The 55864-nt window shown below is 69.6% G+C and carries 54 protein-coding genes, 1 tRNA gene and 3 pseudogenes (2 of these 58 running past the window's edge); 39 read left to right on the forward strand and 19 right to left on the reverse strand.

The annotated features are described in order from the left end of the window. Positions 1–315: the beginning of a non-homologous end-joining DNA ligase gene (gene ligD / locus Q8A52_RS03120; RefSeq protein ID WP_316748487.1), read on the reverse strand. It extends 567 nt beyond the left edge of the window; the window shows 315 of its 882 coding nt (coding positions 1–315); it begins with the start codon at positions 313–315; its stop codon lies off the left edge, out of view. 61 nt (positions 316–376) lie between these two features. Between ligD and ku the strand changes: the two genes are divergently transcribed. Next, a complete protein-coding gene (ku, locus tag Q8A52_RS03125; RefSeq protein WP_450819293.1) occupies positions 377–1507 on the forward strand; it encodes a non-homologous end joining protein Ku in 1131 nt (376 codons plus the stop codon). Positions 1508–1652: 145 nt separating this feature from the next. Here the strand turns inward: ku and Q8A52_RS03130 are convergent, their stop codons facing one another. The 3 genes and pseudogenes from Q8A52_RS03130 to Q8A52_RS03140 all read right to left on the reverse strand — a co-directional run. Next, complete coding sequence (locus Q8A52_RS03130; protein ID WP_316748490.1) at positions 1653–2912, reverse strand: PP2C family protein-serine/threonine phosphatase; 1260 nt, start codon at positions 2910–2912, stop codon at positions 1653–1655. A gap of 102 nt (positions 2913–3014) precedes the next feature. Beyond that, a complete protein-coding gene (locus tag Q8A52_RS03135) occupies positions 3015–3773 on the reverse strand; it encodes an IclR family transcriptional regulator (RefSeq protein WP_316748492.1) in 759 nt (252 codons plus the stop codon). A gap of 43 nt (positions 3774–3816) precedes the next feature. After that, positions 3817–4038, reverse strand: a pseudogene (locus Q8A52_RS03140) (DNA-binding protein); the annotation flags it as partial. Between the two features lie 162 nt (positions 4039–4200). Between Q8A52_RS03140 and Q8A52_RS03145 the strand changes: the two are divergent. Then, positions 4201–5846, forward strand: a pseudogene (locus Q8A52_RS03145) (SWIM zinc finger family protein). 387 nt (positions 5847–6233) lie between these two features. After that, positions 6234–6374 (forward strand): DUF6083 domain-containing protein, encoded by a 141-nt coding sequence (locus Q8A52_RS03150; protein WP_316748495.1) that lies wholly within the window; start codon positions 6234–6236, stop codon positions 6372–6374. Positions 6375–6606: 232 nt separating this feature from the next. Here the strand turns inward: Q8A52_RS03150 and Q8A52_RS03155 are convergent, their stop codons facing one another. Next, on the reverse strand, positions 6607–7062 hold the full coding sequence (locus tag Q8A52_RS03155) for a GNAT family N-acetyltransferase (RefSeq protein WP_316748497.1): 456 nt from the start codon (positions 7060–7062) through the stop codon (positions 6607–6609). A 340-nt stretch (positions 7063–7402) separates the two neighbouring features. Here Q8A52_RS03155 and Q8A52_RS03160 point away from each other — a divergent pair. Then, positions 7403–7468: pseudogene (locus Q8A52_RS03160) on the forward strand (ATP-binding protein); the annotation flags it as partial. A 17-nt stretch (positions 7469–7485) separates the two neighbouring features. Beyond that, a complete protein-coding gene (locus Q8A52_RS03165; protein ID WP_316748499.1) occupies positions 7486–7635 on the forward strand; it encodes a hypothetical protein in 150 nt (49 codons plus the stop codon). 62 nt (positions 7636–7697) lie between these two features. On the opposite strand, the gene Q8A52_RS03170 is transcribed toward Q8A52_RS03165, so the two are convergent. Further along, positions 7698–8237, reverse strand: coding sequence for a peptidoglycan-binding domain-containing protein (locus Q8A52_RS03170; protein ID WP_316748501.1), 540 nt, complete (start codon positions 8235–8237; stop codon positions 7698–7700). 970 nt (positions 8238–9207) lie between these two features. Between Q8A52_RS03170 and Q8A52_RS03185 the strand changes: the two genes are divergently transcribed. Then, complete coding sequence (locus Q8A52_RS03185; RefSeq protein WP_316748505.1) at positions 9208–9630, forward strand: hypothetical protein; 423 nt, start codon at positions 9208–9210, stop codon at positions 9628–9630. 222 nt (positions 9631–9852) lie between these two features. Here Q8A52_RS03185 and Q8A52_RS03190 read toward each other — a convergent pair. Next, positions 9853–9924 (reverse strand) — tRNA-Arg (locus Q8A52_RS03190). Between the two features lie 187 nt (positions 9925–10111). Between Q8A52_RS03190 and Q8A52_RS03195 the strand changes: the two genes are divergently transcribed. The 9 genes from Q8A52_RS03195 (at position 10112) to Q8A52_RS03235 (ending at position 22809) form a co-directional block, all read left to right on the forward strand. Then, positions 10112–10573 carry a response regulator gene (locus Q8A52_RS03195; protein WP_408649168.1) on the forward strand — a complete coding sequence of 154 codons (462 nt, stop codon included), beginning with the start codon at positions 10112–10114 and terminating at the stop codon, positions 10571–10573. 321 nt (positions 10574–10894) lie between these two features. Further along, positions 10895–11875, forward strand: a complete 981-nt coding sequence (gene nrtL / locus Q8A52_RS03200) for an ArgS-related anticodon-binding protein NrtL (RefSeq protein ID WP_316748509.1) — start codon at positions 10895–10897, stop codon at positions 11873–11875. 56 nt (positions 11876–11931) lie between these two features. Then, positions 11932–13323, forward strand: coding sequence for a diaminopimelate decarboxylase (lysA, locus tag Q8A52_RS03205; RefSeq protein ID WP_316748511.1), 1392 nt, complete (start codon positions 11932–11934; stop codon positions 13321–13323). Positions 13324–13469: 146 nt separating this feature from the next. Next, entirely contained in the window at positions 13470–14762 is a 1293-nt protein-coding gene (locus Q8A52_RS03210) for a homoserine dehydrogenase (RefSeq protein ID WP_316748513.1), read from the forward strand. Between the two features lie 6 nt (positions 14763–14768). Further along, a complete protein-coding gene (thrC, locus tag Q8A52_RS03215; RefSeq protein ID WP_316748515.1) occupies positions 14769–15827 on the forward strand; it encodes a threonine synthase in 1059 nt (352 codons plus the stop codon). 325 nt (positions 15828–16152) lie between these two features. Next, positions 16153–17070: a homoserine kinase gene (gene thrB / locus Q8A52_RS03220; RefSeq protein WP_263212677.1), complete on the forward strand. Its 918-nt coding sequence runs from the start codon at positions 16153–16155 to the stop codon at positions 17068–17070. A gap of 405 nt (positions 17071–17475) precedes the next feature. Next, positions 17476–19503: a transcription termination factor Rho gene (rho, locus tag Q8A52_RS03225; RefSeq protein ID WP_316748519.1), complete on the forward strand. Its 2028-nt coding sequence runs from the start codon at positions 17476–17478 to the stop codon at positions 19501–19503. Positions 19504–19725: 222 nt separating this feature from the next. Then, complete coding sequence (locus tag Q8A52_RS03230) at positions 19726–21441, forward strand: trypsin-like serine protease (RefSeq protein WP_316748764.1); 1716 nt, start codon at positions 19726–19728, stop codon at positions 21439–21441. A 207-nt stretch (positions 21442–21648) separates the two neighbouring features. Further along, positions 21649–22809 carry an LCP family protein gene (locus Q8A52_RS03235; protein ID WP_316748522.1) on the forward strand — a complete coding sequence of 387 codons (1161 nt, stop codon included), beginning with the start codon at positions 21649–21651 and terminating at the stop codon, positions 22807–22809. 10 nt (positions 22810–22819) lie between these two features. Here Q8A52_RS03235 and Q8A52_RS03240 read toward each other — a convergent pair whose 3' ends face one another. Next, positions 22820–23215 (reverse strand): hypothetical protein, encoded by a 396-nt coding sequence (locus tag Q8A52_RS03240; protein ID WP_316748524.1) that lies wholly within the window; start codon positions 23213–23215, stop codon positions 22820–22822. A gap of 156 nt (positions 23216–23371) precedes the next feature. On the opposite strand from Q8A52_RS03240, the gene rpmE reads away from it, so the two are divergent. From rpmE to Q8A52_RS03325, 17 genes are all read left to right on the forward strand, one after another. After that, on the forward strand, positions 23372–23596 hold the full coding sequence (gene rpmE / locus Q8A52_RS03245; protein WP_316748526.1) for a 50S ribosomal protein L31: 225 nt from the start codon (positions 23372–23374) through the stop codon (positions 23594–23596). A 108-nt stretch (positions 23597–23704) separates the two neighbouring features. Beyond that, entirely contained in the window at positions 23705–24772 is a 1068-nt protein-coding gene (gene prfA, locus Q8A52_RS03250; RefSeq protein ID WP_316748529.1) for a peptide chain release factor 1, read from the forward strand. Positions 24773–24851: 79 nt separating this feature from the next. After that, positions 24852–25691: a peptide chain release factor N(5)-glutamine methyltransferase gene (gene prmC / locus Q8A52_RS03255; RefSeq protein ID WP_316748531.1), complete on the forward strand. Its 840-nt coding sequence runs from the start codon at positions 24852–24854 to the stop codon at positions 25689–25691. A gap of 52 nt (positions 25692–25743) precedes the next feature. Further along, positions 25744–26391 carry an L-threonylcarbamoyladenylate synthase gene (locus tag Q8A52_RS03260; RefSeq protein ID WP_316748534.1) on the forward strand — a complete coding sequence of 216 codons (648 nt, stop codon included), beginning with the start codon at positions 25744–25746 and terminating at the stop codon, positions 26389–26391. Then, positions 26388–27068, forward strand: a complete 681-nt coding sequence (locus Q8A52_RS03265; protein ID WP_316748537.1) for an arsenate reductase/protein-tyrosine-phosphatase family protein — start codon at positions 26388–26390, stop codon at positions 27066–27068. Before Q8A52_RS03260 ends, Q8A52_RS03265 begins: the two co-directional genes overlap by 4 nt. 224 nt (positions 27069–27292) lie before the next feature. Then, positions 27293–28531, forward strand: coding sequence for a serine hydroxymethyltransferase (locus Q8A52_RS03270; protein ID WP_316748539.1), 1239 nt, complete (start codon positions 27293–27295; stop codon positions 28529–28531). Between the two features lie 139 nt (positions 28532–28670). Further along, on the forward strand, positions 28671–30014 hold the full coding sequence (locus Q8A52_RS03275) for an MraY family glycosyltransferase (RefSeq protein WP_316748541.1): 1344 nt from the start codon (positions 28671–28673) through the stop codon (positions 30012–30014). Positions 30015–30331: 317 nt separating this feature from the next. Next, the gene (locus tag Q8A52_RS03280; protein ID WP_316748543.1) at positions 30332–30754 is read left to right on the forward strand and encodes a hypothetical protein; all 423 of its coding nucleotides are present in this window, start codon (positions 30332–30334) and stop codon (positions 30752–30754) included. 225 nt (positions 30755–30979) lie between these two features. Then, on the forward strand, positions 30980–31801 hold the full coding sequence (gene atpB / locus Q8A52_RS03285; RefSeq protein ID WP_316748546.1) for a F0F1 ATP synthase subunit A: 822 nt from the start codon (positions 30980–30982) through the stop codon (positions 31799–31801). A gap of 75 nt (positions 31802–31876) precedes the next feature. Next, positions 31877–32119, forward strand: coding sequence for an ATP synthase subunit c family protein (locus Q8A52_RS03290; RefSeq protein WP_093474678.1), 243 nt, complete (start codon positions 31877–31879; stop codon positions 32117–32119). 41 nt (positions 32120–32160) lie between these two features. Beyond that, positions 32161–32706, forward strand: coding sequence for a F0F1 ATP synthase subunit B (locus Q8A52_RS03295; protein WP_316748550.1), 546 nt, complete (start codon positions 32161–32163; stop codon positions 32704–32706). Then, the gene (locus Q8A52_RS03300; RefSeq protein ID WP_316748552.1) at positions 32703–33518 is read left to right on the forward strand and encodes a F0F1 ATP synthase subunit delta; all 816 of its coding nucleotides are present in this window, start codon (positions 32703–32705) and stop codon (positions 33516–33518) included. Before Q8A52_RS03295 ends, Q8A52_RS03300 begins: the two co-directional genes overlap by 4 nt. A gap of 138 nt (positions 33519–33656) precedes the next feature. Continuing rightward, positions 33657–35249, forward strand: coding sequence for a F0F1 ATP synthase subunit alpha (atpA, locus tag Q8A52_RS03305; protein ID WP_316748554.1), 1593 nt, complete (start codon positions 33657–33659; stop codon positions 35247–35249). 21 nt (positions 35250–35270) lie between these two features. After that, positions 35271–36185, forward strand: a complete 915-nt coding sequence (locus tag Q8A52_RS03310) for a F0F1 ATP synthase subunit gamma (protein WP_316748556.1) — start codon at positions 35271–35273, stop codon at positions 36183–36185. Next, entirely contained in the window at positions 36185–37621 is a 1437-nt protein-coding gene (atpD, locus tag Q8A52_RS03315; protein ID WP_316748558.1) for a F0F1 ATP synthase subunit beta, read from the forward strand. The genes Q8A52_RS03310 and atpD overlap by 1 nt, the downstream gene beginning before the upstream one ends. Positions 37622–37761: 140 nt before the next feature. Beyond that, positions 37762–38136: a F0F1 ATP synthase subunit epsilon gene (locus tag Q8A52_RS03320; RefSeq protein ID WP_316748559.1), complete on the forward strand. Its 375-nt coding sequence runs from the start codon at positions 37762–37764 to the stop codon at positions 38134–38136. A 129-nt stretch (positions 38137–38265) separates the two neighbouring features. Then, positions 38266–38712 carry a DUF2550 domain-containing protein gene (locus Q8A52_RS03325; RefSeq protein ID WP_316748562.1) on the forward strand — a complete coding sequence of 149 codons (447 nt, stop codon included), beginning with the start codon at positions 38266–38268 and terminating at the stop codon, positions 38710–38712. A gap of 14 nt (positions 38713–38726) precedes the next feature. On the opposite strand, the gene Q8A52_RS03330 is transcribed toward Q8A52_RS03325, so the two are convergent. The 3 genes from Q8A52_RS03330 to Q8A52_RS03340 all read right to left on the reverse strand — a co-directional run bounded on the left by Q8A52_RS03330 (position 38727) and on the right by Q8A52_RS03340 (position 42532). Next, a complete protein-coding gene (locus tag Q8A52_RS03330) occupies positions 38727–40559 on the reverse strand; it encodes a glycoside hydrolase family 18 chitinase (RefSeq protein ID WP_316748564.1) in 1833 nt (610 codons plus the stop codon). A 123-nt stretch (positions 40560–40682) separates the two neighbouring features. Then, positions 40683–41324, reverse strand: a complete 642-nt coding sequence (locus Q8A52_RS03335) for a response regulator transcription factor (RefSeq protein WP_316748566.1) — start codon at positions 41322–41324, stop codon at positions 40683–40685. Beyond that, positions 41321–42532 carry a histidine kinase gene (locus Q8A52_RS03340; RefSeq protein ID WP_316748568.1) on the reverse strand — a complete coding sequence of 404 codons (1212 nt, stop codon included), beginning with the start codon at positions 42530–42532 and terminating at the stop codon, positions 41321–41323. The genes Q8A52_RS03335 and Q8A52_RS03340 overlap by 4 nt, the downstream gene beginning before the upstream one ends. 152 nt (positions 42533–42684) lie before the next feature. Between Q8A52_RS03340 and Q8A52_RS03345 the strand changes: the two genes are divergently transcribed. Then, positions 42685–43230: a hypothetical protein gene (locus tag Q8A52_RS03345; RefSeq protein ID WP_316748569.1), complete on the forward strand. Its 546-nt coding sequence runs from the start codon at positions 42685–42687 to the stop codon at positions 43228–43230. Here Q8A52_RS03345 and Q8A52_RS03350 read toward each other — a convergent pair. From Q8A52_RS03350 to Q8A52_RS03360, 3 genes are read right to left on the reverse strand one after another with little or no spacing between them, the layout of a single operon-like run. Beyond that, positions 43227–43799 carry a cob(I)yrinic acid a,c-diamide adenosyltransferase gene (locus Q8A52_RS03350; protein WP_316748572.1) on the reverse strand — a complete coding sequence of 191 codons (573 nt, stop codon included), beginning with the start codon at positions 43797–43799 and terminating at the stop codon, positions 43227–43229. The genes Q8A52_RS03345 and Q8A52_RS03350 overlap by 4 nt on opposite strands. A gap of 13 nt (positions 43800–43812) precedes the next feature. Beyond that, positions 43813–44562, reverse strand: a complete 750-nt coding sequence (locus tag Q8A52_RS03355) for an ABC transporter permease (protein ID WP_316748574.1) — start codon at positions 44560–44562, stop codon at positions 43813–43815. Positions 44563–44581: 19 nt separating this feature from the next. Further along, the gene (locus Q8A52_RS03360) at positions 44582–45370 is read right to left on the reverse strand and encodes an ABC transporter ATP-binding protein (protein ID WP_316748575.1); all 789 of its coding nucleotides are present in this window, start codon (positions 45368–45370) and stop codon (positions 44582–44584) included. 92 nt (positions 45371–45462) lie between these two features. Here Q8A52_RS03360 and Q8A52_RS03365 point away from each other — a divergent pair, with 92 nt between their 5' ends. From Q8A52_RS03365 to Q8A52_RS03380, 4 genes are all read left to right on the forward strand, one after another. Next, positions 45463–46104 carry a TetR/AcrR family transcriptional regulator gene (locus Q8A52_RS03365; RefSeq protein ID WP_316748578.1) on the forward strand — a complete coding sequence of 214 codons (642 nt, stop codon included), beginning with the start codon at positions 45463–45465 and terminating at the stop codon, positions 46102–46104. Positions 46105–46228: 124 nt separating this feature from the next. Further along, positions 46229–47077 (forward strand): 3-hydroxyacyl-CoA dehydrogenase family protein, encoded by an 849-nt coding sequence (locus Q8A52_RS03370; protein WP_316748580.1) that lies wholly within the window; start codon positions 46229–46231, stop codon positions 47075–47077. Positions 47078–47254: 177 nt separating this feature from the next. After that, positions 47255–47578: an STAS domain-containing protein gene (locus tag Q8A52_RS03375; RefSeq protein ID WP_263212752.1), complete on the forward strand. Its 324-nt coding sequence runs from the start codon at positions 47255–47257 to the stop codon at positions 47576–47578. Positions 47579–47845: 267 nt separating this feature from the next. Further along, entirely contained in the window at positions 47846–50389 is a 2544-nt protein-coding gene (locus Q8A52_RS03380; protein WP_316748584.1) for an ATP-binding protein, read from the forward strand. A gap of 94 nt (positions 50390–50483) precedes the next feature. Here the strand turns inward: Q8A52_RS03380 and nucS are convergent, their stop codons facing one another. Continuing rightward, positions 50484–51155 (reverse strand): endonuclease NucS, encoded by a 672-nt coding sequence (nucS, locus tag Q8A52_RS03385; protein WP_316748586.1) that lies wholly within the window; start codon positions 51153–51155, stop codon positions 50484–50486. 298 nt (positions 51156–51453) lie between these two features. Here nucS and Q8A52_RS03390 point away from each other — a divergent pair, with 298 nt between their 5' ends. Further along, entirely contained in the window at positions 51454–51846 is a 393-nt protein-coding gene (locus Q8A52_RS03390; protein WP_316748588.1) for an SCO5389 family protein, read from the forward strand. A gap of 130 nt (positions 51847–51976) precedes the next feature. Here the strand turns inward: Q8A52_RS03390 and Q8A52_RS03395 are convergent, their stop codons facing one another. Continuing rightward, entirely contained in the window at positions 51977–53005 is a 1029-nt protein-coding gene (locus tag Q8A52_RS03395) for an LLM class flavin-dependent oxidoreductase (RefSeq protein WP_316748589.1), read from the reverse strand. A gap of 222 nt (positions 53006–53227) precedes the next feature. On the opposite strand from Q8A52_RS03395, the gene Q8A52_RS03400 reads away from it, so the two are divergent. Continuing rightward, positions 53228–53560: an ATP/GTP-binding protein gene (locus Q8A52_RS03400; RefSeq protein WP_316748591.1), complete on the forward strand. Its 333-nt coding sequence runs from the start codon at positions 53228–53230 to the stop codon at positions 53558–53560. A gap of 12 nt (positions 53561–53572) precedes the next feature. Here Q8A52_RS03400 and Q8A52_RS03405 read toward each other — a convergent pair whose 3' ends face one another. The 3 genes from Q8A52_RS03405 to Q8A52_RS03415 form a co-directional block, all read right to left on the reverse strand. Then, a complete protein-coding gene (locus Q8A52_RS03405; protein ID WP_316748593.1) occupies positions 53573–54451 on the reverse strand; it encodes an ABC transporter permease subunit in 879 nt (292 codons plus the stop codon). Beyond that, entirely contained in the window at positions 54448–55710 is a 1263-nt protein-coding gene (locus tag Q8A52_RS03410; RefSeq protein WP_316748595.1) for an ABC transporter ATP-binding protein, read from the reverse strand. The genes Q8A52_RS03405 and Q8A52_RS03410 overlap by 4 nt, the downstream gene beginning before the upstream one ends. A 103-nt stretch (positions 55711–55813) precedes the next feature. After that, positions 55814–55864, reverse strand: the 3' end of a protein-coding gene (locus Q8A52_RS03415; protein ID WP_316748597.1) for an ABC transporter permease. The gene runs 720 nt beyond the window's last position; 51 of the gene's 771 nt are visible here — the last part of the coding sequence; its start codon lies off the right edge, out of view; its stop codon occupies positions 55814–55816.

Raw genomic sequence — 55864 nt, forward strand, 5'->3', positions numbered from 1 at the left:
CGCCCACATCAGCGAGGGCAGATCCTGCACCAGCACCATCCGCGCGGGCCCGTCCGACCGCGGCACCTGCGCGGAGGTGACCCAGTCGGGCGTACCGGGCGGCACGTTCTTGGTGAAGAACACCTGACCGTCCGGCCCGTCCGGGTACCGCAGGAAGGACACCGGCCGGTCCCGGAGATGCGGAAGCAGGACCTCCGCGATGGTCGCGTAGTAGTGCAGCAGCTCGCCCTTGGTGAAGCCGGTCGCCGGATACAGCACCTTCTCCAGGTTGCTGAGCGCGACCCGTCGCCCCTCCACCTCAGTGATCGGCGTCATACGATGAGAATCCCATGAAACCGCGATAAACCGGCGTATACGGATCGGAAGGGTGCTGCACGTGCGATCCATATGGAACGGCGCCATCTCCTTCGGCCTGGTCAGCATCCCGATCAAGCTGGTGAACGCCACCGAGAGCCACTCGATCTCCTTCCGCCAGATCCACACCAAGGACGGCGGCCGCATCCGCTACCGCAAGGTCTGCGAACTCGAGGACCGTGAGGTCAGCGGCGCGGAGATCGGCAAGGGGTACGAGGACGCGGACGGCACGATCATCCCGATCACCGACGAGGACCTGGCCAACCTCCCGATCCCCACCGCACGGACCATCGACATCGTCGCCTTCGTCCCCGCCGACCGGATCGACCCGCTCCAGATGGACGCCGCGTACTACCTCGCGGCCGGCGGCGCCCCGGCCGCGAAGCCGTACACCCTGCTGCGAGAGGCCCTCAAGCGCAGCAACAAGGTGGCCATCGCGAAGTACGCGCTGCGCGGCCGCGAACGCCTGGGCATGCTGCGCGTGGTCGGCAACGCCATCGCGATGCACGGCCTGCTGTGGCCGGACGAGGTCCGCGCCCCCGAGGGTGTCGCCCCGGACGTGGACGTCACGGTCCGCGACAAGGAACTCGACCTCGCGGACGCCCTGATGGACACCCTCGGCGAGGTCGACCTGGAGGACCTGCACGACGAGTACCGAGAGGCTCTGGAAGAGGTCATCGCGGCGAAGGCGGCCGGCGAGGAGCTCCCCGAGGCCCCCGCTCCCGCGCCCGGCGGCAAGGTGCTCGACCTGATGGCGGCCCTGGAGAAGAGCGTGCGGGCAGCGAAGGAGTCCCGGGGGGAGGAAGTGGCCGGTGAGACCGGCGGGGCAGAGGAGACAGGGGAGGCCGAGGTCACACCGCTCCCGCCGCGCAGAACGGCCCGGGCCGCGCCCAAGGAGACGGGCGGCAAGAAGTCGACGACCACGGCGAAGAAGACGGCCGCCTCGGCGAGGAAGTCCACCGAGACGGCGAAGAAGACGGCCGCGCCCAGGACGACGACGAAGAGCGCGGCGAAGACGACGGCGAAGACCACGGCCAAGTCGACATCGAAGGCCACCGCGAGCACGTCCAAGAGCGCCGCGAAGAAGACGGCTGCGAAGAAGGCGACGAAGGCGGCGGCGAAGAAGGCCACGCCGCGGAAGCGAACCGCGTGACCGGCGGGCCCATTGTCGTGGCGCCCCGGCGTCAGTGCTGGAGTGCGACTTTCGCGGCGGCGGCCTTCTGCTCGAGAGCCTGACCACGCTGACCACGCTGATCATGTCGGCCCCGTTGGTCCCATTGGTCCCGTTGATCACGGCCTCAGCCCTCTGCGACCACCACGCCGGCGACGTCGGTCACGTCGGTCACGTCGGTCACGTCGGCTACGTCCGTCACGTCGGCTACGTCGGTCACGTCGGTCACGTCGGTCACGTCGGCCGAGGTGGGCTTGCGCAGCAGAAGCAGAGCCGCGTCGTCATGCAGCCGGCCGCCCACGTGGGCCAGCAGATCGTCGTGGAGTGCGGTCAACGTACGGGCCGGCTCATGGCTCACATGCCGCGCCAGCCCCTCGGCGAGCGGATAGAACTCACGACCGTGATCGCGGGCCTCGGTGACGCCGTCCGTGTAGAGCAACAGCTGGTCCCCGTCGGAGAAGGACAGCACCTGCAGGCGGGGGCTCTCACCGCTGAGGGCGCGCAGCCCGAGGGGTGGAGCGGGATGGGCGGGCTCGACGGCGATGACCTCGCAGTCGCGCACCAGCAGCGGGGGCGCGTGGCCGCAGTTGACCACCTCCAGCCGCCCGGGCTCGGGATATCCGGCGACCACGGCGGTGACGAAGTCGTCCTGACCGAGGTTGCGCGCGAGGCTGCGCTCGATCCGGTCGACGACGGCGAGGAGATCGGGCTCGTCGTAGGCGGCCTCGCGGAAGATGCCCAGTACGAGAGCGGCGGTCTCGACCGCCGGCAGCCCCTTGCCGCGTACGTCGCCGACGATGAGCCGTACACCGTGCGGGGTGGGCACCAGGGCGTACAGATCGCCGCCGATACGGGCCTCCGCGGCGGCCGCGCTGTAGCGGACGGCCACCTGGAACGGGCCGACGGCGGCCGGTACGGGCTGCAGGAGCGCGTGCTGGGCGGCCTCCGCGACGGAGCGGACGGCGGCGAGCACCAGCTCCCGGCGCCTGCGCAGCGCGCTGGCCAGGGCACTCGCGAGGGTGACGGCCACCAGGGCGGCGAGTACGACAGCGAGCTCGTGGCCCGGCGCACGGTCACGGAGGCCGAGGGCCGTACCGAGCGCCGTAGCCAGCAGTCCGACGCGCAGGACTCCGCGGGGCCCGTTGGTGGTGGCGGCCAGCGCGGGCCCGGCGGCGAGCAGGGGCACCCAGGTCAGCCCCGTGCCGAAGACGAGGTCGATGGCCACGACGGCGGAGACGATCAGTACGGGCAGGACCGGCAGCACGGTGGTGGCGGCGACGGGCTGTTCGCCGGGCCGAACCAGGACCGACAGCGCGGGGCCGGCCGCACGGCCCATGAAGGGCCACGTCTGCCGGTGGTCGCCACCATGGTCTCGCCTCTGACTCATGATCGGTCCGCAGTCCTCACCTGTACGAGGGCGATGCTCGCCCGGAATGTCCGTTCAGTCCAGGTAAAGGGTTCGACAGAGGCTGCCACAAGCAGCGGATTTTCAGATAGTGAGCGACAGACTCCTGGTCACGCGGCTTGCGATCGGGATCAACAGGGCCCTGGCCTCCTCGAGCCGGGAGAGCTGGTCCGCCCGCAGCGAGACGCCGAGCGAGCCGAGTGTGTCCCCGCTGTAGACGGGCACCGCGACGCACACGGTGCCGAGCGAGTACTCCTCCAGGTCCGTGACCGCCGGCGCCAGAGGCGCGTCGTCGATGCGCCGGAGCAGCTCCGGGCGATCGGTGATCGTCCGAGGGGTGAGATCGGCCAGCGAGTGGCGGGTCAGATAATCCATGCGGGAGTCGTCGTCCAGCTCCCGCAGCACGGACTTGCCCAGCGCGGTGGCGTGCCCGGCGTCCTCGAACCCCACCCACAGATCGACCCGCGGCGCCCGCGGCCCGTCGACGATCTCGGCGACCCGGATCTCGCCCTCCTCGTAAAAGGTGAGGTAGGCGGCTGCCGAGAGCTCGTCGCGCAGCGTGGCGAGCGTCGGCCGAACCCGGCTGAGCAGCGCCTGCCCACCACCGGCGTCGGTGAGCACCCGCAGCCGGTCCCCCAGCACGAACCCACCGTCGTCCAGCTTCCGCACGTACCCGTCGTGCACCAGAGTGCGCAACAGGTGATAGGCGGTGGCCAGGGGCAACTCGGTCTCCCGCGCCAACTGTTTGGCCGGCGCCCCGTTCACATGCCCACTCACGGCCTCCAACAGCCGAAACGCCCGCTGCACGGATCCAATGAGCGTGGGCCCCTCACGCGCACCCATGGGACAAGGGTGCTCCGGGGGGACGGGAGGGGCAAGGCAAGCGGGGGATGAGCACCTCCTTCGCAGCGAGGCGGGAGAGCAGCCATTCCAGGCCTGGGCGGTTGATGCGCGGGTGGGCCACTCCCACCAGAGCGGCTGCGGACGTGACCACGCGCAGACCGTCGGCGCGGGCAAGAGCGAGCCAGGCGGTGACCGGGCGATCACGCAGCAGGGCCTTGGCCGGCCCATCACGTCCGCTTCCGCCTGACAGAGCGGGGAGGCACAGCGGGCACGGTGAAAGAGGCTCGCGCGGAGGCCTCGACAATGAACCCGGCGTTTCGCGGGGCGGCGGCCTTGACGGTCGAGCGGCTGAACTTGTGGGTCTGCACATCCTGGCAGCCCTAGGCTGGCGGATGGTCAACTGCGCAACGTGGAGTAGGCGGAGACCATGGGCAGTCTCACCGAGGCCAACCTCAAGAAGCTGGCCGGTGCCCGTTCTTTCGAGCGCGCGCTCGGATACCTGGATGCGGTGCCGCGAGTGTTCACGGCACGGAACGGTACGAGGTGGAGCTGACCCTGGACGGGCCCGGCGGCCTGGCCGGTGAGTGCGATTGCCCGTACGGCCTGGAGGGCAACTTCTGCAAGCACCTGGTCGCCCTGGGCCTGAGGGTGCTCGCCCAGCGGGAGAGCCTGCCGCGGCAGCGGAAGGCGGCCCGGGAGGGCGCGCAGGACCTGGACGGATGGCTGTCCGCCCTGTCCGAGGACGAGTTGCTTGCTCTACTGCGGGAACAGATCGACGAGGACCGGCAGCTGCGGCGCCGCCTGGAACTACGGGCCGCGAGCGTCCGCGGGGACCTTGCCGCGGTCCGGTCCCGTATCCGCGATCTGCTCGACATCGGCCCCTTCGCGCAGTACGGGTACGTCGAGTACGCAGATGCCCGCGCCTACGCCGACCAGGCCGGGCAGGCGGTTTCCTCGATCAGGGCGCTGACCGGCTCGGGCCGGGCCGCCGATGCGATCACCCTGGCGCGGGAGGCGATGCGGCTGCTGGCCGAGGCGGTGGAGAGCGTCGACGACTCGGACGGCCGGCTCGGGCAGATCGGCGCGGACCTCGCCGACGCCCACCTCGACGCGTGCCGTGCGGCCCGCCCTGACCCCGAGGAGCTTGCGCGCTGGCTGGTCGGCCATGTGCTCGGCGACATCGACGGCGGCGTGACCGACATCGATCCGCTCGATTACGAGGACGTCCTCGGCGAAGAGGGAATGGCCGTCGTGAGGAAGTCGGCGGTCGAGGCGTGGCGGGGCAACCCTCGCGGCTGGGCGGAGAAGCACCTGATGGAGCGTCTGGCCAAGGCGGGAGGCGATGTCGACGCGGTGATCGCCGTACATGCGGCCGACCTCGCGCCGAACGGCCACACGCACCTGGTCATCGCCCGCGAGCTGGACACCGCGCGGCGCTCCGACGAGGCCCTGCGCTGGGCAGAACGCGGCATCCGGGAAACCCGGGGCCTCACCGCCGTCGACACCGCCCTCGTCGACTACCTCTGCGACCGCTACACCCAGGCGGACCGTCTGTCGGATGCCGTCGCCGTGCGCCGCGACCACTTCCGCGCACGCCGCACCCTGGCCGCGTACCAGCAGCTGCGCACCGCCGCGCGAGCCGCGGACTGCTGGCCGGCCGAGCGTGGGGGAGCCCTTGCCCTGCTGCGGGCCGACGCGGAGCGGCGGCAACAGGGCTGGTACGGCGGCCCGGTCCTGGTCGATGCCCTGCTCGACGACAAGGACGTCGACGCCGCCTGGCAGGCCGCCACCCAAACCGAAGCCCACGACCGGCAGTGGCTTGCCCTCGCCGACCAGGCGCGGGCCGACCGTCCCGCCGACGCGCTCGGCGTCTACCTGCGCCTGACCGAGCCGCTCACCAAGCAGACCGGCAACGCGATCTACGAGCAGCTCGTCAGCCTGCTGCTGAGCATCCGGGACTGCCACCGATGCCTGGGAACGGAGGACGAGTTCGCCGTGTACGTCACCGCCCTGCGCACTGCCCAGAAGCGCAAGCGGAACCTGATGCGCCTGATGGACGAACAGGGTCTTTGAGTCGGACGGCGTTTCGGCGGTCCGGAGATCGCCAGCCTCAAGATTGAGGAGTCGTTGCGCGAATACGAGTGATCTCGAACATGGGTTGTCAGCCCCCAGCCCGCATGGGCCGGGGGCTTCGTCGTGTCTCAGTCGCGTGCCTTCGGCCGTTGGTTGCTGGTTGCACCCGCCGGGTCGCTTCCCATTTCACGGATGGACGACTGTCGCAGGCGCCCCGTCCGGTTCGCAGCCTACGCATATGCCGCCGGGCTTCCGACCCTCGCGGTATGGGGGTTTTGGAAGAGGGACCGCGCAGGTTGGCAGGTGGGCGGTCGCACTGCCTGTACTGCGGTCTGCCGGCGGATCGCGTGGCGACGCCGGAGCAGGACCGGGTGGTGCTAGCCGGACATGACCCCGCTGGCCCATACGGTGCTGGCGGAGCATCGGTGGATCGAGCTCTCCGACGGTCGGGTAACCGTCTACGGGGTGTGTCCGCCGGATCCGTTTCAACGGTGCCGTATCGAGCACCGGTTGGCCTGCTCTGCGTAACCGCAGCCGGATCTTTGGCCGTGGTCGACGACGCTGCGAGTGGAGAACGGGCGGCGAGCGGAGCGGCGGGCTGACCCGGAGCCACCAGAGCCTCCGGAGGAATGGCCGGATGCGGGGTAACGGTCGCATGAGGCACACATGAAGCTGAGGGACATCGACGTCCAGGAACCCACCGGCTTCTTCGTCATCTGACCAACAGAGGCCAAAGCCCTCCGCAGCTACCCGGATGAACTCACCGAGGGGGAAAGGCCAGCCGCAGAACGATCTCGCCGTCGTCGATTTCACCCGTAGGCTCGAACCCGAACTTCTGGTAGAAGGGCCACGGTTCGCCGTCGCCGGGATCGTAGCTGGTGAGCAGCTCGGTGGCGCCGTCCGCGCGAACCAGGGCGGCGATCTGCGTAAGGGCCTCTCGGCCGATCCCTCGCCTCTGGTGCCGCTTGTCGACGAGGAGGCGCCAGATGAAGTGTCGCCCCCTGTAAGGGCCAGCCGGCGGCTTCCACGACAGCATCACGAAGCCGACGGGCTCGTCGCCGATGTACACGGCGCGGTACCAGGGATTGGCCTCCGGTTTCTTTGCCGCCTCCTTGAGCGACCTGGACACGGAGGCGACGAATTGCTTCTGGTCACGCCGGACGCGGAGGGCACGAACGGCATCCCGGTTGTCGTCGGTGATCTCCCGCAGATGCACGCCTGGGGACCTCATGCCACACCCCTTCCAGCATCCGGCGGCTGCGCCGTCCGGGCCGACGTGAAGAGCCACCGCCGTGCGACGGTGCGCGCAATACCAGGGACGTCAGGTTGGACGCCTTCGCAGCGTATTCGACGCAGCGGACCTGGAGCGGGACTGGCACGTCGGGCTGCGTCCGCACCGAAGCAGCTGCATTGACCTGGGCAGACGCTCCAAGACCCCCTGCGCACACGGCTCCCGTACGGCTCTGGCGCTCTCGACGGCCAACGACCGCACCCGCGCCACATCGAAGCGGCGCTGCCTCGACTGCGACGGCAGCGGCAAGGAGTGAACGCGGACGATCGACCGCTACCCCTGCGAGGACTCGCCGCGGCTGGGAGCGATGACCTTGCACCCGACGCCGGAAGGCTGCGGAGCCTGAAGATGCAACTGCTGTTCGTGTCGGCGGTGGTCGGACTGATCGGCTTCAGTCTGCTGCTGGTGATGGTCTTGTCCCGCCCCTTCGCGGGCGATCTGAGCGTGACCCCGGCCCCGTACAAGGAGGCAGCACTGGCGCAGTTCTGGACGAAGTAGAAGGGTGCGGACGCCAAGGCGCCCGGCCCGGGACGCAGTGCCGGGGGCCGGGCGCAACATGCTCAGCGGCAGTTGGTGGAGCTGCTGTAGCTCGCTTCGACGAAGCCATTGGTGTAGTCGGTGTTGAAGGCGTATTCGCCGTTGTTGACGTTGCGGGAGAGGTACTTGTCTCCGTTGCGGCCGACGTACGCGACGCTGAAGCCGTTGTCGGTGCTGGAGAGGTGCTTGCTCGCCTCGCCGAACGTCTTGCTGCCGACGACGCCGTCGGCCTCGGACGAGCCGAGATAGTGCGTCTGCCACGCCTGGGTGGCGGCCTTGGTCTTCGGCCCGAACTTGCAGTCGACGTCCGACTCCGACAGGTATCCGTCCTTCCACAGCACGAGCTGCCAGAGCCCGGTGGCACCGCTGTTGGCGTGCTGGGTCGTGGACAGCAGGCCTTCGTCGGACCAGTCGTCGCTGACGTCGCCCCAGCCGTTGACGAATCCCTGCGCGGTGGCCGCGCTGGCGGTCGGCGCGGTGGCGGTGAGCACGCCGAGCGCGAGTCCGGCGGCGGCGAGTGCGGTGGCGCGGTAGCGGGTCTTCTTGGTGATGTTCTTGCCCATCGTGATGTTCGGTCCCCGTCTTTGAGCGGTTGCGTATCAGCGTGCGCCCGGGGGCGGGAGTGTGAGGCTCCGGCCACCAGTTCGTACATACGTACGATATACGAGCGGCCTGCCATCTCCCAATCTTGATCGGGGCGTTGGCGCCGAGGCGGATCAACGTGAGGGAGGACGCGGCCCTTGATCTTCCGGTTCCCGCCGACGCGGGGCCTCGTTGTCAGGGCCGTGGGGTGGCCGTGGGGTCTCTGACAGAATCGGCGCCGGTGGGCCTGCCGCATGTTTGCGAGCGCCGGGCTCCGCTGTCGAAGAGATTTGGGTGCAGACCTTGGGTAAGGGTGCTGTCGAACAGGTCATGAGTATGAGTTGGTGGCGGTAACGCGCCTGGTGGTTGCGGGCGAACTCCTGTTTTTGGTGCCAGGACCAGTAGGTGTCGAAGTGGCCGTTGGCGCGTAGGGCACGGAGCTTGAGCACGACTTCGGCTCCAGGCAGGCCCCAGCGGGCCCCGGTGATGTCGAGTCGGTCCTTGACCAGGTGGCGGCAGGCTCCTTCGATGATGCCGGTGCCGATGGGCCAGCCGCGTTCCAGCGCGGTGTCGTAGCGCAGGTACTGGGCCTTGTTACGGAGGTAGCCGATGGCGTCGTCGATGCCCTTGCATCGCTTCTTCTTCAGCCGGGCGGCGCGGGCGGCCGTCTGCAGCGCGGTGTCCGGGTGTACCAGGAGCGTCAGGTAGCGGCATTGGCGCCGCTCTCAGGGGTGTTGACGGCTGAGCAGGTCGAGCACGTGTACGGCGTCGCTCGCCATCGCCAGGCTTGGAGTCGGGCCTGAGGCGGTGCGTCTCAGCGAGGTGCCGGCCTTCCCCGCGGGACCTGTGAGCGGTCTCCAGGGTGTGACCATCGTCGGGGCGGGGGCCCTGTCAGTGCCGTCTCTTACGCTCCGCTCTTGAACAAGCTGTTCGAGTGGAGAGGGGACGCGGATGGGTGGCAACGCATGGAGACACACGGGCCCGTATCAGCGTGATCTGGCGGCCGCGTTCCGGCAGGAGCAGGAAGACGAGTTGGCGCGGGACAACCACGGTTTCGAGGGGCGGTCCGTCGAGGAACTGTGGCGCGACCCGGAGTGGCATGAGTACATCTTCACCGGCGGCACGGGCTCCGTGTTGGACTTCCCTCTCATGATCGAGGCCGCGGACAGCGATGACGGTCCGTTCATGCGGCCGCTGAGCGATGACGAGGTGCGAGCGTGGGCTCCTCACGGCCGACCCACCTACGAGGAGTGGGACGCCGCACTCGGCTCCGAACAGTTGGACTTCCCAAGCCGCGGCCGGGGGAACTGCACAGTGCTCTACCGCGACGGTAAGCCCGCGCAGACCGCCTACTGGGGGGTCACCGCCGACTAGGAGGAACCGGTACCGCCTTGCGATGTGGCCCACACCCTGTCCCGGGATCCGGCCACATCGTTTTGCGGGGCTCACCAGGCGTGATGCCCCAAGATCCCGTCCACGCCTCGTCCACGGACCCCGACATACGGCCGCTCCGGGCGGCACACGCCTGCACATACGCGAAGACCCCGGCCTCAGCGTTTTCGCTGGTGACGGGGTCTTTTGGCACCTTCTTCGAGGTGCCCCCGGCAGGATTCGAACCTGCGCACACGGCTCCGGAGGCCGTTGCTCTATCCCCTGAGCTACGGGGGCGTGTCCGCTGTGGAGCTGTTCGCTCCTGGCGACGGGTAGAACACTACCAGCTCCCTCGGGGTGTTCATGAACGGGTTTACGGCGGGACGGAGCGGGCGGCTCGCTCGCGTGGGTGGAAGTGGGGAAAAGCCGGACGCGGTGGCCGGTGCGGACCTACTCTCGAGTTGTGCCGGGCGTGTCGGGTCGGGTGCTTGTTGTGGACGACAACAAGGTCATCCGGCAGCTGATCAGGGTCAATCTTGAGCTGGAGGGGCTTGAGGTCGTGACCGCGGCCGATGGTGTCGAGTGTCTGGATGTGGTTCATGAGGTGCGGCCCGATGTCGTCACCCTGGACGTCGTCATGCCCCGCCTGGATGGACTGAGGACCGCCGCTCGGCTGCGTGCCGACCCTCGGACTCGTGATCTTCCCCTCGCCATCGTCAGTGCCTGCACTCAGCACGAGGTCGAAGGTGGGCTGGACATCGGGGTCGATGCCTTTCTCGCCAAGCCGTTCGAGCCCGCCGAACTCGTCAGCGTCGTACGGCAGTTGATCGAGCGGGGGCGTGGAGGATCGGCTGATGGTGAGCGGGCGGGCCCTGCCCTCGGTGGCTCCTTCGGTTCCGAAGAGGTTGAGCTTTCGGCGGAGCGTGCCGGTCGGGCCGGTGCCTGATCCGCACAGTGCCGCACAGTGCCGCACAGTGCCGCACAGTGCCGCACAGTGCCGTGCCGTGTCCGCACAGTGTCGTGCAGTGCCCCGGCGGGTTCGGCTGTCCGTCCTTGAGAGCGCGCGGGAGCGCGTGAGAGTGCCTGCGAGTGCAGGTGTTGATCGCTCCCAAGCCAACCCAAGCTCCGCCCCAAGCCCCGCCCCACCCCGGTCCGGTCCCCATCTCCGTCCCCGTCCCCGTCCGTCCCCGTCCGTCCCCGTCCACATCCCGGACCCATCCCCAAACCAACTCGCATACCCACCCCCCTCCTCCCATACGCTTGTCCCGTGACCCCCGTCGAGCTCTCCCGCACCGTGCTGCGCGCGGTGCGTCGTGCTGTTGATGAAGGGGAGCTGAGTGTGACCGTTCCGGAGCGGGTCGTGGTTACGCCGCCGGGGCCGGGGGGGTGTGGTGATTACGCCACCAACATCGCGCTCCAGCTCGCCCGGCCGGCAGGCCGGCCGGCGTTGCGTGTCGCCGAGATTCTGCGGCCGCATCTCGTGGGGGCGGAGGGGGTCGGTGATGTCGTCGTCACCGGGCCCGGGTTCATCAACATCTGTCTTGCGGGAGGGGCGGATCCCGTTGCCTCGCTGGTGACGGAGATTCGGGAGCGCGGGGACGAGTACGGCCACGGCGATGCCCTTGCCGGGGAAGTCGTCGAGTTGCGCGTGCCGTACGAGGCCCGTGCCGAGGTCGTTGCCGACGCGCTCGTGCGGATCGTCGCCGCTCAGGGCGGGCGGGTGGAGATCGATCACCGTGAGCCCGTCAATCTGCGGCCCGTCCCCGCCCCGGAGGACCCCGCCCCGCTCGGTCCCGACGCCGCCCGCTGGGCCCTGCTCCACCCCGCCCCGCACGACCGGCCGCGGATCACCGCCGACCACCTCGTGCAGCGCGAGGGCAACCCCCTCTTCCGCGTCCGGTACGCCCATGCCCGCACCCGGGCCCTCGGCCGCAACGCCGCCCGGCTCGGTTTCGACGCCGAAGCCGGTGACATTGCGGACATTGAAGTACGTGATCTCGTCGGCGCCCTCGCCGACTACCCCCGTATCGTCACCGCGGCCGCCACCCACCGTGCTCCGGACCGGCTTGCCCGGCATCTCGTCACCGTCGCCGATGCCGCCCTGCCCTTTCTGCCTGTCGTGCTTCCGTACGGCGAGGAGAAACCCTCGGCCGCCCACCGCGCCCGGCTCGCCCTCGCCGAAGCCGCCGGGACGGTGCTGGCCGGTGGCCTGTCCCTGCTCGGTATCGACGCACCCGACCACCTCTGAGCACGCCCGCAGAAGAACAGAAGCAACGCCCAGAGAGCCCACAGAGAGCCACAGACATGAGCCGTTCCGCACATCCCGCCGGGCCCCGTCACGCCGACGTTTTCACCGAGGGGCACTACTCCGCCCCGCCCGCCGACCTCAACGCCCTCGACGCCAAGGTGTGGGCGCAGACCGTCACCCGTGATCAGCAGGGCGTCGTCAGCGTCGGCGGCATCGACGTCAAGCGGCTCGCCGAGGAGTTCGGTACGCCCGCCTACGTCCTCGACGAGGCCGACTTCCGGGCCCGGGCCCGGGCGTGGCGTACGGCATTTGGGCAGGATGCCGATGTCTTCTACGCCGGGAAGGCGTTCCTCTCGCGTGCCGTCGTGCGGTGGCTGCACGAGGAGGGGCTCAACCTCGATGTCTGCTCCGGCGGTGAGCTGAGCACCGCCCTCTCCGCCGGTATGCCCGCCGAGCGCATCGCCTTCCACGGCAACAACAAGTCCGTCGCCGAGATCGAGCGGGCCATCAATGCCGGTGTGGGACGGATCGTTCTCGATTCCTTCCAGGAGATCGTGCGGGTCGCTCATGTCGCCCAGTCGCTCGGGAAGCGGCAGCGCGTGCAGATCCGGATCACCGTCGGCGTCGAGGCCCATACGCACGAGTTCATCGCCACCGCCCATGAGGACCAGAAGTTCGGCATTCCGCTGGCCGGCGGGCAGGCGGCGGAAGCCGTGCGGCGCGCCCTTCAGCTCGACGGGCTCGAGCTGATCGGGATCCACTCGCACATCGGGTCGCAGATCTTCGACATGTCCGGGTTCGAGGTCGCGGCCCATCGCGTGGTGGGGCTGCTGAAGGACATCCGGGACGAGCACGGTGTCGAGCTGCCCGAGATCGACCTCGGGGGTGGCCTCGGAATCGCGTACACGAGTGATGACGATCCGCGTGAGCCCCATGAGATCGCCAAGGCGCTGACCGAGATCGTCGGCCGCGAGTGCGAGGGCGCCAGGCTGCGGACTCCCCGTATCTCCGTCGAGCCCGGGCGCGCCATCGTCGGGCCCACCGCCTTCACGCTCTACGAGGTCGGCACCATCAAGCCCCTCGACGGGCTGCGTACGTACGTCTCCGTCGACGGAGGTATGTCGGACAACATCCGCACCGCGCTGTACGACGCCGAGTACAGCGTCGCCCTCGCCTCCCGCACCTCCGACGCCGAGCCCATGCTCGTGCGCGTCGTCGGCAAGCACTGCGAGAGCGGGGACATCGTGGTCAAGGACGCGTTCCTGCCGGCCGATCTGGCACCGGGCGACCTCATCGCGGTCCCGGCCACCGGTGCCTACTGCCGGTCCATGGCCAGCAACTACAACCATGTGCTCCGGCCGCCCGTCGTCGCGGTGAACGACGGCGAGGCCCGGGTGATCGTCCGCCGCGAGACGGAGGAGGATCTCCTGCGTCTCGACGTCGGCTGAGCAGCGGAAAACGGGACCGGAAGATCTCCGGTCTTTCTGTCCCGGCAGGATGAAATAGATATCTCACGATCCGGACGAAGGGTAGAAACTCCCGTCCGGTGAGTGAGACTGGTGCAACCGTAGACGGTATGAGGAAACGAGGTCGGATGATGCGTACGCGTCCGCTGAAGGTGGCGCTGCTGGGCTGTGGGGTTGTCGGCTCAGAGGTGGCGCGCATCATGACGACGCACGCCGACGACCTCGCCGCGCGGATCGGTGCCCCGGTGGAGCTGGCCGGCGTGGCCGTCCGGCGGCCGTCCAAGGTCCGGGAGGGCATCGACCCGGCTCTCGTCACCACCGACGCCACCGCCCTGGTCAAACGCGGCGACATCGACGTCGTGGTCGAGGTGATCGGCGGGATCGAGCCCGCGCGGAGCCTCATCACTACCGCCTTCGAGCACGGGGCCTCCGTGGTCTCGGCCAACAAGGCGCTGCTGGCCCAGGACGGGGCCGCCCTGCACGCCGCCGCCGAGGCGAACGGCAGGGACCTCTACTACGAGGCCGCCGTCGCCGGTGCCATCCCGCTGATCCGGCCGCTGCGCGAGTCCCTGGCCGGTGACAAGGTCAACCGGGTGCTCGGCATCGTCAACGGCACGACCAACTTCATCCTCGACAAGATGGACTCCACGGGCGCCGGCTACCAAGAGGCGCTCGACGAGGCCACGGCCCTCGGGTACGCGGAAGCCGACCCCACCGCCGACGTCGAGGGCTTCGACGCCGCCGCCAAGGCCGCGATCCTCGCCGGTATCGCCTTCCACACACGCGTGCGCCTCGACGACGTCTACCGCGAGGGCATGACCGAGGTCACCGCCGCCGACTTCGCCTCGGCGAAGGAGATGGGCTGCACCATCAAGTTGCTCGCCATCTGTGAGCGGGCCGCGGACGGGGGCTCGGTCACCGCGCGCGTGCACCCCGCGATGATTCCGCTGAGCCACCCCCTCGCCTCCGTGCGCGGCGCGTACAACGCCGTGTTCGTCGAGTCGGATGCCGCCGGGCAGCTCATGTTCTACGGCCCGGGCGCGGGCGGCGCTCCCACCGCCTCGGCCGTTCTCGGCGACCTGGTCGCCGTCTGCCGCAACCGGCTCAGCGGGGCAACGGGGCCCGGCGAGTCGGCGTATGCCGCGCTGCCCGTCTCGCCCATGGGCGAGGTCGTGACCCGCTACCACATCAGCCTCGACGTCGCCGACAAACCGGGTGTTCTCGCCCAGGTGGCGACCGTCTTCGCCGAGCACGGGGTCTCGATCGATACGGTTCGGCAGCAGGGCAAGGACGGCGAGGCCTCCCTCGTTGTCGTCACCCACCGCGCGTCCGACGCCTCCCTGACCGGGACCGTCGAAGCGCTGCGCAAGCTCGACACCGTGCGGGGTGTCGCCAGCATCATGCGGGTTGAAGGAGAGTAACCAGCAATGACCCACCAGTGGCGCGGAATCATCGAGGAGTACCGGGACCGGCTTCCGGTATCCGACACCACGCCGGTCGTGACGCTCCGCGAGGGCGGCACGCCCCTCGTGCCCGCGCAGGTGCTCTCCGAGCGCACGGGCTGCGAGGTCCACCTCAAGGTGGAGGGCGCGAACCCGACCGGGTCCTTCAAGGACCGCGGTATGACCATGGCCATCAGCAAGGCCAAGGAGGAGGGGGCCAAGGCGGTCATCTGTGCCTCCACGGGCAATACGTCCGCCTCCGCGGCCGCTTACGCCGTGCGTGCCGGGATGGTCTCCGCCGTACTGGTGCCCCGCGGGAAGATCGCGCTCGGCAAGATGGGCCAGGCCCTCGTGCACGGTGCGAAGATCCTCCAGGTCGACGGCAACTTCGACGACTGCCTCACGCTCGCGCGCAATCTGAGCGACAACTACCCCGTGGCGCTGGTCAATTCGGTGAACCCGGTGCGTATCGAGGGCCAGAAGACGGCCTCCTTCGAGATCGTGGACATGCTGGGCGACGCCCCGGACATCCATGTGCTGCCGGTGGGCAACGCGGGCAACATCACCGCGTACTGGAAGGGGTACCGGGAGTACGCCGCCGACGGCGTGTCCACCAAGACCCCTCGGATGTGGGGCTTCCAGGCCTCCGGCAGTGCCCCGATCGTGCGCGGCGAGGTCGTCAAGGACCCCTCGACCATCGCCACGGCGATCCGCATCGGCAATCCGGCGTCGTGGCAGTACGCCCTGGCGGCGCGGGACGAGTCCGGCGGTCTCATCGACGAGGTGACGGACCGTGAAATCCTGCGCGCCTACCGGCTGTTGGCCTCGCAGGAGGGTGTCTTCGTGGAGCCCGCGTCCGCCGCGTCCGTGGCCGGTCTGCTGAAGGCCGCCGAGCAGGGCAGGGTCGACCCGGGCCAGCGGATCGTGTGCACGGTCACCGGCAACGGCCTCAAGGACCCGGACTGGGCCGTCGCCGGCGCCCCGCAGCCGGTCACCGTCCCGGTCGACGCGGCGGCCGCGGCCGCGCGGCTGGGCCTGGCCTGACGCCCGAGGCCCGAGGCAGGCCCGCCCGTGGCCTGCTCCGGGCGTGCTCGGGGAACACCCCCGGGCAACCTGAGAACCGCTTGTGGCGTCCTAACCTGTGAAGTCCCTAGAAGGGGGGGCACAGGGGGCTTACGACACGCATCGTGCGCCTCCTGTGCGCCCTATGTCGCCACAGAACCTTCCTTCGATAGGCTGTAGTCAACCCGCCCGCCGCATATGCCTGCGCATCAGGCAGGGCGCCGCATCGTTTCCGCGGCCTGAGGGTCCTCACATCCCTATCGAATGTCATTCGACAATCACGCAGCTCAAGGAGAGTCATCGAGAGATGGCCGGTCCAGCGTTCCGCGCCGCCGCCGTCCGGGTGCGCGTCCCCGCCACCAGCGCCAACCTCGGCCCGGGCTTCGACGCCCTCGGCCTCGCGCTGGGGCTCTACGACGACGTCGTCGTCCGGGTGGCCGACTCCGGGCTGCACATCGACATCGCGGGTGAGGGCAGCGAGACGCTGCCGCGAGATGAGAGTCACCTCCTCGTACGGTCCCTGCGCACCGCCTTCGATCTGCTGGGCGGACAGCCCCGCGGCCTGGAAATCGTCTGCGCCAACCGCATTCCGCATGGCCGTGGCCTGGGCTCCTCCTCCGCCGCCATCTGTGCCGGCATCGTCGCCGCCCGCGCCGTGACCATAGGCGGAGAGGCGAAGCTCGACGACACGGCGCTGCTCGAACTCGCCACGGAGATCGAGGGGCACCCCGACAACGTCGCGGCCTGCCTGCTCGGCGGCTTCACGCTCTCCTGGATGGAGGGCGGCGCCGCGCGGGCCATCAGGATGGAGCCCAACGATTCCATCGTTCCGGTGGTTTTCGTGCCCGGAAAGCCGGTCCTGACCGAGACCGCGCGCGGCCTGCTGCCGCGCACCGTGCCGCACGTCGACGCCGCCGCCAACGCGGGCCGTGCAGCCCTGCTCGTCGAGGCCCTGACCAGGCGCCCCGAGCTGCTGCTGCCCGCCACCGAGGACCGCCTCCACCAGGAGTACCGCGCCCCGGCCATGCCGGAGAGCGCCGCGCTGGTGGAGCGGCTGCGTGCCGATGGGATCCCGGCAGTCATCTCGGGTGCCGGGCCCACCGTCATGGCACTGGCCGACGCCGGGACCGCCGACAAGGTGGAGGCCCTGGCCGGCGTGGACTGGGCCGCCAACCGGCTGAGCCTGGATGTTCAGGGCGCGAGCGTACTGCCGCTTGCGACCTGACACACGGTTGCCGGATTTGGAGAGGGGGAATGTTTGTTGGATCCGGTAGTGTTAACCTCAAGTCTGCACCCGACCCCACCATGGCGAGGTGCTTCGTGTCCCCGTCCGGGACAGACATTCTTCCGGGAGTCTCCCAAGCCACTCTGTGTTCCGTACGTCGTACCTGGGCAGTACGCCGTACGCGGGCACTGAGCGGGCCGCTGGGCACGCTCCGGAATCGGTGCGACCGCGCCGCGTGACACTGGGTGCCACGGCCCGTCGGGGAAGCGCCATCACCAGATATCTCTTCCGCCGCTTTGGCGGACCACCGCCCCGGCTTGGTTCACAGAGACAGAACCGATGCCGGACAGCACAACCGGTCGCCGAGCCAGACAGGCCGACGTCCGCTCCAGGGAAGGACCCTTCGTGAGCGACACCACCGATCTGATGGGCGCACGTGTCGAGGAGACCGCTGCCGCGCCCGCCACGGACGCCTCCGCGCCTGCCACCGGTGCCGGCTCCCGGCGGCGCCGCGGTACCGGCCTCGAGGGCATGGTGCTGGCCGAGCTGCAGCAGGTCGCATCCGGCCTCGGCATCAGGGGCACCGCGCGTATGCGCAAGAGCCAGCTGATCGAGGTCATCAAGGAGGCGCAGGCAGGCGGGGGCGCCGCCCCCAAGGCCGCTGCTCCCGCAGGGGACGCCGCCGAGACCAAGCCGAAGCGCCGGACCACCTCCCGGGCCCGTACGGGCGAGGAGGCGGACAAGAAGGCGGAGGCCAAGTCCGAGGCGCCCGCCGAGAAGGCCGTGGCCCAGCAGCAGATCGAGATCCCCGGACAGCCGGCCGGCGGCACCGCCCGCGCGAGCGAAGCCGAGCGCGGGGGAGACGACGCCCCGACCGAGCGTCGCCGTCGCCGTGCCACCGCCGAGGCGGGCAGCCCGGCGGGTGCTCAGGCGAGCAGCCCCGAGACGATCGCCGCCGAGGCGAAGAGCGAGGCCAAGGCCGAGGCGCCGGCCCCGCAGGCGCAGGGCGAGGCCAAGGGCGAAGCCGGTGACGGCGAGGGCCGTGGCCGCCGTGACCGCCGTGAGCGCGGCCGCGACCGTGACCGCCGTGGCAAGGGCGACGAGCAGCAGGGCCAGGGCGGCCAGCGCCAGCAGCCGAGCCAGCAGCAGGGCGGCGGCCGTCAGGACCGCGGCCAGCAGGACGACGACGACTTCGAGGGCGGCCGCCGTGGCCGTCGCGGCCGCTACCGCGACCGCCGTGGCCGTCGTGGCCGTGACGAGTTCGCCGGCAACGAGCCGCAGCTCGCCGAGGACGACGTCCTGATCCCCGTCGCGGGCATCCTGGACATCCTCGACAACTACGCCTTCATCCGTACGTCGGGCTACCTGCCGGGTCCGAACGACGTGTACGTCTCCCTCGCCCAGGTCCGCAAGAACGGCCTGCGCAAGGGTGACCACGTCACCGGTGCGGTCCGTCAGCCCAAGGAGGGCGAGCGCCGCGAGAAGTTCAACGCGCTGGTCCGCCTCGACTCCGTCAACGGCATGGCGCCCGAACACGGCCGTGGCCGCCCGGAGTTCAACAAGCTGACCCCGCTGTACCCGCAGGACCGCCTCCGCCTGGAGACGGACCCGGGCGTGCTGACCACCCGCATCATCGACCTCGTGTCGCCGATCGGTAAGGGCCAGCGCGGTCTGATCGTGGCCCCGCCGAAGACCGGCAAGACCATGATCATGCAGGCGATCGCCAACGCGATCACCCACAACAACCCCGAGTGCCACCTGATGGTCGTCCTCGTCGACGAGCGTCCGGAAGAGGTCACCGACATGCAGCGGTCGGTCAAGGGCGAGGTCATCTCCTCGACCTTCGACCGCCCGGCCGAGGACCACACCACGGTCGCCGAGCTCGCCATCGAGCGCGCCAAGCGTCTGGTGGAGCTGGGTCACGACGTCGTCGTGCTGCTCGACTCGATCACGCGTCTGGGCCGTGCGTACAACCTCGCCGCCCCGGCCTCCGGCCGCATCCTGTCCGGTGGTGTCGACTCGACCGCCCTGTACCCGCCGAAGCGGTTCTTCGGTGCCGCGCGCAACATCGAGGACGGTGGCTCGCTCACCATCCTGGCGACGGCTCTCGTCGACACCGGCTCCCGCATGGACGAGGTGATCTTCGAGGAGTTCAAGGGCACCGGCAACATGGAGCTCAAGCTCGACCGGAAGCTCGCCGACAAGCGCATCTTCCCGGCGGTGGACGTGGACGCGTCCGGCACCCGTAAGGAAGAGATCCTGCTCGGCAACGAGGAGCTGGCCGTCGTCTGGAAGCTGCGCCGGGTGCTGCACGCGCTCGACCAGCAGCAGGCGATCGAGCTGCTGCTCGACAAGATGAAGCAGACCAAGTCGAACGTCGAATTCCTGATGCAGATCCAGAAGACGACGCCGACGCCCGGCAACGGGGACTGAGGCACACCGCCTTCTGAAAGGCCGCCCCCCGTCACGACAGTGACGGGGGGCGGCCTTTTGGCGCTGAGAGGAGTGGGCGCGCCTCGCGCCCCTTCCATCTCAAGTTCCTCTGGGGGGACTTTCTTGACCACGACTCCGTCCGGCGGTCGTCACAGACGCCGGATACGCCTCGCCCTGCCCCTTGCCGCCGCCGGTGTCGCCGCGGCCGTGACCGCGGCGTTGATGACCTCGTCCGCGGGGGCGGCCACCTCGGTGCCGACCCCGGCCGTCAAGCCGGCCCTCGGCTCGCCGTCGCTCGCCACGCTGGAGAAGCGGGTCGCGGGCGCCCTCGCCGGTGACGACACCGCGGGACAGACGACCAAGAAGTCGTCCCTGAGCGCGAGCACCAACACCGCCACGGTCGACCCGAAGATCATCGGTGGCAGTGAGACCACCATCACCACCGCGCCGTGGATGGCCCAGCTCTGGTACTACGACGACAAGGGCACCACCGACGAGAGCGACGACATCGGCTTCTTCTGCGGCGGCTCGGTCGTCTCGCCGACGAAGATCCTCACCGCCGCGCACTGCGTCAAGGGCTACAACTGGAACGCCTACGGCGCCGTCGTCACGGGCACCTCGCAGCTGCCGACCAGTGACGGCGCGGGCGGCTCGGACCTGCACGGCGGCACCGCGACCGCCGTACTGCGCCAGTGGAACCACCCGTCGTACAGCGCGACGACCATCAACAACGACATCGCCGTCCTCACCCTGGACAACCCGGTCAAGGCCACGCCGATCCGGATGACGACGTCCGGCGACACCGCCTCGTACGCGGCGAACACCAGCGCCAAGGTCTACGGCTGGGGCCGCACCAGCTCCACCACGCAGGACATCTCCGAGACGCTGAAGACGGCCACGCTGCCGATCCAGTCGGACACCACGTGCTCCGGCTTCTACAGCACGGACTTCGTCAAGGGCCACATGGTCTGCGCGGGCAACCCCGCCACCGGCAGCGACGCCGGCACCACCTCCGCATGCAACGGCGACTCCGGTGGCCCGCTGGTGGTGAACGGCCGGATCGTCGGCGTCGTCTCCTGGGGCGTCGTGGACTGCGTGCAGAAGGGCGCGTACAGCGTCTTCACCAAGGTGAGCACGTACGTCGGTGCCGCTTACGCGCAGGTCGACGACGGCAACCTGAGCTACACCGACGGCAAGGCCGACCTGTGGGTGCGCAACGCCTCCACCAAGACCGGCTACGAGAAGGACTCCAAGGGCACGTCGTTCGGCTCCCGGATCTCCTGGGGCAACTGGAACGGCGTGAACGTCGTCCTGCAGGCCGACCTCAACCGGGACGGCATCGAGGACCTCGTGGTCCGCGACAGCGGTACCGGTGACGTCTACTGGGTCCACTACGTCCTGGCCACCGACTCCTGGTCGCAGACCAAGATCTTCACCGGCTGGAAGACCCGCACCCGCATCATCGTCCCGGGCGATGTCACCGGCGACTACCTGCCCGACGTACTGTCCGTCGACTCCGGCGGCACGCTGTGGATCTACCCGGGCAAGGGCAACGGCACCTTCGCCGCACGCGTCCAGGTCGGCACGGGCTGGAACCAGTACAACATGGTGCGCGGCCACGGCGACTTCAACGGCGATGGCAAGGCCGACCTGCTCGCGCGCAAGAGCAGCACCGGGGACCTGTACCTGTACAAGGGCACCGGCAAGTCCGGCACCGGCGCGTTCTCCACCCGCGTGAAGGTGCGCAGCGCCTGGACCGGATACAACGCCTTCGACGCGGTCGGTGACGTCAGCGGCGACGGCAAGGCCGACTTCCTGGCCCGTACGCCCGGCGGCACGCTCTACCTGTACAAGGGCACCGGCAAGGCGACCAGCGAGATCTTCGCCACAAGGATCTCCGTCGGTACCGACTTCAAGCAGTACGACATTTTCGGCTGAAATCGCAGGTGAGCGGGGTTCGTCCCGTTTGCTCGGCTACACAGAGTGCCTACCGCTCCACGCGGTGGGCACTCTGCTTTGTGCAACCCTTTCCCGAGTTTCTCCGTCTGACCCGATGGAGTGACGATGGTGCGGTATGGGTCACTACGACCCGGCCCGTCCGCGAAAGCTGGGGGTACACCGACCGGGACGAGAACCGAGGAGCACATGTCCGCCGAGAGCATGCCGCAGGCCGGCATACCCGAGCCCGGCAGCGCCGAGCCCGGCAGCGCCGAGCCCGGCACGAGCCGTCCGCGTGGCCGCGGCAGCCGCCGCAAGCCCCGCAGCGGTCGCAGCAAGGCGCTGCTCGTCACCGCCTGGACGGCCGCGGGCATCGTGGTGCTGGGGGGCACCGGCGCCGGGTACCTGTACTTCAAGCTCAACGGCAACCTCAAGAGCGTCGACATCAACCAGGCCCTCGGCAGCGAGCGTCCGATGAAGGTCGACAACGGCTCCGTGAACATCCTGGTCCTCGGCTCGGACACCCGGTCCGGCGCCAACAAGGAGCTCGGCGGCGGCACCGACGACGGCAGCGCCCGCTCCGACACGGCGATGGTCGTCCACGTGTACGAGGGACACAAGAAGGCGAGCGTGGTCTCCATCCCGCGCGACACCCTCATCGACCGCCCCGCGTGCACCGACACCAACGGCACCAAGCATTCCGCCGCCTCCGGCGTGATGTTCAACTCCGCCTACTCCACCGGCGGTGCGGCCTGCGCGGTGAAGACGGTCGAGTCCCTCACCGGCATCCGCATGGACCACTATCTGGAGGTCGACTTCTCCGGCTTCCAGAAGCTGATCGACGACCTCGGCGGGGTCACGGTCACCACGACCAAGAACATCGAGGACGCCGAGAGCCATCTCCACCTCAAGGCCGGCACGCACACCCTGGCCGGCAAGCAGGCCCTCGGCCTGGTCCGCACCCGGCACGGCGTCGGCGACGGCTCCGACCTCGGCCGCATCCAGCTCCAGCAGGCCTTCGTCAAGGCCCTGGTCGACCAGGTCAAACAGATCGGCGTACTGACCAGCCCCAAGAAGCTGTACGACCTCGCCGACACCGCGACCAAGGCCGTCACCACCGATTCCGACCTGGGCTCGGTGAACTCCCTGATGGACTTCGCGAACGGCCTGAAGGGCATCGGATCGTCGCACATGAAGATGGTCACGATGCCGGTGCAGTACGACCCCGCCAACCCCAACCGGGTCGTCATCGCCGAGGCCAAGGCCAAGCAGGTGTGGACCGCCCTGAGCAACGACCTGCCGATCCCGGCGAGCGCGACGAAGGGCACGGCCACGGGCGGGGCCAAGGGCGTGGTGACGGCGTCGTAGGCGCCACGGATCAGCCGAACCACCGACTGGTGGACCGGTGCTGGTCCAGCCCCACCGCCGAGAACTCGTCCGCCCCGCCCTTCGCCCGCACACCCAGCCTGCGCAGAGCCTGGGAGATCGGGCTCCCGTCCGCCCCGAACGGCTCCCCCTCCTCGATCCGCAGCGGTCCGAGCACGAGGGCACCGCGCTCCCACACGGCGGCCCGCTGCTCGCCCACGCCACCGAAGTACTCCGCCTCCACGACGGCGACCGGCCCGAGGTCCGACCACTCGGCCAGACGTTCCTCGCTCAGGTCGTCCCCCATCGGCGTCAGGGACAGGCCCTGCCCCAGCGACGCCACCCGGTCACCCGCGACCGCCCGCAGCACCGCCTCGCCGGCGATCACGGCCCGCAGCTCGTAACTCATGCCCGCTCCCCGCTCCCGGACCCTCCGGGAATAGAACGCCTCACCCCCCGGTTTTGGGGGATGCGGCCAGTCCTGGCAGACTGGTACGTCGGCCCCGGTTCACGCCTCCGCAGCCCGCGGTTGCGACCCGGTGCCCTCCCGAACCTAGGAGACACCTTGAAGCGCGACATCCACCCCGCGTACGTCGAGACGCAGGTCAGCTGCACCTGTGGCGCGTCGTTCACCACCCGTAGCACCATCGAGTCCGGCGCCATCCGGGCCGAGGTCTGCTCCGAGTGCCACCCGTTCTACACGGGCAAGCAGAAGATCCTCGACACCGGTGGCCGTGTGGCCCGCTTCGAGGCCCGCTTCGGCAAGGCTGCCGCCGGCTCCAAGAAGTAGCGAGCCCCATTTCGCCGGTCCACGGCTGCGTCCCGCCTTCGGGATGCGCCGGGACCGGCGTTTTTGGTCGCCCGCCTTCCCCTTTCCGAGCAGTACAGGAGCCCCAAGATGTTCGAGGCCGTCGAGGAACTCGTCGGTGAGCACGCCGACCTGGAGACGAAGCTCGCCGACCCGTCGGTCCACGCCGACCAGGCCAACGCGCGCAAGCTGAACAAGCGCTACGCCGAGCTCACCCCGATCGTCGCCACGTACCGCTCCTGGAAGCAGGCCGGCGACGACATCGAGACCGCACGCGAACTCGCCGCCGACGACCCCGACTTCGCGGCCGAGGTCAAGGAACTCGACAAGCAGCGCGAGGAACTCACCGAGAAGCTGCGCCTCCTGCTCGTCCCGCGTGACCCGAGTGACGACAAGGACGTCATTCTGGAGATCAAGGCGGGCGCCGGCGGCGACGAGTCGGCGCTGTTCGCGGGAGACCTCCTGCGCATGTACCTGCGCTACGCCGAGCGCGTCGGCTGGAAGACCGAGATCATCGACTCCACCGAGTCCGAGCTCGGCGGCTACAAGGACGTCCAGGTCGCGGTGAAGACCCGCGGTCAGACCGAACCCGGCCAGGGCGTGTGGGCCCGGCTGAAGTACGAGGGCGGTGTGCATCGCGTGCAGCGGGTGCCGGCCACCGAGTCCCAGGGCCGTATCCACACCTCCGCCGCCGGTGTCCTCGTCACCCCCGAGGCCGAGGAGGTCGACGTCGAGATCAATCCGAACGACCTCCGCATCGACGTCTACCGGTCCTCCGGGCCCGGTGGGCAGTCCGTCAACACCACCGACTCCGCGGTGCGCATCACGCACATTCCCACCGGAGTCGTCGCCTCCTGCCAGAACGAGAAGAGCCAGCTGCAGAACAAGGAGCAGGCTCTGCGTATCCTGCGCTCCAGGCTGCTCGCGGCGGCGCAGGAGGAGGCCGAGAGGGAGGCCGCCGACGCCCGCCGCAGCCAGGTCCGCACCGTCGACCGCTCCGAGAAGATCCGTACGTACAACTTCCCGGAGAATCGCATTTCGGACCACCGCGTCGGCTTCAAGGCGTACAACCTTGACCAGGTCCTGGACGGCGACCTCGACGCGGTGATCCAGGCCTGCGTCGACGCGGACTCGGCGGCCAAGCTCGCGGCCGCGTAAGGCGAGTCACGAAGTACCGAATACCCGGAGGACGAGCGTGCAGCAAGATTTTGGGGGGCGACCCCCAAGCCCCCGCAGCGTGCTGCTCGCGGAGGTGGCCCAGGCCGCCCAGCGGCTGGCCGACGCCGGCGTGCCCTCTCCGCGCAACGACGCGGAGGAGCTCGCCGCGTTCGTGCACGGCGTGAAGCGGGGCCAACTGCACTCCGTGAAGGACTCCGACTTCGACGCCCGCTACTGGGAGGTCATCGCCCGGCGCGAGCAGCGCGAGCCGCTCCAGCACATCACCGGGCGCGCCTACTTCCGGTACCTGGAGCTCCAGGTCGGGCCGGGCGTCTTTGTGCCGCGGCCGGAGACCGAGTCGGTGGTCGGCTGGGCCATAGACGCCGTGCGGGCCATGGACGTGGTCGAGCCGCTCATCGTCGACCTGTGCACCGGCTCCGGCGCGATCGCGCTCGCCCTCGCCCAGGAGGTCCCGCGCTCGCGCGTGCACGCGGTGGAGCTGTCGGAGGAAGCCCTCCAGTGGACCCGCAAGAACATGGAGGGGTCCCGGGTCGACCTGCGGCAGGGCAACGCCCTGGACGCCTTCCCCGACCTCGACGGCCAGGTTGACCTGGTCATCTCCAACCCGCCGTACATCCCGCTCACCGAGTGGGAGTACGTCGCCCCCGAGGCCCGTGACTACGACCCCGACCTGGCGTTGTTCTCGGGCGAGGACGGTCTCGACCTCATCCGGGGACTGGAACGCACGGCGCACCGGCTGCTGCGCCCCGGCGGTGTCGTCGTGATCGAGCACGCCGACACCCAGGGGGGCCAGGTGCCATGGATCTTCACCGAGGAGCGGGGCTGGGCCGATGCGGCCGACCACCCGGACCTCAACAACCGCCCGCGCTTCGCGACCGCCCGCCGGGCGCTGCCGTGAGCACGCCCCGGACTTCAAGCCAGCAGTACGTGTACGAGGAGGCCAGCTAGACATGGCACGGCGATACGACACCAACGACGCGACCGACCGCGCGACGGGTCTGCGCGAGGCCGCGTCCGCCGTCCGCCGGGGCGAACTCGTGGTGCTGCCGACCGACACGCTGTACGGCATCGGCGCCGACGCGTTCTCCTCGGAGGCCGTGGCCGACCTGCTGGAGGCCAAGGGCCGGGGCCGCAACATGCCCACCCCTGTCCTGATCGGCTCGCCGAACACGCTTCACGGTCTCGTCACCGACTTCTCCGAGCTGGCCTGGGAACTGGTCGACGCGTTCTGGCCGGGTGGTCTCACGCTCGTCGCCAAGCACCAGCCGTCCCTGCAGTGGGACCTCGGCGACACCCGTGGCACCGTTGCCGTGCGCATGCCGCTGCACCCGGTCGCCATCGAGCTGCTCACCGACGTCGGTCCGATGGCCGTGTCGTCCGCGAACCTCACCGGCCACCCGGCGCCGGAGGACTGCGACGCCGCCCAGCAGATGCTCGGCGACTCCGTCTCGGTCTACCTCGACGGCGGCCCGACCCCCGGCAACGTGCCCTCGTCGATCGTCGACGTCACGGGCGAGGTGCCGCTGCTGCTGCGGGCGGGCGCGATCTCGGCGGAGGAGCTGCGCAAGGTCGTACCCGACCTCGAGGTGGCGAATTGACAGCCCCTGAGGCGGGGCGTGGCATAGGCAACGGGGAACGTGCAGCGGAGATTACGACCACCTTCGTCGGGCTTCCGCGCGACAGTTTCCGCATCCTCCACGTCAGCACCGGCAACGTGTGCCGCTCGCCGATCACCGAGCGGCTGACCCGGCATTTCGTGAAACAGCGGCTCGGCGTCCTGGGCGGCGGGCTGATCGTGGAGAGCGCGGGCACCTGGGGCCATGAGGGCGCGCCCATGGAGGCCAACGCGGAGGCCGTGCTGGCCGAGTTCGGCGCGGACGCCTCCGGTTTCACCGGCCGGGAGCTGCTGGACGAACACGTCATCATGGCCGACCTGGTGCTGACCGCGACCCGCGACCATCGCGCCCAGGTCATCTCCATGGGCCACTCGGCGGGCCTGCGCACCTTCACGCTGAAGGAGTTCACCCGTCTGGTCCGCGCGATAGACCCGGCGACCCTGCCGCCCCTGGAGGACGGCCTGGTCGCCCGTGCGCGTGCCCTGGTCCGGGCCGCGGCGGCGCTACGCGGGTGGCTGCTGGCGCCGACGGCGGAGGCGGACGAGGTCTACGACCCGTACGGGGCGCCGCTGACGTTCTTCCGTTCGATCGGGGACGAAATACACGAGGCGCTGGACCCGGTGGTCACGGCGCTCACCGGGGTGCCGGCGCGTACCTGAGCGGATCCGGCGAATTGCTGTCCGGCAGCGCCCCGATGGGGCGCGGGGAACCGCGTGACAAGCCACGACGGACCCGCGGACGACCGACGGCACAGCGCGGCACTTCCAGCGGAGCGCTTGGCGGCTCCGGTTGCCGTCGCACCAGTGGCCGTCGACACCGCGCACCCCGTCCTGCCCGGGCCTACATTGGACCTACGTCACCGTCGACCGCCCGGGAGCCCGCCATGTCGGTCACCCATACCCTCGAGGCCGATGTCCTGCGGCGGCAGGACCCCCAGCTGGCCGAGATCCTGCTGGGGGAAGTGGACCGGCAGTCGACGACGCTGCAGCTGATCGCAGCCGAGAACTTCACCTCCCCGGCCGTGCTGGCCGCATTGGGCTCACCACTCGCCAACAAGTACGCCGAGGGCTATCCCGGGGCCCGCCACCACGGCGGCTGCGAGATCGTCGACGTCGCCGAGCGCATCGCGATCGAGCGGGCCAGGGCGCTGTTCGGTGCCGACCACGCCAACGTCCAGCCGCACTCCGGCTCGTCCGCCGTCCTGGCCGCCTACGCCGCCCTGCTGCAGCCCGGTGACACCGTCCTCGCCCTCGGGCTGTCGTACGGCGGGCACCTCACCCATGGCTCCCCGGCCAACTTCTCGGGCCGCTGGTTCGACTTCGTGGGGTACGGGGTCGAGGCGGAGACCGGGCTCATCGACCACGACCAGGTGCGCCACCTCGCCCGCAACCACCGGCCCAAGGCCATCGTCTGCGGCTCCATCGCCTACCCCCGCCACATCGACTACGCCTTCTTCCGTGAGGTCGCCGACGAGGTGGGGGCGTATCTGATCGCGGACTCCGCGCATCCGATCGGGCTCGTGGCCGGGGGAGCGGCGCCCAACCCGGTGCCGTACGCCGACATCGTGTGCGCAACCACACACAAGGTGCTGCGCGGGCCGCGCGGCGGGATGGTCCTGTGCGGCGCCGAGCTGGCCGAGCGTGTCGACCGGGCCGTGTTCCCGTTCACCCAGGGTGGCGCGCAGATGCACACCATCGCCGCCAAGGCCGTCGCGTTCGGTGAGGCGGCGACGCCGGCGTTCTCCGCGTACGCGCACCGGGTGGTCGCCAACGCGAGGGTCCTGGCGTCCGAGCTGGCCGACGAGGGGCTCGCCGTCATCACCGGCGGCACGGACACCCATCTGATCACCGCCGACCCGTCGCCGCTCGGCGTCGACGGACGCGCCGCACGCGGCCGGCTGGCGGCCGCCGGGATGGTGCTGGACTGCTGCGTCCTGCCGCACGGCGACGCACGCGGGCTGCGCCTGGGCACGGCGGCGCTGACCACACAGGGCATGGGGGAGCCGGAGATGGCGCGGATCGCCGTGCTGATGGCGGGGGTGCTGCGGAGTGAGATCGACACCGCCGGGGCGCGTGACGAGGCGCGGGAACTGGCCGGTAGATTTCCGCCGTATCCCGGCTGAGCGTGGGTAGACGCACGGAAGTGGACCCCCGTACACAGCCTTGCATGCAACCATCGTCGCTACCCGGAAGTCCCCACTGATATGCGTACGTCGCTAGGGTGTGGGGCTGTGATGGCCAGCGAGACCTGTGGGGAAGCCCGTGCGTGAATACCTGCTGACGCTCTGTATCACGGCCGCGGTGACGTATCTGCTGACAGGGCCGGTACGTAAGTTCGCGATCGTGGCCGGAGCCATGCCGGAGATCCGGGCACGTGATGTGCACCGGGAGCCCACTCCGCGCCTCGGCGGTATCGCGATGTTCTTCGGCCTGTGCGCGGGTCTGCTGGTCGCCGACCATCTGACCAACCTCAACGAGGTCTTCGCCAAGTCCAACGAGCCGCGCGCGCTGCTCTCCGGGGCCGCGCTGATCTGGCTGATCGGTGTCCTGGACGACAAGTTCGAGATCGACGCCCTGATCAAGCTGGGCGGCCAGATGATCGCCGCAGGCGTGATGGTCATGCAGGGTCTGACCATCCTGTGGCTGCCCATCCCGGGCGTCGGCAATGTGGCGCTGACCCAGTGGCAGGGCACGCTGCTGACGGTGGCACTCGTCGTCATCACGATCAACGCGGTGAACTTCGTGGACGGCCTGGACGGTCTGGCCGCGGGCATGGTGTGCATCGCCGCGACCGCGTTCTTCCTGTACTCGTACCGGATCTGGTACTCGTACGGCATCGAGGCGGCCGCCCCGGCGACCCTCTTCGCGGCGATCCTGATGGGCATGTGCCTGGGCTTCCTGCCGCACAACATGCATCCCGCGCGGATCTTCATGGGCGACTCCGGCTCGATGCTGATCGGGCTGGTGCTGGCCGCGGGTGCGATCTCGATCACCGGTCAGCTCGACCCGGACGCGCTGGCCCTGTTCACCGGCTCCGAGAAGGCCGCGGTGCACCAGACGGTGCCCGTCTACATCCCGCTGCTGCTGCCGCTGACGATCATCGCGGTGCCGGCCGCCGACCTGGTGCTGGCCATCGTGCGCCGCACCTGGCGCGGACAGTCGCCGTTCGCCGCCGACCGGGGGCATCTGCACCACCGGCTCCTGGAGATCGGCCACTCGCACAGCAGGGCCGTGCTGATCATGTACTTCTGGTCGGCGCTGATCGGCTTCGGCGCGCTGGCCTACTCGGTGAACTCCGCGTCGATGTGGATCGTGCTCGGCGTCGTGTTCTTCAGCGCCATCGGTCTGATCCTGCTCCTGCTTCCGCGGTTCACCCCGCGGGCTCCGCGCTGGGCCGAGCGCTTCGTGCCGCCGCGCTACCGCCGCCGTGGGGCCGCGGCCCCCGCCGAAGCCCCCGCCCCCGCCGCGGCCTTCGAAGCGGCCCCGGCGGCCGCCGAGGAGCGGCCCGCCCCGGTGCCCACCGGTCTGACCGGGGTCAACGGCGCGACCGCCATCGGTCCCCGTTCGCGGTTCCTGGACGGGCGCAAGGCCGGAACGTCGCGCTGACGCCCTGCCGGGTGAGCCCGCCAAGGTAAGAATCTGACTAGAGCATTGCCAACTCGTGGGGGAGCAAAGCTCCCCAATACCAGACATCTCACCCCGGATTCTGCACAGACGCGCAGGGTCACTCTCATGTGTGACGGTGAGCACACCAACCAGGTAAAGACCTCATCAAATAGTTTGTGATACGGTTCACGAGAACCCCGGATAGAGCCGAAGGACCCAAGTGCGACGGTCCAATGGCCTGAGGTCTATGACTCTCGGACCGGGGCTACGCTCGTCCATGACGACACCCTGCCCCCTGTGAAAGCGGAGTTGCCGCCATGCCGTCCAATGACGCCCGGATCCTGGCCCAGGCCGCCGTACCCACGGCTGCCGTCGGCGCGCTTGCCGCCGTCGTCAGCGCAGTGGTCGCGGGCGGCAAGGGGGCGATCGGGGCCGTCGTCGCGACGCTGGTGGTGATCCTCTTCATGGGGATCGGCCTCTACGTTCTACAGCGCACTGCCAAATCGCTTCCGCACCTGTTCCAGGCCATGGGACTCATGCTCTACGCGGCGCAGTTGCTGTTGCTGTTCGTCTTCGTCGCCGCCTTCAAGAACACCACGCTGTTCAATCCCAAGGCCTTCGCCATCACGCTCGTGGTCGCCACCCTCACGTGGATCGCGGCTCAGACGCGTGCCCACATGAAGGCCAAGATCCTCTACGTCGAGCCCGAGAAGTCCGAGAAGACCGGGCACTCGTCGTGAGAGGTAGGGCCGGGATAAAGGCGCACGAGAGATCCTGCTATCGTCCGGTGCCAACTGCGGCATCGCGGGCGCGGGCATCCGAGCTGACGCCTGCTCAATCGCGAGGCGAGATGCCCCACAGCCGCCCCCACATCCGTAACACCAGTCCCGTGCCGAACCGCGGCCGTACGCCGCGCCGACACAACGAGGTTGCCGTACCTATGCGCCACGCTGAAGGAGCCCGCGGTGAGTGCTGACCCGACGCAGGTGCTCGCCTTCGAGACCGATTGCCACATCTTCGACGGCTGTGGCTTCCCGGCTCCCGGCCTGCACTCGTTCATGTTCAAGCCCCTGTGGGGCGACGCCGACAGCAACTTGTACTTCAACAAGACGATGCTGCTGGCGCTGCTCGGCTCCATCATCATCGTCGGCTTCTTCTGGGCGGCCTTCCGCAGGCCGAAGGTCGTGCCCGGCAAGATGCAGATGGTTGCCGAGGCCGGCTACGACTTCATCCGGCGCGGTGTCGTCTACGAGACCATCGGCAAGAAGGAGGGCGAGAAGTACGTTCCGCTGGTCGTCTCGCTGTTCTTCTTCGTGTGGATGATGAACCTCTGGTCGATCATTCCGGTCGCCTCCTTCCCGGTGACGGCGATCATCTCGTACCCGCTCGTCCTGGCGCTGATCGTCTACATCCTGTGGATCTCGCTGACGTTCAAGCGCCACGGCTTCGTCGGCTTCTTCAAGAACGTCACCGGGTACGACAAGTCGCTGGGCGCGGTGCTGCCGCTCGCCATGACCATCGAGTTCTTCTCGAACCTGCTGGTGCGGCCCTTCACCCACGCGGTGCGACTGTTCGCGAACATGTTCGCGGGCCACACCCTGCTGCTGCTCTTCACGATCGCCAGCTGGTACCTGCTGAACGGCATCGGCATCGCCTACGCCGGCGTCAGCTTCCTGATGACCCTCGTGATGACGGCGTTCGAGCTCTTCATCCAGGCACTGCAGGCGTACGTCTTCGTTCTCCTGACGTGCACCTACATCCAGGGCGCCCTCGCCGAGCACCACTGAGCGCCCCGCCTCACCACCCCCCGATCGTCCGGTGGCCAACCCCCACCGGTCCGTAAAGAAGAAGGAAGAATCGGCATGTCCGCTCTCCAGACCCTTGCTGCCGACGGCGTCCACGGCTCCCTCGGTTCCATCGGCTACGGCCTCGCCGCCATCGGCCCCGGCGTCGGCGTCGGCATCATCTTCGGTAACGGCACGCAGGCCCTGGCCCGCCAGCCCGAGGCTGCCGGCCTGATCCGCGCCAACCAGATCCTCGGCTTCGCCTTCTGTGAGGCGCTCGCCCTCATCGGCCTGGTCATGCCGTTCGTCTACGGCACCTGATCAGCCGATCAGCGACAGCCCCCTAGACGAAAGGCACTGACATGAGCCAGCTGCTCATTCTGGCGGCCGAGGAGAAGGAAAATCCCCTCATCCCGCCGATCCCCGAGCTCGTCATCGGCCTGCTCGCCTTCGTCATCGTCTTCGGCTTCCTCGCCTGGAAGCTCCTTCCGAACATCAACAAGGTTCTGGAGCAGCGCCGCGAGGCCATCGAGGGCGGTATCGAGAAGGCCGAGGCCGCGCAGACCGAGGCCCAGAGCGTTCTTGAGCAGTACAAGGCTCAGCTCGCCGAGGCCCGGCACGAGGCCGCGCGCCTGCGCCAGGAGGCTCAGGAGCAGGGTGCCGCGCTCATCACCGAGATGCGGGCCGAGGGCCAGCGGCAGCGTGAGGAGATCGTCGCCGCCGGTCACGCCCAGATCGAGGCCGACCGCAAGACCGCTTCCGCCGCGCTCCGTCAGGACGTCGGCAAGCTCGCCACCGAACTGGCCGGCAAGCTCGTCGGTGAGTCCCTCGAGGACCACGCCCGCCAGAGCCGTGTGATCGACCGCTTCCTCGACGAGCTCGAGGAGAAGGCCGAGGCGACGCGATGAACGGAGCGAGCCGCGAGGCACTGGCAGCCGCACGTGAGCGTATCGACGCGCTGACGGACACCACGTCCGTGGACGCGACGCGGCTCGCCGACGAGCTGGCGGCCGTCACCGCGCTGCTCGACCGCGAGGCGTCGCTGCGTCGGGTCCTCACCGACCCGGCGCAGGCCGGCGAGGCGAAGGCCGAGCTGGTGCGCCGTCTGATCGGCGGCCAGGTCAGCGGCGAGACCGCCGACCTGGTGTCCGGCATGGTCCGTTCCCGCTGGTCGCAGCCTCGCGACCTGGTGGACGCGCTGGAGGTGCTGGCGGACGTCGCCGACCTCACGGCGGCGGAGAAGGCGAACACGCTCGACGACGTCGAGGACGAGCTGTTCCGGTTCGGCCGGATCATCTCCTCGAACACCGAGCTGCGCGCCGCGCTGACCGACCGCAAGGCCGGCACCCCTGCCAAGGTCGAGCTGCTGCACCGGCTGCTCGGCGGCCGTGCCAAGCCGGCCACCGAGCGTCTGGTGACGCGCCTTGTGACCGCGCCGCGGGGACGTAGCCTGGAAGCGGGACTGGAGTCCCTGTCCAAGCTCGCCGCCGAGCGCCGGGACCGCATGGTCGCCGTAGTCACCTCGGCGGTGCCGCTGAGCGACACGCAGAAGCAGCGCCTGGGCGCCGCCCTCGCGAAGCTCTACGGCCGCAAGATGCACCTCAACCTCGACGTCGACCCCGAGGTCGTCGGCGGGATCCGGGTGCAGGTCGGTGACGAGGTCATCAACGGTTCCCTCGCGGACCGCCTTGAGGACGCCGCCCGCCGCATGGCGAGCTAGCAGCACCGCGGTAATCGAAAAAGCATTACGTAATTACGGCCCTGGTTGGGCCGTGCAGAGGATTCACCTCTTTCAGGGGGGAGTCCCCATCCCCCCCAAGTGAAACTTCGGGCCCAACAAGGAGAGCAGGGAACCCAGATGGCGGAGCTCACGATCCGGCCGGAGGAGATCCGGGACGCGCTGGAGAACTTTGTCCAGTCGTACAAGCCGGACGCGGCCTCGCGCGAGGAGGTCGGTACGGTCACCCTTGCCGGCGACGGCATCGCGAAGGTCGAGGGCCTGCCCTCGGCCATGGCCAACGAACTGCTGAGGTTCGAGGACGGCACCCTCGGTCTCGCGCTGAACCTGGAAGAGCGCGAGATCGGCGCCATCGTCCTCGGTGAGTTCAGTGGCATCGAGGAGGGTCAGCCGGTGCAGCGCACCGGTGAGGTCCTCTCCGTCGCGGTCGGCGAGGGCTACCTCGGCCGCGTTGTCGACCCGCTCGGCAACCCGATCGACGGCCTCGGCGAGATCGAGACCAGCGGTCGTCGCGCCCTCGAGCTGCAGGCCCCCACGGTCATGCAGCGCAAGTCGGTGCACGAGCCGATGGAGACCGGCTACAAGGCCGTCGACGCGATGACCCCGGTCGGCCGTGGTCAGCGTCAGCTGATCATCGGTGACCGCCAGACCGGCAAGACCGCCCTGGCCGTCGACACGATCATCAACCAGCGTGACAACTGGCGCACCGGCGACCCGAACAAGCAGGTCCGCTGCATCTACGTCGCCATCGGCCAGAAGGGCTCCACCATCGCGTCGGTCCGCCGCGCGCTGGAGGAGAACGGCGCGCTGGAGTACACGACCATCGTCGCCGCCCCGGCGTCCGACCCGGCCGGCTTCAAGTACCTGGCGCCCTACACCGGCTCGGCCATCGGCCAGCAGTGGATGTACGAGGGCAAGCACGTCCTGATCATCTTCGACGACCTGTCGAAGCAGGCCGACGCCTACCGCGCCGTGTCGCTGCTGCTGCGCCGCCCGCCGGGCCGCGAGGCCTACCCCGGTGACGTCTTCTACCTGCACTCCCGTCTGCTGGAGCGCTGCGCGAAGCTCTCCGACGACATGGGCGCCGGCTCGATGACCGGTCTGCCGATCGTCGAGACCAAGGCCAACGACGTCTCGGCGTTCATCCCGACCAACGTCATCTCCATCACCGACGGCCAGTGCTTCCTGGAGTCGGACCTGTTCAACGCCGGTCAGCGTCCCGCGCTGAACGTCGGTATCTCCGTCTCCCGAGTCGGTGGTTCCGCGCAGCACAAGGCGATGAAGCAGGTCTCCGGCCGTCTCCGCGTCGACCTGGCCCAGTTCCGTGAGCTGGAGGCGTTCGCCGCCTTCGGTTCCGACCTGGACGCCGCCTCGAAGTCGCAGCTGGAGCGCGGTCAGCGCATGGTCGAGCTGCTGAAGCAGGCCCAGTACCAGCCGATGTCCACCGAGGACCAGGTCGTCTCCGTGTGGGCCGGCACCACCGGCAAGATGGACGACGTTCCGGTCGCCGACATCCGCCGCTTCGAGAAGGAGCTCCTGGAGTACCTGCACCGCAAGGAGCAGGGCCTCATGACCTCCATCAAGGAGGGCGGCAAGATGTCCGACGACACGCTGACGGCCGTCGCCGACGCGATCGCGGACTTCAAGAAGCAGTTCGAGACCTCCGACGGCAAGCTGCTCGGCGAGGACACTCCGGCCGCTGCCGCCAAGTGACGTAAGGAAGGGACCTGACTCATGGGAGCCCAGCTCCGGGTCTACAAGCGTCGCATCCGATCCGTCACCGCGACCAAGAAGATCACCAAGGCGATGGAGATGATCGCCGCCTCGCGTGTCGTCAAGGCGCAGCGCAAGGTGGCGGCCTCCACGCCGTACGCGACCGAGCTCACCCGCGCGGTCACGGCGGTCGGTACCGGTTCGAACACCAAGCACCCGCTGACCACGGAGACGGAGAACCCGACCCGTGCCGCGATCCTGCTCCTCACGAGCGACCGCGGTCTGGCCGGTGCCTTCAACTCCAACGCCATCAAGGCGGCGGAGCAGCTGACCGAGCGCCTGGAGCGCGAGGGCAAGGAGGTCGACACGTACATCGTCGGCCGCCGTGGTGTCGCCCACTACAACTTCCGTGAGCGCAAGATCTCGGAGTCGTGGACCGGCTTCACCGACGAGCCCTCGTACGCGGACGCCAAGAAGGTGGCGGCGCCTCTGATCGAGGCCATCGAGAAGGAGACGGCGGACGGCGGCGTGGACGAACTCCACATCGTCTTCACCGAGTTCGTCTCGATGATGACGCAGACGGCGCTCGACGCCCGGCTGCTGCCGCTGCGCCTCGAAGAGGTCGCGGAGGAGACGCCCAAGGGCGAGATCCTTCCGCTGTTCGACTTCGAGCCCTCGGCGGAGGACGTCCTCGACGCCCTGCTGCCGCGCTACGTGGAGAGCCGTATCTACAACGCGCTGCTCCAGTCGGCCGCTTCGAAGCACGCTGCCACGCGGCGCGCGATGAAGTCGGCCACCGACAACGCGGGCGAGCTCATCGAGACGCTCTCCCGTCTTGCCAATGCGGCCCGCCAGGCCGAAATCACCCAGGAAATCAGCGAGATCGTCGGTGGCGCGAGCGCCCTGGCCGACGCGACCGCGGGGAGTGACCGCTAATGACCACCACTGTTGAGACCGCGACGGCTACGGGCCGCGTCGCCCGGGTCATCGGCCCGGTCGTCGACGTGGAGTTCCCCGTCGACGCGATGCCGGACATCTACAACGCCCTTCACGTCGAGGTGGCCGACCCGGCCAACGCCGGCGAGAAGAAGACGCTGACCCTGGAGGTCGCCCAGCACCTGGGTGACGGCCTGGTCCGCACCATCTCCATGCAGCCCACCGACGGTCTGGTCCGCCAGGCCTCGGTGACGGACACCGGCTCCGCCATCTCCGTCCCGGTCGGCGACTTCACCAAGGGCAAGGTGTTCAACACCCTCGGTGAGGTGCTGAACGTCGACGAGTCCTACGACGGTGAGCGCTGGCCGATCCACCGCAAGGCCCCGAACTTCGACGAGCTCGAGTCGAAGACCGAGATGTTCGAGACCGGCGTCAAGGTCATCGACCTGCTGACCCCGTACGTCAAGGGCGGCAAGATCGGTCTGTTCGGCGGCGCCGGCGTCGGCAAGACGGTGCTCATCCAGGAGATGATCTACCGTGTCGCCAACAACCACGACGGTGTCTCCGTGTTCGCCGGTGTCGGTGAGCGCACCCGTGAGGGCAACGACCTCATCGAGGAGATGACCGACTCGGGCGTCATCGACAAGACCGCCCTGGTCTTCGGTCAGATGGACGAGCCCCCGGGCACCCGTCTGCGCGTCGCGCTGGCCGGCCTCACCATGGCCGAGTACTTCCGTGACGTCCAGAAGCAGGACGTGCTGTTCTTCATCGACAACATCTTCCGCTTCACGCAGGCCGGTTCCGAGGTCTCCACGCTGCTCGGCCGTATGCCCTCCGCGGTGGGCTACCAGCCGAACCTGGCCGACGAGATGGGTCTCCTCCAGGAGCGCATCACGTCGACCCGTGGTCACTCGATCACCTCGATGCAGGCGATCTACGTCCCCGCGGACGACCTGACCGACCCGGCCCCGGCCACCACCTTCGCCCACCTCGACGCGACGACGGTTCTTTCCCGTCCGATCTCCGAGAAGGGCATCTACCCGGCCGTGGACCCGCTGGACTCCACGTCCCGCATCCTGGACCCGCGGTACATCGCGCAGGACCACTACAACGCGGCCATGCGCGTGAAGACGATCCTGCAGAAGTACAAGGACCTCCAGGACATCATCGCGATCCTCGGTATCGACGAGCTCGGCGAGGAGGACAAGCTCGTCGTCCACCGTGCCCGTCGTGTGGAGCGCTTCCTGTCCCAGAACACCCACGTCGCCAAGCAGTTCACCGGCGTGGACGGTTCGGACGTGCCGCTCGACGAGTCGATCGCCGCGTTCAACGCGATCTGCGACGGTGAGTACGACCACTTCCCCGAGCAGGCGTTCTTCATGTGCGGTGGCATCGAGGACCTCAAGGCCAACGCCAAGGAGCTGGGCGTCTCCTGAGCCCCGTGCTCATCTGAGAGGGGCTGGGCACCTCCCTCCGGGGTCGCACCCGGCGGGGGTGTGTCCGCCCCTCTCTCCACGCCCTCTAGAATTGACCCACACCCGGCACTACCGCCGGGTGGTGACCCGAGGAGCCACCCTTGGCTGCTGAGCTGCACGTCGAGCTGGTCGCCGCGGACCGCCAGGTCTGGTCCGGCGAGGCCACCCTGGTCGTCGCGCGCACCACGTCCGGCGACATCGGCGTCATGCCCGGTCACCAGCCGCTGCTCGGTGTGCTGGAGTCGGGCCCGGTGACCATCCGTACGAGTGATGGTGCAACGGTCGTCGCCGCGGTGCACGGCGGTTTCATCTCGTTCGCGGACAACAAGCTGTCGCTGCTGGCCGAGATCGCCGAGCTGTCGGACGAGATCGATGTCCAGCGCGCGGAGCGGGAGCTGGAGCGCGCGAAGGCGGAGGGTGACGCCACCGCCGAGCGTCGCGCAGATGTCCGCCTGCGTGCGGCGGCGGCGCGCTGAACCAGCGCGCCGCGCGATGACGTAACTCAGCCGCGGCTGGTACCGGAGCAATCCGGCACCAGCCGCGGCTGAGGCAAATGTGGGTGTTTTTTCCGTTCCGTTACCTAGGAGACGAGGAGGTCGGTGCCGATGGTCCTCGCTCTGACTGTGTGCGGAGTCGTGGTCGCGCTCGTGGTGGTGGGACTCTTCCTGTTCGGCCTGCGGCGCAGACTCATCCAGCGGTCCGGCGGAACCTTCGACTGCAGCCTGCGCTGGGACGTACCGGAGAAACCCGACGCCAACGGCAAGGGCTGGAGCTACGGCGTCGCCCGCTACAACGGCGACCGGATCGAGTGGTACCGCGTCTTCTCCTACGCCCCCCGCCCGCGCCGCGTCCTGGAACGCTCGCAGATCGAGGTGGCCGGCCGCCGGCTCCCCGAGGGCGAGGAGGAACTGGCGCTGCTCTCCGACGCCGTCATCCTCGCCTGCACCCACCGGGGCATCCGCCTCGAACTCGCCATGAGCGAAGACGCGCTGACCGGATTTCTCGCGTGGCTGGAAGCAGCCCCGCCCGGTCAGCGCGTCAACGTCGCTTGAGAGCTGTCACTCTGTTACGACAGTCCCGAGTTGATGGCGCTCACCAGCTCTCCGTTGCTGGTGTCACCGCTGAACTCCCAGAAGAAGGCGCCGCCGAGACCCTGCGACTTGGCCCACGCCATCTTGCTGTTGATGGTGGCGGGAGTGTCGTACGACCACCAGTTGCTGCCGCAGTGCGCGTATGCCGTGCCCGCGATGGTGCCGGTGGCCGGGCAGGACGTCTTGAGGACCTTGTAGTCCTCGATGCCCTGCTCGTAGGTGCCGGCCGCCGGGCCCGTGGCCGTGCCGCCCGGTGCGTCCTGGGTGACGCCGGTCCAGCCGCGGCCGTAGAAGCCGATGCCGATGAGCAGCTTGCTCGCGGGCACGCCCTTCGCCTTGTACTTGGCCATGGCGTCGGCCGTGGTGAAGCCGGCGGTCGGGATGCCGTTGTACGAGGTGAGCGGGGAGTGCGGGGCCGTCGGGCCCTGCGCCGCCCAGGCGCCGAAGAAGTCGTACGTCATCACGTTGTACCAGTCGACGTACTGGGCCGCGCCCGCGTAGTCGGCCGCGTCGATCTTGCCGCCGGAGGAGCCGTCGGCGGTGACCGCCGCGGTGACCAGGTTGTTCGAGCCGAACTTGGCGCGCAGCGCGGACATCAGGTTCTTGAAGGCCGCCGCCCCGCTGGTGTCACAGGACAGACCGCAGGCGTTCGGGTACTCCCAGTCGATATCGATGCCGTCGAAGACATCGGCCCACCGCGGGTCCTTGACCAGGTTGTAGCAGGACTGCGCGAAGGCGGTCGGGTTGGCCGCCGCCTGGGCGAAGCCGCCGGACCAGGTCCAGCCGCCGAAGGACCACAGCACCTTGATCTTCGGGTACTTTGCCTTCAGTTCGCGCAGCTGGTTGAAGTTGCCGCGCAGCGGCTGGTCCCAGGTGTCGGCGACGCCGCTGACCGACTGGTCGGCGGTGAAGGCCTTGTCGTAGTCGGCGTAGGAGTCGCCGATCGCGCACTGGCCGTTGGTGACGTTGCCGAAGGCGTAGTTGATATGGGTGATCTTGGCGGCCGAGCCGGACGTCACCAGGTTCTTGACGTTGTAGTTGCGGCCGTAGATGCCCCACTCGGTGAAGTAGCCGAGCTTGACCTTGTTGCCGGTGGGCGGGGGATTGGTGCCGCCGCCGGTGGTGTGGACCGCGACCGCGCCGCTGACCGGACCGGTCTGGTCGGCGGTGTCGCGGGCCTGGACGGTGTAGGAGTAGTCGGTGCCGGCGGTCAGGCCGGTGTCCGTGTACGAGGTCGTCGTCACGGTGGCGATCTTCGAGCCGTCGCGCAGCACGTCGTAGTTCTTGATGCCCTTGTCGTCGGTCGCCGCCGACCAGGACAGCTTCACCGAGGTGTCGGTGATGTTCGACGCGGTCGGGGTGCCGGGCGCGGAGGGTGCCGCGTCACCGGGGACCGTGGCGCCGTCGCAACTGTCGCCGTTCAGCTTGCAGTTGGACGGTGAGCCGGAGCCGGCACCGTTGAAGCCGAAGGAGACGGAGGCACCCGGGGCGATGGAGCCGTTGTAGGACTTGTTCTTGGCGGTCCAGTGGGTGCCGGAGGAGGTGACGTCCGCGTCCCAGGCCGAGGTGACGGACGTGCCGGAGGGGAAGTCCCACTCGATCGTCCACGAGCTGATGGCGGTGGCGCCGGTGTTCTTGACGGTCCACTTGCCCTCGAAGCCGGTGCCCCAGTCCTGGGTCTTGGCGTAGGTGGCGGTGGCGCCGGAAGAATCCGCCGCGGCCGGGGCGGGACTCGCGAGGCCGACCAGTCCGGCCAGGGGGAGCAACAGGGTCGCGAACCCTGCCGCGGCTCTGTGTCTGAAGCGCATGCTGCGCCTCCCTCTTTGTCGGGGATGTCAAGGGCATGACTGAGCCTTCACGCCCACGGTGCCGCGAGAATAGAAAGGTCTGGACCACAGGTCAATAGGTCTGGACCACTACGTGGAATTCCCCTAGATCCCCAACTCCTGGGCCAGCACGGCCGCTTGGACCCTGCTGCGCAGCTCCAGCTTCGCCAGCAGACGGCTGACGTGGGTCTTCACGGTCCCCTCCGCCATGTTGAGCCGCTCGGCGACCCCCGCGTTGGACAGCCCCTCCCCGAGGCAGGACAGCACCTCGCGCTCACGGGGGGTCAGCGACTCCAGGACCGCGGGATCGGCGCTCGACTCCCGCACCGGCCGCGCGGCGAACTCGGCGATCAGCCGTCGGGTGACGGCCGGGGCGACGATCCCCTCCCCGCGCGCCACCGTACGCACCGCCTCCAGCAGATCCTTCGCCTCGGTGTTCTTCAGCAGAAACCCGGCCGCACCGGCCCGCAGCGCCCCGAAGACATACTCGTCGAGGTCGAAGGTGGTGAGCACGAGGACGTCCGCGAGCCCCTCCTGGACAACCTTCCGGGTCGCCGACACCCCGTCCAGGCGCGGCATCTGAACGTCCATCAGCACCAGGTCCGGCCGGAGCTCGCGGGCCAGTGCTACCGCCCGCTCACCGTCGGCCGCCTCGCCGGCCACCTCGATGTCGGGCGCGCTGTTCAGGATGAGCACCAGCCCGGCGCGGACGGCGGACTGGTCCTCGGCGACCAGGACGCGGATCATTCGGGGTCTCCTTCGGTCACGGGGAGGGTGGCACGCACGGCCCAGAGCCCGTCCTCGGGGCCGGCGTCGAACCGGCCGCCGAGCAGGGTCGCCCGCTCCCGCATTCCGATCAGCCCGGCGCCGGAGCCGGGGGCGCGGGGGGCGTCCCGACGGCCACAAGGGCTGGTCACACGCAGTTCGAGCATGCCGTCCCGCTGGGCCAGGCGGACGGTGACACGGCCCGGGCCGGCGTGCTTGAGCGCGTTGGTCAGGGACTCCTGGACCATGCGGTACGCGGCCAGCTCGACCGGGGCGGGCACCCGGCCGTGGTCGGTGTCCAGGGTGACGTCCAGGCCGTTGGCACGGGCGCCGTCGACCAGAGTGGTGAGGCCGTCGAGGGTGGGAGTGATGGGGGTACCTCCCTGCTCGAGCGAAGCCGAGAGCTTGGGGGACGGCTCATGGTCGCCGCCGCGGTCCCGCAGGATCCCGATCAGCCGCCGCATCTCGGCGAGCCCCTCGACGCTGTTCTGCCGGATGACGGCGAGGGCCTCCCGGCTGGTCCCGGGGTCGTCGATGGAGAGCGCGGCCGTGGAGTGGATGGCGATCGCGGACAGGTGGTTGGCGACCAAGTCGTGCAACTCGCGGGCCACCCGCGCCCGCTCGGCGGTCACCGCCTGGGCACGGTCCATCTCGGCCAGCAGCGCGGTCTGTTCGGCGCGCAGCCGGGCGGCCTCGGCCGCGTCACGGTGGTCGCGCACGACCCACCCGGTGGCGGCGGGGGCGAGCGCCACCACACCGACGCCGACACCGATCAGCAGGCCTTTCGGGTCACGCCAGAGCGCGGCCGGCACCACCCCGCCGATCACCGTGAGCAGCCCGGTGATCCATGGGATGCGGCGGGCGGAGGCCGGGGTGCCGTACAGCACGGCCGCATACATGAGGTCGGTGAACAGGACTACGGTGACCACGTTGCCCCGGGTCACCGTGTCCACGGTCAGCATGGCCGTGCCGACCAGCATGGCGAACCTCGGCCGGGTGCGGCGCAGCAGCTCGCAGGCGGCCGTCACGGCCAGCGGCACCAGCACGGCCCACCGCTGCGGCCACAGCACGAGGCCGTCCGTGACCTCCCGGGGGCTGAGCCCCAGGCCCCACATCAGCAGACCACCGAGGAAGCCGCCCACGGCGATGCGTATGTCGTCGCGATGCGGGCGCGGAAGCGTCAGGGCCATGCCCCCATCCAACACGGCGCACGCACCGCCCGCGTGCTCCTGCGGAACGGTCCCGAACTGCATCTTTCGATGTACGGGGAGTTCGTCACCGCCGACGACGCGGCCCGTGCGGACCGACGGGAGCCTTAAGGGGTGACCGAGAGGAGCGAGACGTGATCGTCGGGTTGATCGTCGCCTGTGAGGTGGCTTTCTGGGTGCTGCTGGCGGCCGGACTGGCCTTCCGCTATCCGCTGAAGATGCCGCGCACGGGACTGGTCCTGCTCCTGTGCGAGCCGCTGCTGGAGCTCGTGCTGTTCGCTGGCACCGCGATCGACCTCAAGAACGGCGCGGAGCCCGACTGGCGGCACGGGCTCGCGGCCGTCTACATCGGCTTCACGGTGGGGCTCGGGCACTCCACGATCAAGTGGGCCGATGCCCGGATCGCGCACCGGTTCGCCGGTGGCCCGCCGCCGGTGAAGCCGCCGAAGTACGGCACGGCCCGCGCCGTCCACGAATGGAAGGTCGCGGGCCGCTGGATCCTGGCGTCCGTGGTGGCCATCGCCCTGCTCCAGGCCGCGGTCTGGTACGTCGGCGACGACGGTGGAATCGGTTCGCTGCGGGCGTGGCAGCTGAGGATGGTGTGGGTGATCGGCATCAACGTGATCATCGCCGTGAGCTACACCCTGTTTCCCCGGCGGGAGCCGGCCAAGCTCCGTTAGCGCTCGCCGCCCGGCACCCACAGCACGTCGCCTACCTCCTTGTTGGCGGTGCGGGCCAGAATGAAGAGCAGGTCCGACAGGCGGTTGAGGTAGGTGGCGGTCAGCGGGTTCATCACCTCGCCGTGGACCTCCAGGGCCGCCCACGTCGAACGCTCCGCACGGCGTACGACCGTGCAGGCCTGGTGGAGCAGGGCCGCGCCGGGGGTGCCGCCGGGCAGGATGAAGGAGCGCAGCTTCTCCAACTGCTCGTTGAAGCGGTCGCAGTCCGCCTCCAGCTTGTCGATGTAGAACTGTTCGACCCTGAGCGGTGGGAACTCGGGCTTCTCCACCACCGGCGTCGACAGGTCCGCACCCACGTCGAACAGGTCGTTCTGCACCCGGGTGAGGACCTTGACGATCTCCTCCGCCAGGCCGCCCAGCGCGATCGCCGTACCGATCACCGCATTCGCCTCGTTGGCGTCGGCGTACGCCGAGATCCGCAGATCGGTCTTGGCGACCCGGCTCATGTCACCGAGGGCGGTGGTGCCCTTGTCGCCGGTCCTGGTGTAGATACGCGTTAGATTGACCATGTGGCCAGCGTAGTTACCCTCCGGCCGTACGGAAGACGCGTGTGCCCACTGTCACGGCCAGTGTCGCGAAGGCGACGGCGACGAGGACGCCGTAGAGCATGTGGTCCGTCGTGTAGGAGCCGACGTACGCGTCCCGCACCGCGTCCACGAGATAGCGGAACGGGACGAAGTGGGAGAGGACGTCCAGCCAGCCGGGGGCCAGGGCCATCGGGAGCATCAGACCCGACAGAAGCATCGACGGCATGGTCAGCGCGTTGACCAGCGGGCCGAACTCCTGCGGGGTGCTCACCTTCATCGCCATCGCGTACGACAGCGAGCCGAGGGAGACGGTGAGCAGGGCGACGAACGCGAAGCCGATGAGGATGCCCGGCAGCGGCGCGCGCAGTCCCATCGCCACCGCGGCGAGCACCAGCAGCACCGCCTGGAAGACGAAGACCGTGGCGTCGCGCAGCACCCTGCCGAGCAGCAGGGCGAGCCGGCTGACCGGAGTGACGCGCATGCGCTCCACCACCCCCTGCCCCTTCTCGATGATGATCGTGAAGCCCGCGAAGGCGGCGCCGAACAGGCCGAGTTGGAGCAGCAGACCGGGGACGAGGACCTGCCAGGAACTGCCCCGCGCGCCCAGCGGGAGGCCGGTGAGCAGCGGGCCGAAGAACAAGAGGTACAGCAGCGGCATCAGCACGCCGAAGAGCAGCGCGAAGCGGGAGCGCAGGGACTGGCGCAGATAGCGGCCGTAGATGAGTGCAGTGTCGTGCAGAAGCATCGGCTCGGTCCTCGGTGTCCTATACGGCTACGGGGGTGGAGTCGGCCGAGGGGGAGGGCCCGCGGCCGGTGATGGCGAGAAACGTGTCCTGGAGCGAGGCGTCGATCGAGCCGCCGTACTCCAGCTTCAGCGCGCTCGGTGTGCCGTCGGCCACGACCACGCCCCGGTCGACGACGACCAGGCGGTCGGAGAGGGCGTCGGCCTCGTCCAGATAGTGGGTGGTGAGGAAGACCGTCGTGCCGTGCTGATCGCGCAGCCGGCGGATCAGCGCCCAGAGGTCCGCGCGGCTGCTGGGATCGAGACCGGTCGTGGGCTCGTCGAGGAACAGGACCTTCGGGCGGTGGGTGAGCGCCATGGCGATGTCCAGCCGTCGCCGCTGACCGCCCGACAGCGCGGACGTCCTGCGGTCGAGCAGGTCGCAGAGGTCCAGGTCGCGGGCCAGCTCCGTGGCGCGCTGGACGGCCTGAACCTTTGTCAGGCGGTACAGCCGGCCCTGGGTGACCAGTTCCTCCCGCACGCTGATCTGCCCGTCGACGCCGCCGGACTGGGCGACGTAGCCGCATGCGCGGCGTACCCCGGCCGGGTCGGTGGCCAGGTCGTGACCGGCCACGGTCGCCGCGCCGCCGGTCGGCTTCAGCAGGGTGGTGAGCATCCGCAGGGTGGTCGTCTTGCCGGCGCCGTTCGGGCCGAGGAAGCCGAGGATCTCGCCCTCGCGGACGGTGAGGTCGATGCCGCGCACGGCCTCGAGGGGGCCGCGTTTCGTCTGGAAGGTGCGGGCCAGTCCGGCCGCGCTGATGACTGCTGTCATGCCGCCAGAAAAACAGAGTCCCTGAAATTTTGCAACGACCCCAAGTTTTCACCCTGACCAGTGAAGCGGTCGGGCGAGGCTAGGATTCGGACATGGCGGAAGGGCTCCGGGAGCGGAAGAAGCGGCAGACCAGGCAGTACATCTCGGATGTCGCCACGGGCCTGTTCGTCGAGCGCGGGTTCGACGCGGTGACGGTGGCGGAGATCGCCGACGCGGCCAATGTCTCCGTCAACACGGTCTACAACTACTTCCCGGCCAAGGAGGACCTCTTCTTCGACCGCTCCTCCGGCGTGATCGACCGGCTGGCCCGCTGGGTGCGCGGCCGCGCCGACGGTGAGTCGGCCGCCGTGGCGGTGCTGCGCGAGCTGCGTGAGGAGGTCGAGGCGGTCTCGCCCCGGGTCGGGCTGATCCCTGGCTACGCCCGCTTCATGCGGGTGATCGAGGAGGCGCCCGCGCTGCGCTCCCGGCTGTGGGCGACCCAGCAGGAGATCCAGGCCAACCTGGAGGCGGTGCTGCGCGAGGAGACCGGTGCCGCGCAGGACGATCCGCTGCCCGCTCTGATGGCAGGTCAGATCAACTGGGCGCACGCCGCCGTCATGTCCGCCATCGCCTGCGAGATGGTCAAAGGTCGCGATCCGCGTGAAGTGTCCCGAGAGATGCTGGTCCTCCTTGACGACATAGAGGACCTGTTGAGCGAAAAGGTGCTCAACTACGCCGTCCGAGGCTTGGAATGACCCCTCCCGGTGTGATGTCCGTCAGCTGAGACGTGACGCGCATTACTTACCGGTCACACGGCCCCTCACGAGCGCTATCGTCCGCGAAAGAGCCGTACGTAAACAGCGTGTAAGGGGAGTCGGAGTGGCACGGAAGCTCGCCGTCATCGGGGCCGGTCTCATGGGTTCCGGCATTGCCCAGGTCTCCGCGCAGGCGGGCTGGGACGTCGTCCTGCGTGACGTCACCGACGAGGCACTGAAGCGTGGCACCGACGGCATCAAGGCCTCGTACGACAAGTTCGTCGGCAAGGGCAGGATGGAGGCGCACGACGCCGACGCCGCCCTCGGCCGCATCACCGCGACCACCGACCTGGACGCGGCCGCGGACGCGGATGTCGTCGTCGAGGCCGTCTTCGAGAAGCTCGAGGTCAAGCACGAGATCTTCCGCGCGCTCGACAAGATCGTGCGCCCGGAGACGGTGCTCGCCTCCAACACCTCCGCCATCCCGATCACCAAGATCGCGGCGGCCACCGAGCACCCCGAGCGGGTCGTCGGTGTGCACTTCTTCTCGCCGGTGCCGATGATGCAGCTCGTCGAACTCGTCCGCGGCTACAAGACCAGTGACGAAACCCTGGCCACCGCGCGGGAGTTCGCCGAGTCCGTCGGCAAGACCTGCATCGTCGTCAACCGGGACGTGGCCGGCTTCGTCACCACCCGGCTCATCTCGGCCCTCGTCGTCGAGGCGACCAAGCTGTACGAGTCGGGCGTGGCGACGGCCGAGGACATCGACCTCGCCTGCAAGCTGGGCTTCGGTCACGCCATGGGCCCGCTCGCGACGGCGGACCTCACCGGCGTCGACATCCTGCTGCACGCCACCAGCAACATCTACACCGAGTCGCAGGACGAGAAGTTCGCGCCGCCGGAGCTGATGCGCCGGATGGTTGACGCCGGTGACATCGGACGCAAGAGCGGGCAGGGCTTCTACACGTACTGAAACTCATGTACGTACCGCCGCTGAAACCGCACAGTCCCCGCGGGTATCACCCGCGGGGGTGAATTCGGTATCGGTTCGCTTACAGACGGCAACCTGGTCGCCGCTGAAGCAGTCAGACGGTGCAACGCACCGTCTTGGAGTACTTGGAGCACGACGCCGCACTCACGGGGAGCGCATATGCACATCAGGGGCGACCACGCCGGGCTGGTCGTCGGGGGCCGCCTCGACGTCCGCAGCGCGGCGGACGCCCGTACGGTCCTGCATGCGGCCGTCGACGGCGGAGTCGGCGACCTGGTGCTCGACCTGTCCGAACTGGACTCCTGGGACGCCACCGGACTCGGGGTGATCATGGGTGCCCACCGGCGGGCCGGCCGCTGCGGCCGCCGCCTGGTGCTGCGCGGTGTACCGCCGCAGATGCAGCGCCTGCTGGTGGCCACCCGGCTGCACCGGATCCTGGCCATCGAGGGGGGCATCGGGGTGGAGTCGCTGCCCCGCGTGTAACCCCTCGATCGGATGTGCTTCGGGGTGCGGACGAGACCAGGTCGGACATCGGCGAACCGCACGTCGCACGCAATCCTCATGAGACTGTGACGTCTCGGACGGCGCGGTACCCCGGCCTGTCGGAGATACTGTGCGAAGGTTTAAGGTTCGGTCGCCCGCAGCCAAGCAACCCTCGAGCGGGCCCGGACCAGAAGCGACAGCGCGGTGTGCAGCAGGCCGGGAGGGGCCGGATACGGGCACACGACGCTTTTGGGGGGCTAGGAACCTATGGACCCGATCAACCGGGGACCCGAGGGGCACGGCCAGGACGGTGACGGCAGCACGCCGCGCCAGCGCCCGCCCCGGGAATCCCTCACTTCAGACTTCGGCCAGAGCGCGCCCGCACTCGCTCGCACGGTGCAGCTCGTCTCGGGCGACCTCCTGCTCACCGTCAATCCCGTCGACGGCAGCGAGATAGAGCTCTGCCCGCCCGCGGAGCGGCCCGGCCGGCCCGCGAAGCTCACCCCGGCCGAGCGTGCCGAGACCGAGCGCGCCGCCCGGCCGCCCGTGCCTCCGGGACCCGCGCAGCTCGCGCTGCCGCTGCTCGAACGCCAGGACGAGCGCGAGCGCCTGGTGCGGCTGCTCGCCCGGGGCCGCTCCGTACGGCTCACCGGCCCGGCCGGTGCGGGCCGCACCGCCCTCCTCGACCTCGTCGCCGACGACTGCTCGGACCTCGCCCCCGACGGCGTGGTCCGCCTCACCGGGTTCCACCGCACCACGAGCGACCTGCTGTACGACCTGTTCCACGCGGTCCACGACGCGCCCCTGCACCGGCCGGCCCGGGACGAACTGCTGGAACTGGTCCGGGAGATCGGCGCGGTCGTCGTCGTCGACGACATCGAGTTCGGCGGCGCAGGGCTCGACGAGCTCATCGACGCCACCCCCGAGTGCGCGTTCCTGATCAGCGCCACCCCGGACGTGCCCGCGCCGTCCGCCGAATCCGCGATCGAGGAGGTCTTCCTCAGCGGCCTGGACCGCGCCGCGGGCGTGGATCTGATGGAGCGCGCCGTCGGCCGTGTCCTCACCGAGGACGAGTCCAACTGGGTCGGCGACCTCTGGTTCGAGTCCGAGGGCCTGCCTCTGCGCTTCGTCCAGGCCGGGGCGCTGCTGCGGCAGCGCGACCAACTGCGGGCCAGCGCGGGCGCGGTCGACGAGGTCGGCGTCTTCGAGGACCTACGGCTCCCGTCCCCCAAGCTCTCGGCTGCGTTCGAGCAGGCAGGCACGCCCACCGCCCCGGTCGACGCGGAACCGGTGGACGAGGAGGAGGTGCCCCTGCCGTCCCTCGGCGAGGCCGCCGCGCCCGCGCCGCTGCTCGCCTCCCGGCTCAGCGCCTCCGCACGCGCCACCCTGCGCTTCGCCGTCGCCCTGGGCGGCGAGGTGCCGCACCAGGCCCATCTGCCCGCCCTGGTCGGCGACACCCACGCGGACGCCGCGCTGGGTGAGCTGGCCGCCTGCGGACTGGTCTCCCCGGTCGGCTCCCGCTACCGCCTCGCGGCCGGCGTACAGGCCCAGCTGGAGGCCGCCGGATACGCCGACGACGCCGACGAGACCGCCCTCATCGCCGCCCGGCACTACTCCTGGTGGGCCGGACACCCCTCCGTCACCCCCGAGCGGGTGTGCGCCGAGGCCGATGCCCTGCTCGCCGCGCTGGCCGTCGTGGTACCCGCGACGACGCCCTCGGCCGACGACGAGGAGAGCACCGCCGTCCAGCTGGCCCGCACGGCCGCTCCGGCCTTCGCCGCGGGCCTCCACTGGAACGCCTGGGACCGGGCGCTGCGCTCCGGCTCCGAGGCCGCCCGGCAAGCCGGTGACGTCTCCGAACAGGCCTACTTCCACCACGAGTTGGGCATACTCGCGCTCTGCGGCGGACAGCTCGACCGGGCCCGCGCCGAGCTGGAGGCCTCGGGCGGTCTGCGCGGAGCCCTCGCCGACAAACGCGGCACCGTCGCCGGCCGGCGGGCCCTCGCCCTGGTCGCCGACCGCGCGGGCGACGTGCCCGGCCTGGGGGCAAGGGCGGGAGAGGAGGTGCCCGACGCACGCTACGAGGAGTCGGCGTCGCCGCCCGGCGGGGTCCCCGCGGCCTATCTGCCGGCGCTGCCGCCCGCGGCCGACACGCTGGTCACCCACCGGTCCTCGGACCCGGCGCCGAAGACCCAGGGCGGCGGCCTGCGGCGTCTGGCCCGGCGCAACCTCGTCGCGGCCGGTTCCGGCGCGCTGCTCGCCGCGGTGCTCGGCACGGTGGTCACCCTCGGCATGACGTCGCACGACAGCGCCGACGACCCGTCGAAGAACGTGAGCGTCAACCCGTCGGCCAGCCAGGGCACCGACGACGGCAGCCTCGGCGCGGACCCGAACCAGGACGACGGGAGCAAGGGCGACACGGGCACGGCCACCAGCCGCCCGACGGACCCGGGTCCCGACGGCACGTACGGCACCTCGGACGACCCGACGCCTCCGTCCGACAGCGCCGAGCCCTCGGACCACCCGAGCGGCACGAAGGGGTCGGGCGGCGGCTCGTCGCACACGCCCTCGAAACCTCCGACGTCGAAGCCTCCGACGTCGAAGCCGCCGACATCGAGGCCGCCCACGTCGCGGCCGCCGACCTCCAACCCGCCGACGTCGAACCCGCCGACCTCGAACCCGCCCACGTCGTCCGCCCCGCCGTCCACCCCGGCCACGTCCAACTCGGCCAGCGGGCCGGCCTCCAGCGCCCCCGCAGCGTCGAGCGGCTCGGCCGGTGCGCCGCAGAGCGGTTCGGGTGCGGTGATCTGAGGCCGCGCACAGGTCTCCCACGGCACATGAGGGCCGGGTCCCCGTCCGGGACCCGGCCCTCACCGTCGTACGAACCGAAGCCGCTCCTGGCTCGTCAGAACAGCCTCAGCTTGTCGTCCTCGACGCCCCTGAGCGCGTCGTAGTCGAGGACCTGGCAGCCGATACCCCGGTCGGTCGCGAGGACCCGGGCCTGGGGCTTGATCTCCTGGGCGGCGAAGATGCCCCGCACCGGGGCGAGATGGGGGTCGCGGTTCAGCAGCTCGAGATAGCGGGTGAGCTGCTCCACGCCGTCGATCTCGCCGCGCCGCTTGATCTCGACCGCCACGGTCTGCCCCTCGGCGTCCCGGCACAGGATGTCGACCGGGCCGATGGCGGTCATGTACTCGCGGCGGATCAGGGTGTAGCCGTCGCCGAGGGTTTCGATGCGGTCGGCGAGCAGCTCCTGGAGGTGCGCTTCCACGCCGTCCTTGATCAGGCCGGGGTCCACGCCCAGTTCGTGTGAGGAGTCGTGGAGGACCTCCTCCATGGTGATGATCAGCTTCTCGCCCGCCTTGTTGACGACGGTCCAGACGCCTTCCTTCTCGCCGGCCCCCTCCTTCAGCGTGCAGGGCGGCGACATCCAGTTGAGGGGCTTGTAGGCCCGGTCGTCCGCGTGGATCGAGACGCTGCCGTCCGCCTTGACCAGGATCAGGCGGGGGGCCGAGGGGAGATGGGCGGTGAGCCGGCCGGCGTAGTCGACGGAGCACCGGGCAATGACGAGACGCATGGTCGGCAACGCTACTCGACACCCCGCCGCCCACGCGATTCGCCCACCGGTCTCCCGCCTCTCTCCGCACCGGAGACGCTTGAGGACGCCCGTTTTGCTTTGGAAACTCTTGTTCATCCTTGGCCGATTGTGCCCCCAACGGGACCGGGCCATGTACGCAATCTGCTGGTGCGGTCACCGTACGTTGCCTACCGTAGTAAACGGGAGGTCGCGATCTGTGTACGCAGCGTGTTCGGTATCGCGAACTCTCTTACCTGTCCGGCAACCCCTGCTCGTCGGGGGTGCGAGAGGAGAACCCATGTCGCTCGACGTCTCACCGGCCCTACTCGAACAGGCCGAGCGAGGCGAGGTCGACGAAGCTGCCTTCGTCGACTGCGTCCGGACCTCCCTGCCCTACGCATGGGAGATGATCAGCTCCCTGGTGGCCCAGCTGAAGGTGGACGGCGGAGAGTTCGCCGACAACCAGACGCCCCCGCCGGACGAGCAGGCACGGGGCCAACTGCTCCGCGCACTCGCGAGTGACGCCATACGCGGGGCGCTGCAGCGGCACTTCGGCGTGCGGCTGGCCTTCCAGAACTGCCACCGGGTGGCGGTGTTCCCGCTGGACGCCTCGGTCGACGAGACGCTGGCCCGCTTCACTTCGGTGCGCAGTCAGCTGCTGAACCAGTCCCCGGAGCTCCGGGACTGCTGACGCGGAGCTCCGGGACTGCTGACGCAGTGAGCCGCTTGCTTGCCGCTCCACATGCGGGAGGTGCAATCGTTACAGGGGCGGCAAGCTCTCTGCGTGGCAGGGGTGTTGACCGGCACGACGGACGGTCCGTTCAACGGAGGCCGGGGAGTACCTCCGCACCGAGCCGCCGAACGTTCTCCTCCGTCGCCGCCAGGTCGCCCGAGCCCTCGACCAGCAGTGCGAACCGGGTGATTCCGGTCCGCTCCGAGGTCGCCGCGAGTCGGTCGGCGCACAGCCGCGGGGTGCCCACCGGGTGCAGTCCGCAGAGCAGTTCGGTGTAAGCCAGCGGATCGCGCATCGCGCGCTTCCGGCCGTCCACCGTGACATGGGCCTCCAGGCCCTGCTTCAGCCAGCCCGGCATCGCCTTCAGCAGCGTCTCCACCGCGTCGGTGCGCCGGTCCGCGATCTGACAGACGCCCGCCGAGACATGGGCCGCGCCGAGGATCTCGTCCGTCGGCCGTCCCGCCGCGCGCGCGTGCTGCCGCCACAGGGCGACCATCTCGGCCTTCTCCTCGTCCCCGATGTGCATACCGAGCAGCATGGGCAGCCCGCGCTCGGCCGCCAGCCGGACGCTCGCCGGCGAGGTGCAGGCGACGACGACCTCGGGGCCCGGGGTGTCCGTCAATGCCTCCGACGGGCGGGGCACGACGGGGACCTCACGAAAGGAGAACCGTTCCCCCGCGGCCGCGACCGCCGGTTCGCGCAGCCAGCGCACCAGCAGATCGAGTGATTCGGGGAACCCCTCCTCATAGGCATCGAGGCCCGAGCCGAACACCTCCAGGTCCACCCAGGGCCCGCCGCGCCCCAGGCCGAGGGTGAAGCGCCCGCCGCTCGTCACATGCAGCAGCGCGGCCTGTTCGCCGAGGGCGACCGGGTGGACGGTGGACAGTACGCTGACCGCCGTGCCGACCCGGATGCGGTGGGTGCGGCCCAGCAGCAGGGCGGCCAGGGTGACCGCCGATGGACACGTGCCGTACGGCACGAAGTGGTGTTCGCCGAGCCAGACGGTGTCCAGCCCCGCCTCCTCGGCGACTTCCGCCGAGCGGACCGCCCGGTGCAGGGCCTCCCCCTGACCTTGGCCCGGGAACTGGGCCGCCAGCACAAAACTTCCGACGTGCATCGTTCTTTTCCTGCTTCCTTGGCTCCGACGCGGAGCTCCCCCACCCGGCATAACCGTCCGACACGTGCCGAGGACACGGCCTCGCGAAGAGATTTCCGGATTGTCTGCAGAACGTCGCCCTGGAGAGGGACTTGTGCGGGTTGGTTCCCTACGCGTACCCCTGTCCGCGCCGCGTAGGCTGGACACAGCCCGTGCATCCTGTATAGCCCCGAGAGGTGTCCCGTGTCCCCGCGTCGCAACCGACCCAAGGGAGCCGACTCGTCCGGCCCGAGCGCCGAGGAGGACCGCGTCGGCCGCTACGGCGGCTGGCAGTCCACGGAGAGCTGGCACGGTGAGGAGTGGTACGTGCGGCATGTGGCCGGGGCGAGCGCGGAAGGCAAGACGTACCGCTGCCCCGGCTGTGACCAGGTGATCCCCTCCGGCATCCCGCACGTCGTCGCCTGGCCGGAACACGCGGGCGTGGACGACCGCCGGCACTGGCACAAGGCCTGCTGGAACGCGAAGGACCGCCGCACCACGCGGGTGCAGCGGTCCCGAAACGCGCCGAGATTCTGAGCTTCGTACGACCTACACGTCCCGCTTCTGCAGCAGCGCGAAGGCGCCGGCGAACGCGACGGCCGTCACGCCCAGGATGATCCACAGCGGGTCCCAGCCGGACGGGCCCTTGTCGCTGAGGGAGTTGGAGTAGAAGACGCTCAGCTGGTTGGGGATCGAGTACTCGAGCAGGGCTTCGCGCACCTTCTCCAGCGACGAGGAGAACATGAACAGCGCGATCACCAGCGGGGCGAGCACGGCGCCGATCATGATGGTGATGGCGCCCGCCGAGTGCCGGATGATCGAGCCGATGACCAGCGAGAGCAGGCCGAGCAGGGCGATGTAGAGGCTGATGCCGACGGTGCCCTTGAGCCATTCCCCGCCGGACGGGGTCCGCGCGCCGTGTCCTTCCAGCATGGACGCCTGGACCATGGCGACGAACGACGCGGCCGCGAGCGTGACCACGAACGCGACGAGGAAGAACACGATCGCCTTGGCCGCGAGCACCCGCCCGCGGTTGGGGCAGGCGGTCATCGTCGTACGGATCATCCCCGTCCCGTACTCCGAGGCCGTAGTCAGCACGCCGAGCGTCATGATGCACATGCTGCCCAGGAGCAGCCCGAAGAAGCCCAGGCCCAGCGCGTTCTCGCCGGACAGGTCCGACGAGGAGCTGCTGACCACGGCACCGGCGAGGAGGCCGATGCCGACGACGAGGAGCACGAACACACCGAGCGTCCACATCGTCGAACGCACCGACTTGATCTTCGTCCACTCGGAGGCCAGTGCATGCCCGAGGTGCGTGCGCACCACCGGGATCGGCGAGGTGTAACCGGGGTACTGCCCGCCGGGCGCCGACTGCCAGTTCGGCGCGGCTGCGGCTGCCTGCGGCATCGGGGGCTGGTGGGTGCTCATCGGGCGTCCTCGGGCTTGGTCAGGTCGGCGGTGGCGGGAGCGGCGGCCGGCTGCGGTGACGATTCGGCAGCGGGGGCCGGGGCCGCGGACGGCTGCTGGGGCGCCGCGGCGGCGGGCTGCGCGTACGGGTTCGGCTCTCCGGCGCCGGGGGCTCCGGAGGGCGCGCCGTGGGGCCCCGCAGGCGCCGCGCCCGGCGCCGGCCGGTCCTGCGGCGGGGTGAACGGCCGGCCGCCCTGCTGGGGCGGCGGCGGGGCGTACCAGCCCGGCTGGCCCTGGCCCGGTACCGGCATCGGCGGCTGGGCGCCGGGCGGCAGCGGCTGCTGGAGGCCGGCCTTCTGGTCGATGGTCGAGCGGTAGTCGACGGCGCCCTGCGTCATCCGCATGTACGCCTCCTCCAGGGAGGCCTGGTGCGGAGACAGCTCCCACAGTCGTACGTCGGCCTCGTGCGCCAGGTCGCTGATGCGGGGGAGCGGGAGTCCCGTGACGCGCAGCGCCCCGTCCTGCTCCGGCATCACGTGCCCGCCCGCCTCGGTGAGTGCGGAGGTCAGCTTCTCGCGCAGCTGGGGCTCGGTGTCGGGCGTCCGGACGCGGGCGAAGTCGGCCGAGTTCGCCGAGATGAAGTCCTTCACACTCATGTCGGCGAGCAGCTGTCCGCGCCCGATGACGATGAGGTGGTCGGCGGTCAGCGCCATCTCGCTCATCAGGTGGCTGGAGACGAACACCGTCCGTCCCTCGGCCGCCAGCGCCCTCATCAGATTGCGCACCCAGAGGATGCCCTCGGGGTCGAGGCCGTTGACCGGCTCGTCGAACAGCAGCACCTGCGGGTCGCCGAGCAGCGCGGCGGCGATGCCGAGCCGCTGCCCCATGCCGAGGGAGAAGCCCTTGGACCGCTTCTTCGCCACGTCCTGCAGGCCGACGACCCCGAGCACCTCGTCCACCCGCCGGGCCGGGATGCCCGACAGCTGGGCCAGGCACAGCAGGTGGTTGCGGGCGTGCCGGCCGCCGTGCACGGCCTTGGCGTCCAGCAGCGCGCCGACCTGCCGGGGGGCGTTGGGCAGCTTGCGGTACGGGTAGCCGCCGATCGTCACCGTGCCCGCGGTCGGGTTGTCCAGTCCCAGGATCATCCGCATGGTCGTCGACTTGCCCGAGCCGTTCGGCCCGAGGAAGCCGGTGACGGCTCCGGGCCGCACCTGGAAGGAAAGGTTGTACACGGCGGTCTTGTCGCCGTAGCGCTTGGTCAGGCCGACAGCCTCGATCATGCTCCGCACCCATCGAAAGGTTCAGGACAGCGGGGCACACGCCCCCGTAAGGGTTAGGAGGATATCCGGGCGCTGACGGTTCCGCCCAAGGGGAAGTAAAACGTCAGGCGTCGCGCTTCTTCAGCAGCGCGTAACCACCCGCGATCGCGGCGAC

It is taken from the genome of Streptomyces herbicida (assembly GCF_032656585.1).
GTDB lineage: Bacteria > Actinomycetota > Actinomycetes > Streptomycetales > Streptomycetaceae > Streptomyces > Streptomyces herbicida.

Coding starts and splice junctions, on each gene's coding strand:
- Q8A52_RS03405 (WP_316748593.1), bottom strand. CDS start 54,451: ATGAGCACCCACCAGCCCCCGATGCCGCAGGCAGCCGCAGCCGCGCCG.
- Q8A52_RS03210 (WP_316748513.1), top strand. CDS start 13,470: ATGATGCGTACGCGTCCGCTGAAGGTGGCGCTGCTGGGCTGTGGGGTT.
- Q8A52_RS03395 (WP_316748589.1), bottom strand. CDS start 53,005: ATGCACGTCGGAAGTTTTGTGCTGGCGGCCCAGTTCCCGGGCCAAGGT.
- Q8A52_RS03280 (WP_316748543.1), top strand. CDS start 30,332: ATGCCGTCCAATGACGCCCGGATCCTGGCCCAGGCCGCCGTACCCACG.
- Q8A52_RS03390 (WP_316748588.1), top strand. CDS start 51,454: ATGTCGCTCGACGTCTCACCGGCCCTACTCGAACAGGCCGAGCGAGGC.
- Q8A52_RS03330 (WP_316748564.1), bottom strand. CDS start 40,559: ATGCGCTTCAGACACAGAGCCGCGGCAGGGTTCGCGACCCTGTTGCTC.
- thrC (WP_316748515.1), top strand. CDS start 14,769: ATGACCCACCAGTGGCGCGGAATCATCGAGGAGTACCGGGACCGGCTT.
- Q8A52_RS03380 (WP_316748584.1), top strand. CDS start 47,846: ATGGACCCGATCAACCGGGGACCCGAGGGGCACGGCCAGGACGGTGAC.
- atpA (WP_316748554.1), top strand. CDS start 33,657: ATGGCGGAGCTCACGATCCGGCCGGAGGAGATCCGGGACGCGCTGGAG.
- Q8A52_RS03290 (WP_093474678.1), top strand. CDS start 31,877: ATGTCCGCTCTCCAGACCCTTGCTGCCGACGGCGTCCACGGCTCCCTC.
- atpD (WP_316748558.1), top strand. CDS start 36,185: ATGACCACCACTGTTGAGACCGCGACGGCTACGGGCCGCGTCGCCCGG.
- Q8A52_RS03235 (WP_316748522.1), top strand. CDS start 21,649: ATGTCCGCCGAGAGCATGCCGCAGGCCGGCATACCCGAGCCCGGCAGC.
- Q8A52_RS03295 (WP_316748550.1), top strand. CDS start 32,161: ATGAGCCAGCTGCTCATTCTGGCGGCCGAGGAGAAGGAAAATCCCCTC.
- thrB (WP_263212677.1), top strand. CDS start 16,153: ATGGCCGGTCCAGCGTTCCGCGCCGCCGCCGTCCGGGTGCGCGTCCCC.
- Q8A52_RS03165 (WP_316748499.1), top strand. CDS start 7,486: ATGCAACTGCTGTTCGTGTCGGCGGTGGTCGGACTGATCGGCTTCAGT.
- Q8A52_RS03230 (WP_316748764.1), top strand. CDS start 19,726: ATGACCTCGTCCGCGGGGGCGGCCACCTCGGTGCCGACCCCGGCCGTC.
- Q8A52_RS03340 (WP_316748568.1), bottom strand. CDS start 42,532: ATGGCCCTGACGCTTCCGCGCCCGCATCGCGACGACATACGCATCGCC.
- Q8A52_RS03150 (WP_316748495.1), top strand. CDS start 6,234: ATGACCCCGCTGGCCCATACGGTGCTGGCGGAGCATCGGTGGATCGAG.
- Q8A52_RS03300 (WP_316748552.1), top strand. CDS start 32,703: ATGAACGGAGCGAGCCGCGAGGCACTGGCAGCCGCACGTGAGCGTATC.
- Q8A52_RS03270 (WP_316748539.1), top strand. CDS start 27,293: ATGTCGGTCACCCATACCCTCGAGGCCGATGTCCTGCGGCGGCAGGAC.
- lysA (WP_316748511.1), top strand. CDS start 11,932: ATGAGCCGTTCCGCACATCCCGCCGGGCCCCGTCACGCCGACGTTTTC.
- prfA (WP_316748529.1), top strand. CDS start 23,705: ATGTTCGAGGCCGTCGAGGAACTCGTCGGTGAGCACGCCGACCTGGAG.
- Q8A52_RS03365 (WP_316748578.1), top strand. CDS start 45,463: ATGGCGGAAGGGCTCCGGGAGCGGAAGAAGCGGCAGACCAGGCAGTAC.
- Q8A52_RS03410 (WP_316748595.1), bottom strand. CDS start 55,710: ATGATCGAGGCTGTCGGCCTGACCAAGCGCTACGGCGACAAGACCGCC.
- nucS (WP_316748586.1), bottom strand. CDS start 51,155: ATGCGTCTCGTCATTGCCCGGTGCTCCGTCGACTACGCCGGCCGGCTC.
- Q8A52_RS03355 (WP_316748574.1), bottom strand. CDS start 44,562: ATGCTTCTGCACGACACTGCACTCATCTACGGCCGCTATCTGCGCCAG.
- Q8A52_RS03310 (WP_316748556.1), top strand. CDS start 35,271: ATGGGAGCCCAGCTCCGGGTCTACAAGCGTCGCATCCGATCCGTCACC.
- Q8A52_RS03170 (WP_316748501.1), bottom strand. CDS start 8,237: ATGGGCAAGAACATCACCAAGAAGACCCGCTACCGCGCCACCGCACTC.
- Q8A52_RS03185 (WP_316748505.1), top strand. CDS start 9,208: ATGGGTGGCAACGCATGGAGACACACGGGCCCGTATCAGCGTGATCTG.
- Q8A52_RS03260 (WP_316748534.1), top strand. CDS start 25,744: ATGGCACGGCGATACGACACCAACGACGCGACCGACCGCGCGACGGGT.
- Q8A52_RS03325 (WP_316748562.1), top strand. CDS start 38,266: ATGGTCCTCGCTCTGACTGTGTGCGGAGTCGTGGTCGCGCTCGTGGTG.
- Q8A52_RS03350 (WP_316748572.1), bottom strand. CDS start 43,799: ATGGTCAATCTAACGCGTATCTACACCAGGACCGGCGACAAGGGCACC.
- Q8A52_RS03135 (WP_316748492.1), bottom strand. CDS start 3,773: ATGGGTGCGCGTGAGGGGCCCACGCTCATTGGATCCGTGCAGCGGGCG.
- Q8A52_RS03335 (WP_316748566.1), bottom strand. CDS start 41,324: ATGATCCGCGTCCTGGTCGCCGAGGACCAGTCCGCCGTCCGCGCCGGG.
- Q8A52_RS03130 (WP_316748490.1), bottom strand. CDS start 2,912: ATGAGTCAGAGGCGAGACCATGGTGGCGACCACCGGCAGACGTGGCCC.
- Q8A52_RS03360 (WP_316748575.1), bottom strand. CDS start 45,370: ATGACAGCAGTCATCAGCGCGGCCGGACTGGCCCGCACCTTCCAGACG.
- Q8A52_RS03240 (WP_316748524.1), bottom strand. CDS start 23,215: ATGAGTTACGAGCTGCGGGCCGTGATCGCCGGCGAGGCGGTGCTGCGG.
- Q8A52_RS03375 (WP_263212752.1), top strand. CDS start 47,255: ATGCACATCAGGGGCGACCACGCCGGGCTGGTCGTCGGGGGCCGCCTC.